Origin of the sequence: Brenneria tiliae (assembly GCF_023347575.1) — a bacterium.
GTDB lineage: Bacteria > Pseudomonadota > Gammaproteobacteria > Enterobacterales > Enterobacteriaceae > Brenneria > Brenneria corticis.
In genome coordinates this window covers 288,358-344,555 of sequence record NZ_JAKPCB010000102.1, presented here as the reverse complement: position 1 = coordinate 344,555, position 56,198 = coordinate 288,358, and the positions used below count along the sequence as shown (strand labels likewise).

The 56,198-nt window shown below is 60.7% G+C and carries 53 protein-coding genes, 2 pseudogenes and 1 riboswitch (2 of these 56 only partly in view); of the genes and pseudogenes, 32 read left to right on the top strand and 23 right to left on the bottom strand.

Annotation, left to right across the window (positions count from 1 at the left end):
* From MFP24_RS20250 to MFP24_RS20240, 3 genes are all read right to left on the bottom strand, one after another.
* Window positions 1–435: the 5' portion of a flavoprotein gene (locus MFP24_RS20250; protein ID WP_249232071.1), read on the bottom strand. 357 nt of this gene lie to the left of the window's left edge; only the first 435 of its 792 coding nucleotides appear in the window; its start codon is at window positions 433–435; its stop codon lies beyond the left edge, outside the window.
* A gap of 3 nt (window positions 436–438) precedes the next feature.
* Complete coding sequence (locus tag MFP24_RS20245; protein ID WP_249232070.1) at window positions 439–1,098, bottom strand: phosphate propanoyltransferase; 660 nt, start codon at window positions 1,096–1,098, stop codon at window positions 439–441.
* A 173-nt stretch (window positions 1,099–1,271) separates the two neighbouring features.
* Window positions 1,272–2,393: a 1-propanol dehydrogenase PduQ gene (locus MFP24_RS20240; RefSeq protein ID WP_249232069.1), complete on the bottom strand. Its 1,122-nt coding sequence runs from the start codon at window positions 2,391–2,393 to the stop codon at window positions 1,272–1,274.
* A gap of 313 nt (window positions 2,394–2,706) precedes the next feature.
* On the opposite strand from MFP24_RS20240, the gene tsuA reads away from it, so the two are divergent.
* Together tsuA and tsuB are read left to right on the top strand one after the other, a co-directional pair.
* On the top strand, window positions 2,707–3,762 hold the full coding sequence (tsuA, locus tag MFP24_RS20235; protein ID WP_249232068.1) for a thiosulfate utilization transporter TsuA/YeeE: 1,056 nt from the start codon (window positions 2,707–2,709) through the stop codon (window positions 3,760–3,762).
* Between the two features lie 19 nt (window positions 3,763–3,781).
* Window positions 3,782–4,006: a thiosulfate utilization sulfurtransferase TsuB/YeeD gene (gene tsuB / locus MFP24_RS20230; protein ID WP_249232067.1), complete on the top strand. Its 225-nt coding sequence runs from the start codon at window positions 3,782–3,784 to the stop codon at window positions 4,004–4,006.
* A 22-nt stretch (window positions 4,007–4,028) separates the two neighbouring features.
* On the opposite strand, the gene MFP24_RS20225 is transcribed toward tsuB, so the two are convergent.
* Window positions 4,029–4,940 carry a LysR family transcriptional regulator gene (locus MFP24_RS20225; protein ID WP_249232066.1) on the bottom strand — a complete coding sequence of 304 codons (912 nt, stop codon included), beginning with the start codon at window positions 4,938–4,940 and terminating at the stop codon, window positions 4,029–4,031.
* 111 nt (window positions 4,941–5,051) lie between these two features.
* Here MFP24_RS20225 and MFP24_RS20220 point away from each other — a divergent pair, with 111 nt between their 5' ends.
* From MFP24_RS20220 to MFP24_RS20175, 9 genes are all read left to right on the top strand, one after another.
* A complete protein-coding gene (locus MFP24_RS20220) occupies window positions 5,052–6,368 on the top strand; it encodes an SGNH/GDSL hydrolase family protein (protein ID WP_249232065.1) in 1,317 nt (438 codons plus the stop codon).
* A gap of 3 nt (window positions 6,369–6,371) precedes the next feature.
* Window positions 6,372–7,487: an alkene reductase gene (locus tag MFP24_RS20215; protein WP_249232180.1), complete on the top strand. Its 1,116-nt coding sequence runs from the start codon at window positions 6,372–6,374 to the stop codon at window positions 7,485–7,487.
* Window positions 7,484–8,665 (top strand): MFS transporter, encoded by a 1,182-nt coding sequence (locus tag MFP24_RS20210; RefSeq protein WP_249232064.1) that lies wholly within the window; start codon window positions 7,484–7,486, stop codon window positions 8,663–8,665. The genes MFP24_RS20215 and MFP24_RS20210 overlap by 4 nt, the downstream gene beginning before the upstream one ends.
* 73 nt (window positions 8,666–8,738) lie before the next feature.
* Window positions 8,739–9,725 (top strand): GlxA family transcriptional regulator, encoded by a 987-nt coding sequence (locus MFP24_RS20205; protein WP_249232063.1) that lies wholly within the window; start codon window positions 8,739–8,741, stop codon window positions 9,723–9,725.
* A gap of 73 nt (window positions 9,726–9,798) precedes the next feature.
* The gene (gene gap, locus MFP24_RS20200; protein WP_249232062.1) at window positions 9,799–10,809 is read left to right on the top strand and encodes a type I glyceraldehyde-3-phosphate dehydrogenase; all 1,011 of its coding nucleotides are present in this window, start codon (window positions 9,799–9,801) and stop codon (window positions 10,807–10,809) included.
* 221 nt (window positions 10,810–11,030) lie between these two features.
* Window positions 11,031–11,804 (top strand): DUF3750 domain-containing protein, encoded by a 774-nt coding sequence (locus tag MFP24_RS20195; RefSeq protein WP_249232061.1) that lies wholly within the window; start codon window positions 11,031–11,033, stop codon window positions 11,802–11,804.
* 351 nt (window positions 11,805–12,155) lie between these two features.
* The gene (locus MFP24_RS20190; RefSeq protein WP_249232060.1) at window positions 12,156–12,992 is read left to right on the top strand and encodes a MetQ/NlpA family ABC transporter substrate-binding protein; all 837 of its coding nucleotides are present in this window, start codon (window positions 12,156–12,158) and stop codon (window positions 12,990–12,992) included.
* A complete protein-coding gene (locus tag MFP24_RS24110) occupies window positions 12,989–14,170 on the top strand; it encodes a methionine ABC transporter ATP-binding protein (RefSeq protein WP_283164124.1) in 1,182 nt (393 codons plus the stop codon). The genes MFP24_RS20190 and MFP24_RS24110 overlap by 4 nt, the downstream gene beginning before the upstream one ends.
* Window positions 14,142–14,804, top strand: coding sequence for a methionine ABC transporter permease (locus tag MFP24_RS20175; protein WP_249232059.1), 663 nt, complete (start codon window positions 14,142–14,144; stop codon window positions 14,802–14,804). Before MFP24_RS24110 ends, MFP24_RS20175 begins: the two co-directional genes overlap by 29 nt.
* Before the next feature lie 64 nt (window positions 14,805–14,868).
* Here the strand turns inward: MFP24_RS20175 and MFP24_RS20170 are convergent, their stop codons facing one another.
* A complete protein-coding gene (locus tag MFP24_RS20170) occupies window positions 14,869–15,645 on the bottom strand; it encodes an NAD(P)H-dependent oxidoreductase (protein WP_249232058.1) in 777 nt (258 codons plus the stop codon).
* Window positions 15,646–15,731: 86 nt separating this feature from the next.
* Here MFP24_RS20170 and MFP24_RS20165 point away from each other — a divergent pair, with 86 nt between their 5' ends.
* Window positions 15,732–16,625, top strand: a complete 894-nt coding sequence (locus tag MFP24_RS20165) for a LysR family transcriptional regulator (protein ID WP_249232057.1) — start codon at window positions 15,732–15,734, stop codon at window positions 16,623–16,625.
* 567 nt (window positions 16,626–17,192) lie between these two features.
* On the opposite strand, the gene MFP24_RS20160 is transcribed toward MFP24_RS20165, so the two are convergent.
* The 6 genes from MFP24_RS20160 to MFP24_RS20135 all read right to left on the bottom strand — a co-directional run bounded on the left by MFP24_RS20160 (window position 17,193) and on the right by MFP24_RS20135 (window position 21,393).
* Entirely contained in the window at window positions 17,193–17,495 is a 303-nt protein-coding gene (locus MFP24_RS20160) for a helix-turn-helix domain-containing protein (protein WP_249232056.1), read from the bottom strand.
* Window positions 17,479–17,862: a type II toxin-antitoxin system RelE/ParE family toxin gene (locus MFP24_RS20155; protein WP_249232055.1), complete on the bottom strand. Its 384-nt coding sequence runs from the start codon at window positions 17,860–17,862 to the stop codon at window positions 17,479–17,481. The genes MFP24_RS20160 and MFP24_RS20155 overlap by 17 nt, the downstream gene beginning before the upstream one ends.
* A gap of 281 nt (window positions 17,863–18,143) precedes the next feature.
* Window positions 18,144–18,509 (bottom strand): HMA2 domain-containing protein, encoded by a 366-nt coding sequence (locus tag MFP24_RS20150; protein ID WP_246856706.1) that lies wholly within the window; start codon window positions 18,507–18,509, stop codon window positions 18,144–18,146.
* Between the two features lie 40 nt (window positions 18,510–18,549).
* Window positions 18,550–18,801, bottom strand: a complete 252-nt coding sequence (locus MFP24_RS20145) for an AAA family ATPase (protein ID WP_249244268.1) — start codon at window positions 18,799–18,801, stop codon at window positions 18,550–18,552.
* A 117-nt stretch (window positions 18,802–18,918) separates the two neighbouring features.
* Window positions 18,919–19,791, bottom strand: a complete 873-nt coding sequence (locus MFP24_RS20140) for a DMT family transporter (RefSeq protein WP_249232053.1) — start codon at window positions 19,789–19,791, stop codon at window positions 18,919–18,921.
* A 690-nt stretch (window positions 19,792–20,481) separates the two neighbouring features.
* Window positions 20,482–21,393: a LysR family transcriptional regulator gene (locus MFP24_RS20135; protein ID WP_249232052.1), complete on the bottom strand. Its 912-nt coding sequence runs from the start codon at window positions 21,391–21,393 to the stop codon at window positions 20,482–20,484.
* A gap of 149 nt (window positions 21,394–21,542) precedes the next feature.
* Here MFP24_RS20135 and MFP24_RS20130 point away from each other — a divergent pair, with 149 nt between their 5' ends.
* The 3 genes and pseudogenes from MFP24_RS20130 to MFP24_RS20120 form a co-directional block, all read left to right on the top strand.
* Window positions 21,543–22,247, top strand: a complete 705-nt coding sequence (locus MFP24_RS20130) for a type 1 glutamine amidotransferase domain-containing protein (RefSeq protein WP_249232051.1) — start codon at window positions 21,543–21,545, stop codon at window positions 22,245–22,247.
* 3 nt (window positions 22,248–22,250) lie between these two features.
* Window positions 22,251–23,444: an MFS transporter gene (locus tag MFP24_RS20125; RefSeq protein WP_249232050.1), complete on the top strand. Its 1,194-nt coding sequence runs from the start codon at window positions 22,251–22,253 to the stop codon at window positions 23,442–23,444.
* A 7-nt stretch (window positions 23,445–23,451) separates the two neighbouring features.
* Window positions 23,452–23,546 (top strand): annotated as a pseudogene (locus tag MFP24_RS20120) (LysR family transcriptional regulator); the annotation flags it as partial.
* 29 nt (window positions 23,547–23,575) lie between these two features.
* On the opposite strand, the gene MFP24_RS20115 reads toward MFP24_RS20120, so the two are convergent.
* Entirely contained in the window at window positions 23,576–23,953 is a 378-nt protein-coding gene (locus MFP24_RS20115; protein WP_249232049.1) for a MerR family transcriptional regulator, read from the bottom strand.
* Window positions 23,954–24,039: 86 nt separating this feature from the next.
* On the opposite strand from MFP24_RS20115, the gene MFP24_RS20110 reads away from it, so the two are divergent.
* The 6 genes from MFP24_RS20110 (at window position 24,040) to MFP24_RS20085 (ending at window position 28,808) form a co-directional block, all read left to right on the top strand.
* Complete coding sequence (locus MFP24_RS20110; protein WP_249232048.1) at window positions 24,040–24,837, top strand: alpha/beta fold hydrolase; 798 nt, start codon at window positions 24,040–24,042, stop codon at window positions 24,835–24,837.
* A 254-nt stretch (window positions 24,838–25,091) separates the two neighbouring features.
* On the top strand, window positions 25,092–25,418 hold the full coding sequence (locus MFP24_RS20105; protein WP_249232047.1) for a hypothetical protein: 327 nt from the start codon (window positions 25,092–25,094) through the stop codon (window positions 25,416–25,418).
* Window positions 25,419–25,435: 17 nt separating this feature from the next.
* Window positions 25,436–26,086 carry a hypothetical protein gene (locus MFP24_RS20100; protein ID WP_249232046.1) on the top strand — a complete coding sequence of 217 codons (651 nt, stop codon included), beginning with the start codon at window positions 25,436–25,438 and terminating at the stop codon, window positions 26,084–26,086.
* A complete protein-coding gene (locus tag MFP24_RS20095) occupies window positions 26,070–26,384 on the top strand; it encodes a magnetosome protein MamC family protein (protein WP_249232045.1) in 315 nt (104 codons plus the stop codon). The genes MFP24_RS20100 and MFP24_RS20095 overlap by 17 nt, the downstream gene beginning before the upstream one ends.
* On the top strand, window positions 26,371–26,706 hold the full coding sequence (locus tag MFP24_RS20090; protein WP_249232044.1) for a DivIVA domain-containing protein: 336 nt from the start codon (window positions 26,371–26,373) through the stop codon (window positions 26,704–26,706). Before MFP24_RS20095 ends, MFP24_RS20090 begins: the two co-directional genes overlap by 14 nt.
* Entirely contained in the window at window positions 26,703–28,808 is a 2,106-nt protein-coding gene (locus MFP24_RS20085) for a heavy metal translocating P-type ATPase (protein ID WP_249232043.1), read from the top strand. The genes MFP24_RS20090 and MFP24_RS20085 overlap by 4 nt, the downstream gene beginning before the upstream one ends.
* Window positions 28,809–28,819: 11 nt before the next feature.
* Here the strand turns inward: MFP24_RS20085 and MFP24_RS20080 are convergent, their stop codons facing one another.
* A complete protein-coding gene (locus tag MFP24_RS20080) occupies window positions 28,820–29,845 on the bottom strand; it encodes a LacI family DNA-binding transcriptional regulator (RefSeq protein ID WP_249232042.1) in 1,026 nt (341 codons plus the stop codon).
* A 333-nt stretch (window positions 29,846–30,178) separates the two neighbouring features.
* Here MFP24_RS20080 and MFP24_RS20075 point away from each other — a divergent pair, with 333 nt between their 5' ends.
* The 8 genes from MFP24_RS20075 (at window position 30,179) to thiD (ending at window position 38,811) form a co-directional block, all read left to right on the top strand.
* Window positions 30,179–31,849, top strand: a complete 1,671-nt coding sequence (locus MFP24_RS20075) for an ABC transporter substrate-binding protein (RefSeq protein ID WP_407062030.1) — start codon at window positions 30,179–30,181, stop codon at window positions 31,847–31,849.
* Between the two features lie 47 nt (window positions 31,850–31,896).
* Window positions 31,897–32,850, top strand: coding sequence for an ABC transporter permease (locus tag MFP24_RS20070; protein ID WP_249232041.1), 954 nt, complete (start codon window positions 31,897–31,899; stop codon window positions 32,848–32,850).
* A 2-nt stretch (window positions 32,851–32,852) separates the two neighbouring features.
* Window positions 32,853–33,743 carry an ABC transporter permease gene (locus MFP24_RS20065; RefSeq protein ID WP_249232040.1) on the top strand — a complete coding sequence of 297 codons (891 nt, stop codon included), beginning with the start codon at window positions 32,853–32,855 and terminating at the stop codon, window positions 33,741–33,743.
* Between the two features lie 2 nt (window positions 33,744–33,745).
* On the top strand, window positions 33,746–34,783 hold the full coding sequence (locus MFP24_RS20060) for an ABC transporter ATP-binding protein (RefSeq protein ID WP_249232039.1): 1,038 nt from the start codon (window positions 33,746–33,748) through the stop codon (window positions 34,781–34,783).
* A complete protein-coding gene (locus MFP24_RS20055; protein ID WP_249232038.1) occupies window positions 34,784–35,809 on the top strand; it encodes an ABC transporter ATP-binding protein in 1,026 nt (341 codons plus the stop codon).
* Window positions 35,799–36,986: an amidase gene (locus tag MFP24_RS20050; protein ID WP_249232037.1), complete on the top strand. Its 1,188-nt coding sequence runs from the start codon at window positions 35,799–35,801 to the stop codon at window positions 36,984–36,986. Before MFP24_RS20055 ends, MFP24_RS20050 begins: the two co-directional genes overlap by 11 nt.
* 87 nt (window positions 36,987–37,073) lie before the next feature.
* Window positions 37,074–37,176, top strand: a riboswitch (TPP riboswitch).
* A 40-nt stretch (window positions 37,177–37,216) separates the two neighbouring features.
* The gene (gene thiM / locus MFP24_RS20045; protein ID WP_249232177.1) at window positions 37,217–38,011 is read left to right on the top strand and encodes a hydroxyethylthiazole kinase; all 795 of its coding nucleotides are present in this window, start codon (window positions 37,217–37,219) and stop codon (window positions 38,009–38,011) included.
* The gene (thiD, locus tag MFP24_RS20040; protein WP_249232036.1) at window positions 38,008–38,811 is read left to right on the top strand and encodes a bifunctional hydroxymethylpyrimidine kinase/phosphomethylpyrimidine kinase; all 804 of its coding nucleotides are present in this window, start codon (window positions 38,008–38,010) and stop codon (window positions 38,809–38,811) included. The genes thiM and thiD overlap by 4 nt, the downstream gene beginning before the upstream one ends.
* Before the next feature lie 83 nt (window positions 38,812–38,894).
* Here the strand turns inward: thiD and fbaB are convergent, their stop codons facing one another.
* Window positions 38,895–39,944, bottom strand: a complete 1,050-nt coding sequence (gene fbaB, locus MFP24_RS20035) for a class I fructose-bisphosphate aldolase (protein ID WP_249232035.1) — start codon at window positions 39,942–39,944, stop codon at window positions 38,895–38,897.
* Window positions 39,945–40,394: 450 nt separating this feature from the next.
* Between fbaB and psiE the strand changes: the two genes are divergently transcribed.
* Complete coding sequence (psiE, locus tag MFP24_RS20030; RefSeq protein WP_249232034.1) at window positions 40,395–40,802, top strand: phosphate-starvation-inducible protein PsiE; 408 nt, start codon at window positions 40,395–40,397, stop codon at window positions 40,800–40,802.
* A gap of 82 nt (window positions 40,803–40,884) precedes the next feature.
* On the opposite strand, the gene yegS is transcribed toward psiE, so the two are convergent.
* The gene (gene yegS, locus MFP24_RS20025) at window positions 40,885–41,784 is read right to left on the bottom strand and encodes a lipid kinase YegS (RefSeq protein WP_249232033.1); all 900 of its coding nucleotides are present in this window, start codon (window positions 41,782–41,784) and stop codon (window positions 40,885–40,887) included.
* Window positions 41,785–42,091: 307 nt separating this feature from the next.
* Window positions 42,092–43,453: a prephenate-dependent tRNA uridine(34) hydroxylase TrhP gene (gene trhP, locus MFP24_RS20020; RefSeq protein WP_249232032.1), complete on the bottom strand. Its 1,362-nt coding sequence runs from the start codon at window positions 43,451–43,453 to the stop codon at window positions 42,092–42,094.
* Window positions 43,454–43,630: 177 nt separating this feature from the next.
* Between trhP and MFP24_RS20015 the strand changes: the two are divergent.
* Together MFP24_RS20015 and MFP24_RS20010 are read left to right on the top strand one after the other, a co-directional pair.
* A pseudogene (locus tag MFP24_RS20015) lies at window positions 43,631–43,717 on the top strand (Rpn family recombination-promoting nuclease/putative transposase); the annotation flags it as partial.
* A 4-nt stretch (window positions 43,718–43,721) separates the two neighbouring features.
* Window positions 43,722–44,147: an Rpn/YhgA-type helix-turn-helix domain-containing protein gene (locus MFP24_RS20010; RefSeq protein ID WP_249232031.1), complete on the top strand. Its 426-nt coding sequence runs from the start codon at window positions 43,722–43,724 to the stop codon at window positions 44,145–44,147.
* A gap of 224 nt (window positions 44,148–44,371) precedes the next feature.
* Here the strand turns inward: MFP24_RS20010 and MFP24_RS20005 are convergent, their stop codons facing one another.
* The 7 genes from MFP24_RS20005 to MFP24_RS19975 form a co-directional block, all read right to left on the bottom strand.
* A complete protein-coding gene (locus tag MFP24_RS20005; protein WP_249232030.1) occupies window positions 44,372–45,334 on the bottom strand; it encodes a glutathione S-transferase family protein in 963 nt (320 codons plus the stop codon).
* Between the two features lie 168 nt (window positions 45,335–45,502).
* On the bottom strand, window positions 45,503–46,213 hold the full coding sequence (baeR, locus tag MFP24_RS20000; protein ID WP_249232029.1) for an envelope stress response regulator BaeR: 711 nt from the start codon (window positions 46,211–46,213) through the stop codon (window positions 45,503–45,505).
* A gap of 7 nt (window positions 46,214–46,220) precedes the next feature.
* Window positions 46,221–47,588 (bottom strand): envelope stress sensor histidine kinase BaeS, encoded by a 1,368-nt coding sequence (baeS, locus tag MFP24_RS19995; RefSeq protein WP_249232028.1) that lies wholly within the window; start codon window positions 47,586–47,588, stop codon window positions 46,221–46,223.
* A 7-nt stretch (window positions 47,589–47,595) separates the two neighbouring features.
* Window positions 47,596–48,999, bottom strand: coding sequence for an MFS transporter (locus MFP24_RS19990; protein ID WP_249232027.1), 1,404 nt, complete (start codon window positions 48,997–48,999; stop codon window positions 47,596–47,598).
* Window positions 49,000–49,026: 27 nt separating this feature from the next.
* Window positions 49,027–52,104 carry a multidrug efflux RND transporter permease subunit MdtC gene (gene mdtC / locus MFP24_RS19985; protein ID WP_249232026.1) on the bottom strand — a complete coding sequence of 1,026 codons (3,078 nt, stop codon included), beginning with the start codon at window positions 52,102–52,104 and terminating at the stop codon, window positions 49,027–49,029.
* Complete coding sequence (locus tag MFP24_RS19980; RefSeq protein ID WP_249232025.1) at window positions 52,101–55,226, bottom strand: MdtB/MuxB family multidrug efflux RND transporter permease subunit; 3,126 nt, start codon at window positions 55,224–55,226, stop codon at window positions 52,101–52,103. Before MFP24_RS19980 ends, mdtC begins: the two co-directional genes overlap by 4 nt.
* On the bottom strand, window positions 55,226–56,198 hold the 3' portion of the coding sequence (locus tag MFP24_RS19975) for an MdtA/MuxA family multidrug efflux RND transporter periplasmic adaptor subunit (RefSeq protein WP_249232024.1). The gene runs 251 nt beyond the window's last position; the window shows 973 of its 1,224 coding nt (coding positions 252–1,224); its start codon lies off the right edge, out of view; it ends in the stop codon at window positions 55,226–55,228. The genes MFP24_RS19980 and MFP24_RS19975 overlap by 1 nt, the downstream gene beginning before the upstream one ends.

The window sequence follows — 56,198 nt, the reverse complement described above, 5'->3', positions numbered from 1 at the left end:
CGCCATTATGCGCAGGTTTTGCGCCAGCGCCTGAAAAACCATGCGGCCTGCCAGATTGTCGCCTATCCCGAGTGCGATTTTGGCCAGACTGTTGCTGGATAGCGCAGGCAGCAGCAACGCTTCGCTGTTTTGCCAATGGGCCGGTTCGATATCCTTTTCGGTCAGTTGGCGCGCCCGCGGCAAGGCGTGGCTAATCTCTCCGGCCCAGGCGGCGCCAAGGCTTTGCGCACTATGGGAAAACAGCAAATACAGCGCATAGCCGCCCCGTTCCAGCGCCGTCAGGTAGCGCAGCGTGGCCGGAAACCCGGCGGCATCGTCGCCGGTGATCGCCACCAGCAGGGCCGGTCGCGGCGAGGCAATGGCGTGCCGCACCTTATCGGCCATGATTTCCGCGATGATGTCGTCGATCAGTAATGACAGCGTCTGGCTATTCATTGGTCATGCGCCTGTGAGGATGCTTACCCGATCGCCATTGCGTAATCCGTAGGCGTTGGCTTCCTCCACATCGATGTGCAGTTCCAGCACCGATGCCTGCGTTGCCCGGACAATCACGCGTTGCATCAGGCCGCCGCGCTTGCCTGCGGCCTGAATGCTGACTTCCATCCCGTCGCGCAGACCCTGGCTTTCCGCTTCTTCCGGGGATATGTGGATATGCCGCCAGGCGACGATCGTCCCGCGGTCCTTTTTCACGCTGCCTTGCGGGCCGACAAGTTCGATACCGGGCGAATCTTCCAGGTCGCCGGACATTCTGATCGGCGCGTCGACGCCGAGAGTAAAGCCATCGGCGACGGAAATTTCTATCTGCGTAACGGGGCGCAACGGACCGAGCACCCGGACATTTTTGATATCCCCTTTCGGGCCGCGCAGGATAACGGTTTCCTCGGCGGCGAACTGACCGGGCTGTTTGACGGCCTTCATCCGCGTCAGCGTCGAGCCGTAGCCAAACAGGATATCCATATCCTCACGGGCGAGATGAACGTGGCGATTGGAAATGCCCACCGGCGCCTGAAGCGTTGCCGGGCGCCGCGCGCCGCCGGCGGCCAGTTCCTGAACAATTTGCCGGGTGATCCGTTCTGCTTGTTGCTGGGTAGCATTCATAGGTTCCGTTACCTGGTGTGATCTTTTTTGCCGTTGACGGTGAAAATGGGTGAATAAGCCTGATGACGTTTCACTCCACTGAGCATCAACATAATCAATGCGGCGCGCTAAGTTTTGCTATTCAGGAGGACTTTATTGCCCTGCTGACGCGGGGCGTGACAATTCCGTCCAGATTAGCCTGCGATCTGCGTAATCAGGCCGTCAATATCGCCATGGGTCGGGACGTGCGGGTTGGTGGCGGTGCAGCCATCGGCCAGCGCGGCCTGAATCAGGCGTTCGCGGTGCCGAGCGATATCGGCCTGAGTAATGTTCAGCTCCAGCAGCGTGGCGGGAATGCCGAACCGGCGGTTCATCGCCCGAATCAGCCGGGTGAACTGTTGAATGCTTTCCCGTTTGTCCGCCTGCGTCGCGCCGAGTATCCGGGCGCAGCGCGCGTAGCGTTCCAGCGTTTCCGCGGATCCGTTGGCGGCGTTGTAGTCAATCACCAGCGGCAACAGCATGGCGTTAATCTTGCCGTGGGGAATATGAAATACGCCGCCCAGCGCATGCGCCATGCCGTGTACCAGGCCGAGCCCGGCGGCGTTGAACGCCATGCCCGCCATACAGGAGGCGTTGTGCATTCTGCTGCGTGCGGCGAGGTCTTTTTCGTGGTCGAACACCTGCGGCAGATAACGCCAGACCAGCCTGATGGCCTTTTCGGCCAGCGCGTCGCTGAAATCGTTGGCGGCGGGGGAGAGGTAAGCTTCAATCGCGTGCGTCAGAACGTCCATTCCCGTATCCACCGCCACGGCGCGCGGGACGCTCAACACCAGATGCGGGTCGAGAATGGCGATGTCCGGCAGCAGTTGATCGGCGACCAGGGGGTATTTTTGCCCGTGTACGGTATCGGAGATAATGGCGTAGGCGGTCACCTCCGAACCAGAGCCGCTGGTGGTGGGAATGGCGATCAGCGTAATGGTTTTTTCCGGGCAATACTCCTGCAAGGTCACCTTGATGCCTTTAGCCGCATCCAGCGATGAACCGCCGCCGAGCGCGATAATCACCTCCGGTTGAAACGCTTTGAACTGCGTCGCGCCGGTTTGCAGGATATCCACATCCGGGTCAGGGGTGACGCCGCTGAAAATAGTGATGCGCGCGTCCGGCATAAAGCCTGCCAGATAGTCGGTTTTACCGGATTTGACCATAAAGTCATCGGTCACAATGGCGATGTTCTTGCCGTTGAAAGCGCGCAACGCCTCCGTTGCCGCTTCGCCAAAATAAACGCGCGGATTGGCAAATAATAAAGGATTTTTCATGCTGTTCGGGCTGCCTCCGTTCTGATGCGGCCACTACCCTAGCATGGGCGAAAATGGCGCCGTAGCGGCGGGCTTGTTCAGCAGAGGGATTCTTTTGTCTTCCGTGGCGCGGCAAATCAAAATAGTCCACCGTTCACATCATGGCCGGCGGTCGGCGGAGCTGAACGATGAAGAAAACAGGCGCTTCGTCGGGGCGGGGATGACAGTTCTCCTTGAACTATTCAGGTATATATTATTTTCTTTGGTTATTTGCTGGCCGGACGGCGGGGGCGAATACTTTATGCTCCCTATAATGTGAGAATGGTGCATGATTATGCTGCAACCGATCTTCACCGGACTGTTATGCGGCGCATTGCTCGGCTTTGTGATGCAACGCGGCAGATTCTGCCTTACCGGCGGCTTTCGCGATATGTATATCGCCAAAAACAACCGCATCTTTTACGCCCTGTTAATCGCCATTGCGATTCAAAGCGTCGGGGTTTTCGCCCTGATCGCCGCCGGGCGATTAAACTATGACGCCGGCGCTTTTCCCTGGTTCGGCACCGTGCTGGGCAGCTATGTGTTCGGCATCGGGATTGTGATGGCGGGCGGGTGCGCCACCGGCACCTGGTATCGCGCCGGCGAAGGGCTTATCGCCAGTTGGATCGCGCTGTTCGCCTATATGCTTTCCAGCGCCGTGATGCGATCCGAACATTTGACCGTCTTCAACCGGCAGATAAAGTCGCTGAGCACCGAACATAACTCCATTGCCGAAACGCTGGGCCTGTCGCCGTGGCTGTTTATCGCGCTGCTGATCGCAGTGACCGGCTGGCTGGCGGCGAAAGAGCTGAAAAAGCCCAGGCTGAACGTTGCCGCGCTGCCGCGGCGGAAATCCGGCCTGGCGCACCTGTTATTTGAAAAACGCTGGCATCCGTTCGTCACCGCGGTGCTGATTGGGCTTATCGCCCTGCTGGCCTGGCCGCTCAGCGCGGCCACCGGGCGGGTGTTCGGCCTGGGCATTACCACGCCCAGCGCCAATATCTTGCAGTATCTGGTGATCGGGAATGACAGGTTCCTTAACTGGGGCGTGTTCCTGGTGCTGGGGATTTTTCTGGGGTCGTTTATCGCCGCCAAAGGCAGTCGTGAATTCCGTATCCGCGCCGCCGACGCCGCGACCTCGGTGCGCAGTGTCGCCGGCGGCATTCTGATGGGATTCGGCGCCAGCATCGCCGGCGGTTGCTCTATTGGCAACGGTTTGGTGATGACCGCGCTGATCACCTGGCAGGGCTGGGTCGGGCTGGCCTGTATGATTCTGGGGGCATGGACGGCGTCATGGTATTTATTCGTCCGTCCGCAGCGCCGGGCGAATCTGCAAGCTGCCTCCAACTGATCGCGTTATAGGAGTCGTTATGATTAAAAAGCTTAATGTTATCAACCAGGTCTGCCCGTTTCCGCTGATTGAAGCCAAAGCAGCGATGGCGACGCTACAATCCGGCGACGAACTGGTGATTGATTTCGACTGCACCCAGGCCACTGAGAGTATTCCGCTGTGGGCGGCGCAAGAGGGGCACGTCGTCTCCGACTATCGGCAGGTGGGCGACGCCCAATGGAGTATTACGGTGAGGAAGAGCTGATCCTTACCATCGCCGGACCCGCTCACTGCCCGTCGATCCTGACCCGTTCCACCAGAAAGTCCAGCAAGGCGCGCACCCGCAGCGGCAGGTAGCCGCCCTGGCCGACGAACACGGCATGGATCTCTTCGATATCGCCCGGATTGAGCTCTTCGAGCACCGGCCGTAAGCGGCCGGCGGCAATATCGTCGCGCACCCGGAAGGCCGCCAGACGGGCCAGACCCACGCCGGCGAGCGCCAGTTGGTACAGCGCTTCGCCGTCGCTGGCCTGCACGTTGCCGGTGACCGGCACCACGATATCCTCGCCGGCGTAGCGCAGCGGCCAGCCGGGCTGGGCGCGCGCATAGTTGGCGCCCAGTCGGTTATGCCGCGCCAGTTCATCCGGCGTGGACGGCGTGCCGTGGCGTTGCAAATAGTCGGGCGCGGCGACGATGGTCATGCGCGTCTGGCCGAGTTTGCGCGCCAGCAGATTGGAGCTTTTAAGCGGGCCGGCGCGCACCGCCACGTCGGTGCGCTGCTCCAGAATATCGATGACCTCATCGGTAAGGACGATGTCCAGCATCACGTCGGGATAACGCGCCAGAAATTCCGCGGCCAGCGGCAGCAGAAAATGGTTGCCGAAGGTGACGTTGGCATTGACCCTCAGCCGCCCGCGCGGCGTCGAGTGGGCGCTGACGCAGCGCTCCGCTTCGTTCAGATCGTTCAGGATGCGTACGCCGCGCTCGTAAAAGGCGCAGCCTTCCGGCGTAAGTTGCAGTTGGCGCGTGGAGCGGTTCACCAGCCGGGTGCCCAGGCGGCTCTCAAGCCGCTTAATCAGTTTGCTTACCGCGGAGGGCGTCATGCCGCAGGCCCGGGCGGCGGCGGAAAATCCGCCCAGCTCGATGGCCTGTACAAACACCTCCAGTTCCCCGGATCGGTTGACGTCCAGACGAGACATAACGGCCTCCTTGATGACTTCAATTCATAAATGTTTTTCCTGACGCCAGTCTAGTTCATTTATGTCGTTGAGTTCATTATTTATCGACATATTGCTACTGAATTCACTGATATGAAAACACTCACTCAATTCTCCGGCTCCCTGATGCTGAGCGTGGCGCTTGCCGCCGGTCTATTCCCCGCCGCCGGGCGCGCCGCCGATGAACCGTCTTGGGTCGCGACCTGGAGCGCCAGCCCTCAGCCGGTGTGGGGTACGGATTTCCTGTTTCCTCTCAATGCGCCGAGCGAACTGCATCATCAAACCGTACGCCAGATAGCGCGCGTCAGCCTGGGCGGAGAGCGGATACGTATCCTGCTGTCCAATGCCTATGGCCGTCAGCCCGTTACGCTGGGGAAAGCGACGCTCGCGCTGCCGGCAACGGACGTTGCTCTGGTCGCCGACAGCCTGCGTACCCTGACGTTCGGCGGACGGGAAACGGCGACGATCCTCCCCGGCGCGTCGCTTATCAGCGATCCGGTCGCCCTGTCCGTGCCGGCGCTGGGGCAGGTGGCGCTAAGTCTGTATCTGCCTGAAAAAACGCCGGTCAGCACGTTCCACTGGGACGGCCGGCAGAGCGGCTGGATCGTTCCCGGCGATCGCGCGTCGGACCGCCAATGGTCCGACGCAGAGGGTGCGGCGCAGATTACCACCACGCGGCTGCTGTGGTCGGGCGTTGAGGTTGAGACGCCCGCGCCGGCGCGGGCGGTGGCGGTAATCGGCGATTCCATTACCGACGGCGCCGCCGCCTCGCTGGATAAAGACCGCCGCTGGCCGGACCTGCTGGCCGCCCGGCTGGCGCCGCATGGGGCGGCGGTGATCAACGCCGGCATCTCCGGCGGCCGTTTGCTCTCAGACGGCATGGGCGTCAATGGGCTGGCGCGGCTGGAGCGCGACGTGCTGGACCAGTCGGGCGTGCAGAGCGTTATCGTGATGCTGGGTATCAATGATATCGCCTGGCCGGGAACGGCGTTTGCACCGACCAGCCCGCGGCCGACGCTGGCGGCGCTGACGGCGGGCTATCGCCAATTGATCGCCCAGGCGCACCGCCGCGGCGTGCGCGTTATCGGCGCTACGCTGACGCCGTTCGCCGGCGCGCTGCCCGACACGCCGTTGGACGACTACTACCACCCGGAAAAGGACGCCTTGCGCCGCCAGGTCAATGACTGGATTCGTGACAGCGGCGCGTTCGACGTGGTGATTGATTTCGATGCCGCGCTGCGCGATGCGGCGCATCCCGAACGTCTCGACCGCGACGTCGATTCCGGCGATCGGCTGCATCCCGGCGATGCGGGCAACCGCGTGATGGCGGACGCCGTCGATCTCAATGCGCTGTTTGCCGATCCCACGATTTTGGACGGGAACCATTCGGCCGCGACACAGGAGCAATAAATGATGCTTTTCACCCCCTATCAACTGGGCGACCTGATATTGCCCAACCGTATCGTCATGCCGCCGATGACCCGTTCGCGCGCCGGCGACGGCAACGTGCCGACCGCGCTGATGGCGGAATATTACGCGCAGCGCGCCTCGGCCGGCCTGATTGTCAGCGAAGGTACGCAAATCAGCCGGCAGGGTCAGGGATACGCCTGGACGCCCGGCATGCACACGCCCGAGCAGGTCGCCGGCTGGCTCGGCGTAACCAAGGCGACGCATGCCGCCGGCGGGCGTATCTTCGCCCAGCTATGGCACGTCGGCCGGGTATCGCACACCTCATTACAGCCCGGCGGCGCGGCGCCGGTTTCCTCCTCGCCGCTGGTGGCCGAAGGCGTGATGTCGTTTATCGACCCCGCCGGCAAAGGGCCGCTCTCCGGCGCAGGCGAAATGGTGCAGCATTCGGCGCCGCGGGCGCTCACTACGGCGGAAATTACCGACGTGGTGCGCAGCTACGCCGACGCCGCGCGCAACGCGCTGGCGGCGGGCTTTGACGGCGTCGAGCTGCACGCCGCCAACGGCTATCTGATCAATCAGTTTATCGATTCGCAGGCCAATGCGCGCACCGACGAGTACGGCGGCAGCCTGCCCAATCGCCTGCGTTTTCTGCGCGAGGTGGTGGAGGCGGTGGCCGACGTTACCGGCGCGCAGCGTCTTGGGGTGCGGCTTGCGCCGCTGACCACCTTGCAGGGCGCCGTGGATGACACCCCGCAGGCGACCTACCTCGGCGCGGCCCGGTTGCTGGACGATCTGGGCGTGGCCTACATTCATATCGCCGAGGCGGACTGGGAGGATGCGCCGACTATGCCGGCGGCGTTTAAAGAGGCGCTGCGCCTGATCTACCGCGGTACGCTGATCTACGCCGGCAAGTACGATCTGGCGCGCGCCGAGCAGGCGCTGGGCAACGGCTGGGCCGATCTGATCGGCTTTGGGCGGCCGTTTATCGCCAATCCGGATCTGCCGACGCGTTTGCGGCTGGGATTGACGTTGAATCAACCCGACGCCAGCCGCTTTTTCGGCGGCGGGGCCGAAGGCTATACCGACTATCCCAGAGCGCGGTCGGGAGGCAAGGAATGAGTCGGAGCCGCTCCCATCCGGGCGTTTGGGCGCTGGCCGTGACCGCTTTCGCCATCGGCGTGGCGGAGTTTATCGTGGTCGGCGTGCTGCCGGCCATCGCCGCCGATCTTGACGTGTCGCTGGCGCGCGCCGGCGGACTGGTCGGCTTATATGCGCTGGCGCTGGCGATTGGCACGCCGCTGGTGGTATTGGGGCTGGCGCGTTGGCCGCGCAGGCCGGTGCTGCTGACGCTGGTGGGCGTATTCCTCGTCGGCAATCTGCTGGCGGCCTTGTCCTCTAGCTATGCCATGCTGCTGACCGGACGCATCGTCACTGCGGTGGCGCACGGCAGTTTCTTCGCTATCGGCGCGACGGTGGCCGCGCGGCTGGCGCCGCAAGGGCAGGCCAGCCGCGCCATTGCGCTGATGTTCGCCGGGCTGACGCTGGCGATGGTCATCGGCGTGCCGCTGGGAAGTTATATCGGCAATGGTTTTGGCTGGCGGCTGCCGTTCTTTGCCGTGGCGTTGCTGGCCGCAGTCGCCTGGGCGGCTACCGCGCGCTGGGTGCCGGCGCTAGCGGCGCCGTCGGCGGGCCGGGCGACGACGCAGTTGGCCGCGCTGGGCCAGCCCGCCATCCTGGCGATGATGTGCGTCACCATACTGGGTTTCGGCGCCAGCTTCGCGGCCTTCACTTTTGTGACGCCGATTCTGACCGACATTTCCGGGTTTTCCGTCCACGGCGCCAGTTTGCTGTTGATGGTGTTCGGCGCGGCGACGCTGATCGGCAATCTGGCCGGCGGTCGGCTGGCGACAAAACTGGGCTGGGCGGCCGCCTTGCGGCGTCTGCTGGCGGGGTTGCTGCTGGCGCTCGCGGCGCTGGCGCTTTTGATGCCTTATAAGCTGGCGATGGTGCCGCTGCTGTTTATCTGGGGCGCGCTGGCCTTCGGCATGTCGCCGGGCTTTCAGGCGGGTATGCTGGAGACCGCAGAGCGCTGGACGCCGCGCGCGGTGGACTTCGCCTCGGCGCTGAATATCTCGGCTTTCAATCTGGGGATTACCCTGGGCGAGACGGCGGGCGGCGCGCTGGTGGCGCAGGATCGTCTGACGCTGACGCCCTGGGTGGGCGTGCTGCTGGCGTTGCTGGCGCAGTTGCCGTTGCTGTGGCTGGCGCAGCGGCATCGCCGTCCTATACGCAGGTAAAAAAACGTCATTGCATTCCCTCGGCATCAATGCGTAATATTGGCTTAAATTGTATTTTTATCTATTTTAAGACATGCGCTCATTTCTGATTATCGTCCCCGACGGGGGAATGCTGTTTGAAGCCACGGGCATAGCCGACATTCTGATGCAGGCTAACCGTTTACAGCCGGCGGATGCTGTTCAGCCGCGCTACCAACTGACGATCGCCACCACCCAGCCTCACAATGTGGTGCATGGCATGTCGGGGTTAAACCTGCTGGCGGACCAGCGTTTATCCGATCTCGACCCCGAAGTTAAGCGCGACACCCTCATGATTACCGGCAGAGGCGTTAGCGAGCAAGAGCGCATTGATGTCGCGAACTGGATGCGTCAGGCCGCTCCTTATGCCGAACGTATCGTTTCCATTTGCGGCGGGGCTTTACTTCTGGCGCAGTCGGGTCTGCTCGACGGCCGCCGGGCGACCACGCACTGGCGCTTGCTGGACGCGTTGCAGGCGGATTATCCCAGGGTAAAAGTCGAAAGAGGGCCGATTTACATTCAGGATGGGGAGATATGGACCTCCGCCGGGGTCAGTTCGGGCTTCGATTTGACTCTGGCGCTGGTCGAAAACGACTATGGTTTTACTCTGGCCCGCGATGTGGCGCAAGATCTCGTCATGTTCTTGCGTCGGCCTGGCGGACAGTCTCAGTTCAGCCGTTATCTTCTCAATCAGTCCCGGCGCGCCGGCCCCATTCGCGACCTGCAAAGCTGGATCCTGGAAAACCTCGCCGGCGATCTCTCGGTCGACAAACTGGCCGGGCAGATTGCCATGAGTCCGCGCAACTTCACGCGCGTGTTTACGCGTGAAGTGGGGACGTCGCCGGCCCGATACGTTGAAGAGGTGCGGTTGGATGCGGCGCGCCAACTGCTGGAGCAAAGTCGGGATGGGATTGAGCAGATTGCGGCGGCCAGCGGATTCGGCAGCGCTCTCAATCTGCGCCGCGTGTTTGAAAGAAACTTGCAGCTTACCCCGACGGAATACCGAGAGCGGTTTCATGCTCGCCAGTTTGGCGTAAATTGATCTATTTACGTCATTTACGACACATCCAATCCGGCCTAAATTAGATCCTGTGATTAACAACGAGGGTTCTGATATGGTCAACGTAGGCATCAATGGATTCGGCAGAATCGGGCGCAATGTGTTGCGTGCCGCTTTAGGCAAAGACAATTTCCGCGTCGTGGCGATCAACGATTTAACGGATAGCAAAACGCTGGCTCATCTGCTGAAATACGACTCGCTTGCCGGCGTCCTGCCGGTCGCCGTCGAGGCCGCCGAGGGGGCGTTGATTATCGACGGCCAGCCGGTTCGCGTTTTCTCCGAACGGGATCCCGGCGCGATCCCGTGGCAAAGCGTCGGCGTCGATATTGTTATCGAAGCCACCGGTTTTTTCACCGACAAGGCGCAGGCCGAAGCGCACATCACCAAAGGGGGAGCCCGGCGCGTGATCATTTCCGCCCCCGGCAAGAACGACGATATCACCATAGTGATGGGCGTCAATCATGAGCAATACGATCCGGCCCGTCACCGCATCATCAGCAACGGCAGTTGTACCACTAACGGCCTGGCGCCGGCCGCTTTGGTCCTTCATCAGTCTTTCGGCATCGAACATGGTTTGATGAATACCACGCATGCCTATACCAATAGCCAGGCTTTGCACGATCAGCCGGAAAAGGATCTGCGCGGCGCCAGAGCGGCGGCGCTCTCCATCGTGCCTTATTCCAGCGGCGCGGCCAAAGCGATCGGCAAAGTGATCCCGGAATTGGATGGGCGTTTGACGGGATATTCTTTAAGAGTGCCGGTTCCGGTGGTTTCCATCGTCGATCTGTCGGTCACGTTGAAGCGGGCGGTGACGGTGGATGAAGTCAACGCCGCCTTCCGTAACGCGGCCGAGTCGGGCGCGCTGAAGGGCATTCTTGGCTATAGCGACGAGCCGCTGGTCTCGTCCGATTACCGGGGGGATCCGCGCTCGTCCATTATCGACGGGCTTTCCACGCTGGTCATCGGTGGCAATATGGTCAAGGTGCTGGCGTGGTATGACAACGAATGGGCGTTTTCCAACCGTCTTATCGATCTGGCCCTGTTGCTGGAGGAAAAAGGCCTATGACCGCCCGCTTCCCCCAATAGGTTGCAGGATACGGCAGGGCGCTGCCCGGCGCGTCTTCCCTTCGCGCCGTTTTTTGCCGCAATTCCTTTGCACTTCTTGTGATAGATTGAAAAAAAACCGTATAAAGTGGCGGTATCGGATAAGGCCGCCGCGGCTTATCCGGTGACGGATGGCGCTCGCCAATCCCTCCTTTTCATTCTTTCATCGGGGTAACTGAATAGATGAGCTATCTCAAGGTGTTGACGATTGGTTTTGTCTGTGTGCTGCTGCTGTCATTTTGGCAGAGTTATGCTAAAGCAACGCAGCGCGGGGAGACCTTCACCGGCCAGAGTTGGTGGGGAACCAGGCGCGACTCCGCTGGGATGGCGCCGGATGCGGTGAAATTCCGTCAAACGGCGATAGTGCAAATCTATGCGGCGCCCGCCTACGGCTGGCGAGGGCTGGTGGCGGTGCATCCGTGGATCATCTTCAAGAAAGCCGGCGAAACCCAATACAGCCGCTATGAGGTCACCCGCTGGGGCGATGAGAATGTGATTCGTCTTAACCGCTCGATCCCGGATGGTTACTGGTATGGCGCGCGCCCGTCGCTGTTGGCGGATCATCGCGGGGCGGTGGCCGAAGCGATGATCCCGCGGATTGAGGCGGCGATCAAAAGTTATCCCTATCCCCAGACCTACCGCGCCTGGCCCGGTCCGAACAGCAATACCTTTATCGCCCATATCGGCAGGGAAGTGCCGGCGCTGAAGCTGGATATGCCGGCCAACGCCATCGGCAAAGATTACCGTGCGTTAACGCGTCCGATCGGCTTGCCTCCTTCCGGCAAGGGCGTGCAGGTTTCATTGCTGGGCGTGCTGGGTTTTACCTTGGGCGCGGAGGAGGGCATTGAGGTCAATGTGTTGGGGATTAATGTGGGTGTGGATCTCACCTCCCCGGCGCTGCGCTTGCCGTTTATCGGCCGGTTTGGCTATGACAATGTGCAACAGGAAGAGAGCTGAGAGCCGGCTTATTCATCAACAGGCTTCGCCCGAATAGCGAAATATTAACCACTATTCGAACGGCAATTATCCGCGCCATAAACGGCGCTTTTATTAAATGCAATTAATGGGAATCCTTTTTCATTTTTTTGTTTTGACTGGTCTGAACCCATCAATTACCGTCGGTAATCAATAAATACGACGGGATTGCCGAGAATAATGATTAGGTTACCGCCATATATTTCCCATAAATTTCGGCTTGCCGAAAAACCATCAGTAACTAATTCCGCTTCGGATATCACGGGCGTATTCAGAATATTATCAGCAGTCATGGTCCAGTAAAAAGCTGAGCCGCAAAGAGGAAATATTATAATGAAAAATAGATATGTAAGGATGTTGAGCAAACTGTTCGCCGGCGCGCTGTGCTCTTTGGCGCTAACGGTTCAGGCTGCGGAGGTGGTGAAAATCGGCTCCACCGCCGGGGCGACGTCAGACGCCATTCTGGCCGTGGTCGATGAGGCGAAGGCGCAGGGGATCGATGTGCAACTGGTGGAATTTACCGACTGGACTTTGCCTAATGAAGCGCTGAATAACGGCGATATCGATCTGAATTTTTTCCAGCACGAGCCATTCCTGCAAAATGCCATCAAAGAACGCGGATATAAATTAAAGAATATCGATTTTGGTTTATTGCAAAATATCGGTATCTATTCGAATAAAATAACCGATCTGAACGCGGTGCCGCAGGGCGCGAAAGTCGGCGTACCCAACGATCCGGTCAATCAGGGTCGCGCGCTGTTGCTGTTGCAGAAAGCGAATCTTGTCAAATTGCGCAACGGCGAGGCCACGGACGCCACGCTGGATGACGTGACGGATAATCCGCATAAGCTGAAATTTTTCGAGATAGAAGGGCCGCAGCTGATCCGTTCCCTGCAGGATCTCGATCTCTCCATCGTCTGGCCTTCCTATTTCTTTAACGCCGGGATCCCGGAGAAAGCCAGTCAGGCGCTGCTCTATTCCGGCGTCAGCGATACCTACTACGCCATGAATTTCACCGCCCGCAGCGATCGCGCCGACGATCCGCTGTTACGGAAATTTATCAGCATTTACCAGAACTCCGCCGCGGTGCGCGATACCATCGCCAAACGCTTCAATAACGATCCCAACCTGTATGCGCTGCCCTGGCTCAAGGAGGGCGCGAAGCCATGAGTCTGGCGGGCGCGGTGATGAAAACGATACTGGATTGGGGTAAACCGGCGGCCGGCGCGCAGTCTGTCGCCGGGGCGTCCTCCGACGTATCGGCGCCGCGCGGCGCATCCGGCTCTTCGGTGACCTTTGAGCGCCTTTCCCGGGTTTACCCCTCGCCGGATAAGCCGGTACAGGCACTGACGGATATCAGTCTGATCATTCCGGCGGGGTGCATTTTCGGCATTATCGGTCGCAGCGGCGCGGGCAAGTCCAGCCTGCTGCGCACCATTAACCGCCTGGAGAGGCCGACGGTCGGCAGGGTGCTTATCGACGACGTCGATATCAGTACCCTTGATGAAAACCAACTGGTGAACCTGCGCCGCCGCGTCGGCATGATTTTTCAGCATTTCAACCTGCTGGCGGCCAGAACGGTCTGGGAAAACGTGGCGCTGCCGCTGCGGGTGGCCGGCGTGCCGCAGGAACGGATCAACCGGCGCGTGGCCGAGCTGCTGGCGCTGGTGGGGCTGCAGGATAAACACAATGTCTACCCGAGCCGGCTGTCAGGCGGGCAGAAGCAGCGGGTCGGCATTGCGCGCGCCCTGGCCACCGCGCCGGACGTGCTGCTGTGCGATGAGGCCACCTCGGCGCTGGATCCGGAAACCACCCAGTCCATTCTGCAGCTGCTGCGCGATATCAACCGGCGTCTGGGCATTACCATCGTGGTGATCACCCATGAGATGAGCGTGATCCGTGAAATAGCCGAACGGGTGCTGGTGCTGGAACAGGGGAGGATCGCCGAGTTGGGCGAAGTCTGGCAGGTTTTCGGCTCGCCGCAACACGAGGCGACGAAAGCGCTGCTGGCGCCGTTGCAGCACGGCGTGCCGGATGATTTGCTGCGCCGCCTGCTGCCGCAGCCGCCGTCGGACGGCGCCGGCGAGCGGATTTGGCAACTCTCATACAGCGGCGAAGGGGGACTGGAGCCGGATTTCACCCGCATCGCCCAGGCGCTGCAAACGCCGGTGCGTCTGGTCTATGGTGGGATGGATCGCATTCAGGGCCATGCGCACGGACGTCTGTTGCTGGCGGCGTCGGCCGCGGCGCCGCTGACGGATTTCACCAGTCTTACGCAGGGGCCGCAGGCCATTGCGCATCAAATTGAGGTGATTGGTTATGTTCCCTTCGCTTTCCATTCCGCCTGACCGCTATACGCAAGCGTTTGTCGATACGCTGACCATGGTCGGCGTATCGGGGAGTATCGCCTTTGTCGCCGGTATTCCGCTGGCGGTGATGTTGATTATGACCGCGCCGGGCGGCTTGGTTGCCTCTCCCCGTTTCCACCGCGTGGTGGGCGGGGTGATCAACGGCTTCCGCGCCACGCCGTTTATCGTCATGCTGGTGGCGCTGATCCCGTTTACCCGTTGGGTGGCGGGCACCACCATCGGCGTGTGGGCGGCGATTGTGCCGCTGGCTATCAGCGCCACGCCGTTTTTTGCGCGCATCGTCGAGGTTAACCTGCGTGAAGTCGATCCCGGCCTGGTCGAGGCGGCCCAGGCGATGGGCTGTAAAAAATGGCATATCGTGCGTTATGTCTATCTGCCGGAAGCGCTGCCGGGGATTGTCGGCGGTTTCACCATTACGCTGGTGGCGCTGATCAGCTCGTCGGCGATGGCCGGCGCGGTGGGCGCCGGAGGGTTGGGGGATCTGGCGATCCGCTATGGCTACCAGCGCTTCGACAGTCAGGTGATGGTCATCGTTATCGCCATCCTGATCGCCATGGTGACCGTGGTGCAGCTTATAGGCGACCGCTACTCCCGCTGGCTGCGCAATCGCTAGGATTGCGCTTCCGTTGAGCTAATTACCCGATCGGCGCGGCCGTTGCGGGCCGGCGCCGCGGACGTTACTCGATATGCGCCGCGAAACCCGACCGGCCCGGCGCAATATCCGGCTTCAGCGTAAGTTCCGGGATCTCGTACGCTCCCGCATTCTGCGGCCGGAAAGCAATGGGCGGCGTATCCCACAGATGATCCAGTCGTTGTCCGAGTTCGCCGCAGACCTGCGTGAACCGGTCCGCGTCCATGCGGCTGGTGTGATAGACCACGAAAGGCGGCAGCACCTCGAAACCGGGGTAGAACAGGGTCCCATGCTGGATCGGAAACAGCAGGTCATCGATCGGGCCGTTGACGCCGCGCGGACCATAGTGGGATTCCCAGCCTCCCGCGGTAACCACCAGCATGGCGCGTTTGCCCGCCATGGCGCCCTCTCCGTAGCGATCTCCCCAGTGATTTTCTGAATGCTCGCCGACGCCATAGGCAAAACCATAGGCGTAGACGCGTTCCACCCAGCCTTTGAGAATCGCCGGCATGGAGAACCACCACAGCGGAAATTGCAGAATCATGGCGTCCGCCCAGCGCAGCTTCTCCTGTTCGCGCGCGATGTCCGCGCTCTGCGTACCCTGTTCAAATGCGCGTTTGGAGTCGAGTCCCGGACTAAAAGGCTCGCCGTCGGGTTTGTCGGTGCGGTCGTCGGCGTCCAGCGTCGCTTTCCACCCCATAGCATACAGGTCTGATATCTGGACCGCGTGTCCGGCGCCCTCAAGATAGTTGACGGCGAAATCTTTTAACGAGCCGTTCAGGGAACGGGACTCAGGGTGGGCATAAACAATAAGAACATTCATAAGCGCATCTCCATAGCGTTGACAGACGCAGGGTAGATCACTATCAGGTATACTAGAAATGAATTGCTTTTATATCAGGTATAGCTATGAACAATTTCCGTAATCTGGATCTCAATCTGTTATTGACCCTGGATGCTTTGCTGGAGGAACAGAATGTCACCCGCGCGGCGCGGCGTCTGCATCTTTCCCAGCCATCGGTCAGCATTCAACTCGCCAGATTGCGGGATGCCTTCGGGGACCCTTTGCTGCTGCCGGGACCGCGCGGCATGCGGCCGACCGCCAGAGCGGATGAGTTGCGCGAGCCGCTGCGCCAGGCGCTGGAGTCTCTGGAACGGGCGGTATCGCCGTCTAGCCCTTTTGATCCGGGGCTTGCCAAGCTTACGTGGCGGGCCGCGGCCTCCGACTACAGCGAATTGACAATCCTGCTGCCTGCCTTAAACGGGCTGCGTATTGTCGCGCCGGGAACCCGGCTGGCTATTCTGGAAATGACGCCGTCCGGTATCGCCAAATGGATGGCGGATGGCGAGATCGATCTGGCCTTTCATACCCGCGAAGGTGCGCCGTCTGGTTTACATCAGCGGGTGCTTTTTGCCGAACGCTATGTTCTGGCGGGACGCGTAAACCACCCGAAGCTGAAAAAAGGGCTAACGATGGAGCAATTCAGCCGGCTCGAACAGGTGATTGTTTCGCCGGATGGCGGCGGATTTTGCGGCGTCACCGATAACGTGCTGGCAGCGGTTGGCCTGACCCGCCGGGTAGTGCTGTCCGTTGCGCATTTTCTGTTTGTTCTCTCCGTACTGGCGAGCACCGATCTCGTCGCCATGTTGCCGTCGCGTCTGATGAAAGATAATCCGGCGCTACAGAGCGTTGAGCCGCCAGTCGCGGTACCCGGCTTCGAGATGTCCATGCTGTGGCATGAGCGTGCTCACCGCGATCCGGCGCATCAATGGCTGCGCGAATTTATTTCCGCTTCTATATGAATTTGCGAGGTGACAATACGCCGTACCGGCAATAAACAATGACGCGGGGTTGTGACGCGGCCCCGCGCCATTGTCGTCAACAAGGTTAAATATGGCTGCCTATGGAAAGACACCCCGTCAACATCAAGGTTGACGCGATACAGGCCAGCCAAAATACGTTTTTCATATAATCTCCGAAGGCATCAAAAATACCAGAAGGTGGACGGACAAATTAATCAAAACAGCGACACGCAGCCCGTTAACATAAACGCTGAAGCAATGCAGCCCAGCAGAACAATACTTTTCATACAATCTCCTGTGGTATCGAAGATACCTGACGGCTTGAACGTAAAACAAACAAAAACAAACTGTACGGTACAGTTTTGCATTGGCTGAGTTTTAGTGTCAAGAGAATGTGTCGGTTTAATTTATTATCCGGAATTGTCTGAATCGTCCGGTTTTACGCGGCGGGGTAGCGGCGCGGCAAATCTGGTGAAGGGAATAAGGCCGGGAGTAATTTTAAACGACGGTTCAAAAGGAGGAGCGGGCAAGGATAGCCCGCTATAAAAAAGACGGGAAGCTATGGCGTCAAATGATGGCCTGCAAGCCCTTGTCGGCGATAACGTTGAGCAGTTTGAGCGCAGGGCCAGCGGGGCGGGTTTCGCCTTGTTCCCACTTGCGCACGGTCGAGGCCGTAGTGTGCAGATGCAGCGCGAACACCGGCTGGCTAAACTTCAACTCTTCGCGCAGGCGCTTGATGTCGGCGGCGCTGAACTCCCGCACCGGCGGCGGGCAAATCGTGTTGAACTCCCGCATCGTTATCTTACCGATCGCGCCCGCTTCGTGGAGCGCGGCCAGATCGTCACGCAGCGATTCAATGATCTTGCTCACAATGCACCTCCAACAATACACCCGACTGCAATGCCTTCAACAAGGCTTCCGCGGAAAGTTCGAGGAATACCTTGCCTGCGTATTGCAGTGCCTTTTTCTCGTCCTGCGTGATGTTTGCCTTGTCATTTTTCGGGAATCCATGCAGGAACACATAACGGCCGCCGATCCGGGCTGATAGCAGCGTGCGGTAGCCGCCGCTCTTGCCACCGCCGGGGCGTGCCACTCTCTTCTTGTAGAGAAAACCGCCCAAGTCCGCGTCGATCAAACCGTTTTCCATCTCCTTGACCGCCTTGCACAAGGCGACATCGGGCAACCTCTCGCTTGCCTGCCATCGAGCAAAGTCCTTTCGCTTGAGGATGCGCATCATATTGACCTCTAAACTGTACCCGAAACGGGTATACCTGTCCATGCCTCAATGAAATGCCCATGAGGAAGAAACAATTGGGCCAGCGCCGCAGTTCATGAGAAGACCGTTTTAATATGACGGCTACTATCTTGCTGCATTGATGGCGGGACTCGGTGAGTTTGATTTTTGCCATGATGACGCCAGGGAAGCCCTGGTTTCCACAAGCCACATGGAGTCAAGGGGATGGACGCCGGGCCAAGCGACCATGGGGTAAATTCCCATGGTCGTATCAAGCGGATGTATCAGCGCACCAGTACGCTCATGGCGGTAACGATCGGGCCGCCCACGGCGCGTTTTAACGCGCCGATCGCCAGGCCCTTCAACAGCGTTTTTGCGCCGCGACGGATGGTGCTGTCGATGTAGTCCCGGTCTTTGGCCGAACTCAGCCAGCCGAGCTGTTCAAATTTCTCAATCAGTTGATCGACAGCGACTTTCCGGCTGTCAAAACAGATAGCCACCGACCCCGCATAGATACGATGGGTGACCTCATGCACGCCATCCTGCCGGCCCAGTTGGCTGACAACCCGCGCGACCTGTTTGGGATTACGCTGGATATAGTCGGAACGGACGCGAATGCGGTTCTGGGTCTGGTGCAGGTAGGGGGTCATGGCAACCTCAAACACGGAATAATAATGCGAATAATTTACGTTACCAATATTGTCCTGTCCACTTGGTTGCCGCTAAATCCGCCGTTTTTTTGTGGCTTGGCATCTCTGGCCGCCGCCCTTGCGGGCCGCCGCTGCGCGTTTCTTCCTGGATGATGCGCCGTCCGGGCTCTTCGACCACGGCATGGCCGCGCCGTTTGAGTTCGGTCAGGAGGGTCGATTTGCCGCCGCCTGAGCAACCGGAAATAATGACGAAGTGGTTCATGGGATCGGTATCCGTTTCAAGGTAGAACATGCGGCACGGGCTAATCGTGGGAGATTAGTCGCGGCGAGCAGGTTTTTCAAAGGAACCCAGCCACCCGCCGTGCTGGAACGCATTGCCGGCCGCTATCGGGACAATGAACCGGCTAGGTCAGCGACCAAATGATGCCGCCGGCGCCCTGAATACCAGCGCCAACCCGGCCAGGATCGCCGCCATGCCCGACACGGCCAGCGCAGGCATGGCATTACCCAGGATCAGGTAGTCGAGGATCACCGTGACCACCGGCACCAGGTAGAACAGGCTGGTGACGTTGACCAGATTGCCGCTGCGGATCAGCCGGTACAGCAGCAGTTGCGCCCCAATCGAGATCCCCAGGCCCAGCCACAACAAGGGGACCAGAAATCCCAGGTTCGGCTCGAAATGGAACGGCTGGAATGGCACGAAGCCCAGACACAGCAGCAGCGTCACGGCATACTGCAATGGCAACACCTCGACAGGCGCCTGCTGGATGCGTTTTTGCAGCATGGCGCCGAACGTCATACACAGCAGCGCGCCCAGCGCAAAGCCCATGCCCAGCCCGGACAGCTTCGTCAATACCAGGCTCTGGTAAACCACCAGCGTCAGGCCGGACAGTGCCAGCAGCAGGCCGCACAAACGCCATGCGGAGAAACGCCGTTCGGTCAGCAGCAGGGTCAGGATCGGCTGTACGCCGAGCAGCGTCGCCAACAGCCCTGGAGTGATGCCGTGGGCCATCGCCTGGAAGTAGCAGACCGAATAGCTGCCGATCAGCAGCAACCCCGTTGCGGCGACCTGCCAGCGTGTACCAGGCTCGGGCAGCCATCGCCTGCCGGGCAGGCCGATCAGCAGCAGGGCGCCCAGTGCCAGTGAGAAGCGCAGGATCAGCAGCGCGAACACGGAGCCGTGATCGAGCCCCCAGCGAGTGAAGATAGCCGCGCTGCCCCATAGCAGCACGAATGTGGACATGGCGGCGAAGGCCGCCCATGTGGAGGACTTGGAAATCATGTTGCGCTCACTTGTCGAATAAAGAACAGGCCCCGGCCATCCACTGGACGCAACTGCGCCAGTGGAACTCAATTGGTTTCAGGAGGAGCCGCGAGGCGGGCTGGGATCAGCCCAGGACGATCGCGCGTGGCGGATGGACGCCAGCCACGGCGATGTCCGCCGGAGGCGCGACAGATGAGGCGGGAGGCGGATTCGTTGCGCGCAAGCTGCAAGCCACATTATTTGTGGTCCAGGCAGACTTGGAATGGCGTGCAAATGGAATCATACGATGGTACTCGACGCTCAAAGTAAACGGTCAAGCTCAAATATAGCACTGCGTCGCGTATGACGCATCTGGATTGGGGTGTTCTGGATACAGTCGTTTGTCAACTGAGGCGCAGCAGAACCTGCAGTGAGGGGGGAAACACGAGTGGCGGACGAGGCTGGATCGCATAGGACCAACGCGGAGCCGAAGACGATTTCCGGGTGCAGATCGAACGCTTCAAAGAATCTACGCTGCAACGCCAGCGCCTGCTGATGATTGGCTCCACTTTCGCCGCCTTCAGCTACTTCACGCTGATCCTGGCTCAGATCACCGGATTCTCCGTTGCGTCGATCCCGTGGCACCAGGGAAGCTATGGCGCAGCCAATGTCATCGGCAACGTGGACATCGCATCGACCATCAAGGTGTCGGCCGCCAATGCAGGATTGTCAGATCGCATCCCACGGCGCATCCCGCCAGCGTTCCAGCAGGAAATCGCTGAATGCCGTCAGCCGGCGCGGCACGGGTTCGCGCCGTGCCCGCACCAGACTGATCTTCGAGGGCAGGGCTTCCCATTCCGGCAACACGCGCACCAGCCGTCCGTCGCACAGTTCTTCGTGAATGTCCCAGGTCTCGCGCAGCGAGATGCCCATCCCGGCCAGGCACCAGGCATGCAGCACGTCGCCGCTGTCGCTGCACAGCGTGCCGCTGATCGCGACGGGTTTCTCCCGGCGACCCTTGCGCAGCGGCCAGGTGCTTTGCAGCAGGCCCGGATAGGCGAACACCAGGCAGTTGTGCCGCGCCAGTTCTTCCGGCTGCGCGGGCTGCCCATGCGCTTTCAGGTAGGCGGGAGAGGCCGCCAGGATACGCCGGTTGTCGGCCACGCGTCGCGCCACCAGCCGCGAATCGGCCAGTTCGCCCATGCGGATCGCCAAATCCAGGTCGCCGCTATACAGATCCTGCACCTGATCGGACAGGCGCAGATCAAAGCCGACTCGGGGATGCAGGCGGCAGAAATCGTTAATCGCCGGGGCCACGAACTTGCGACCGAACGGCGTGGGCGCCGTCAGACGGATGGCGCCGCTCAATTCTTGGCTGCCGCCGGTCGCCAGTTCCTGCATTTCTTCCAGCACCGCCAGGGCGACCCGCGCCCGTTCGGCAATGGCGCGGCCTTCGCTGGTGATACGCAGATTGCGGGTGTTGCGCTCGAACAGCGTGGTGCCCAGCGCTTGTTCCAGCCGGGCGATCTGCTTGCTGACCGTCTTGGGCGCGAGGTGCAGGTCGCGCGCGGCGGCGGAAAAGCTATGCCGCTCCACCACGTGTACGAATACCGCCAAGTCATCCAGATTGCGCAGGGACATTTGGTTCATTCCGGGGAAAGTGTTTGTCTATTTTGGTTATTTTAAGGGTATAGCAAAACCGCCAGAATGACACTCCTTATCCCCATATGCTGCGTTGCCCGCGTGCCATCTTCAGGTGCGTCCGGCCGCGCACCCATTAGGAGTTTCTGATGACCCACCGCATTCTTTTCGTCCTGACCGGCCATGACCGCAAAGGGCCTGCCGGGGCAGCCAACGTCGCGCCCAGCGGGTTCTATCTTTCCGAAGTGACGCACCCGCACGACGTGTTGAGCGCCGCCGGCTACACCGTTGATTTCGTCAGCCCCAAGGGCGGCAAGGCGTATGTCGATGGCCTCGACCTGGACGATCCGGTCAATGCCGCGTTCTGGAACGACGCGGCGCTGCGCAACGCCACCGACACCACGCTGGCGCCGTCTCAGGTCGATCCCGAAGCCTATGCCGCGATCTTCTATGCCGGCGGTCACGCGACGATGTGGGATTTCCCCGACAACGCTGAACTGGCGGCCATCGCCGCACGCATCTACGAGCGCGGCGGCGTGGTCGCGGCGGTGTGCCACGGGCCGGCCGGGCTGGTGAACGTCAAGCTGTCCGAGGGCCGCTATCTGGTCGATGGCAAAGACGTGTCGGCTTTCACCAACGACGAGGAACGTGCGGTCGGCCTGCGCGATACGGTGCCGTTCCTGCTGGCCGATGCCTTGACGCAACGCGGCGCCCGGCATGTGCCCGCGCCGAACTTCCAGGCGCAGGTGGTGGTCAGCGGGCGGCTGGTGACGGGTCAGAACCCCGCTTCGGCCAAGGGCGTGGCCGAAGCGATGCTGACGTTGCTGACCGTGGTGCCGGCGGGGCGGGCCTGAGCCATGAACGAGCGCATGCCTTTCGTCATCTACATCTTCGCGCTATGCGCGTTCGCCCTGGGCTTCACCGAGTTCGTCACCATCGGGCTGGTTTCCACCATTTCCGCCGATCTGCATGCCAGCGTCAGCCAGGTTGGCACGGCGGTCACGGCCTATGCGCTGGGCGCGGTGATCGGTGCGCCGGGCCTGACGGCGCTTGCCACACGCTGGCCGCGCAAGCAGCTGCTGCTGGTGGCAATGGGGCTGTTCACGCTGGGCAACGCGGTGGTCAGCCTGTCCGATGCGCTGACGCCCATGCTGGTCGCCCGCTTTGCTTCAGGCTTGGGGCACGGCGTGTTTCTCGCCGTGGCGTCCAGCGCGGCGACCCAACTGGCGGGGCGGCATCGTGCCGGTGCGGCGGTGGCCGTGGTGTTCGGCGGCCTGACGCTGGCACTGGCGCTCGGCGTGCCGCTCGGCACCTACCTGGGCGGCGTCTTGAGCTGGCAGGTCATCTTCATGGCCGTGGCCGCGAGTGGCGCCATCGGCTTCCTGGGTCTGCTGGCTCTGATGCCGACGGATCGGAAGGACGGCTCAAAGCAGGCCAACGCGATGGACGGCCTGAAAGCCATGTTTAATCCGCGCCTGCTGGGTGGGGCCGGCATCACCGTGCTGGCCTATGCCGGGTCGTTTGCGCTCTACACCTACATTTCGCCAATCCTGCTGCAAGTGACGAAAGTCAGCGAAAGTACGGCCAGCTTGCTGATGCTGGGCTACGGCGTGATGGCGGCCATCGGCAACGTCTGGGGCGGGCGGCTGACCGACCGCAAGGGCGCAGATGCGGCCGTGATGACGGTGCTGGTCGGCCTCGCCGTGGTGCTGCTGGCGATATGGGTATCGGCGCCGTCCTTACCGTTGATGGTGCTGCTGACGGGCCTGCTGGGTGCGCTGACCTACGCGGCGGTTCCTGCCTTGCAGTCACGGGTGATCGGACTGTCGCACCGCCACGCGCCGCAGGCGCCTGCGGTGGCCGCCGGGCTGAACATCGCCGGTTTCAATGGCGGCATCGCGCTGGGTTCGTTGCTGGGCGGGGCCAGCCTGGAAGTGATGGGCCTGACCAGCGCCGCTTGGGTCGGCGCAGTGGCCGTGGGCCTGGGAATCGCCTGGATGCTGTGGCAGATGCGGCATCCCGCATTCCTCGGCACAAGGCTTCGTGGGTAGGTGAACGATGGCGCTTCGGCATTTGCGTTTTTTCCCGCGGTCGCCGAAGAACTGCACTTCGCCTGCGCAGCGGAGAAGCTGCACATCAAGCAATCGCCGCTGTTTCGCACCTGCGGGGCGCAAAAGACGCGCTAGCGCTTTGTACCCTGGCAACCGTTGTCGGTCTCGACGCCATTCAGGAAGCTCGCGACTATTTGCCTGCTCTCGCCAAGGTCGCGCAGCTTTTCGTCCAGCTTCTCGACTTCCTGCCGCAATGCGGCCCGCACTTCCTTGCACGGTTCAAAGCGAGGTTGGTTGTCCAGAATGCAAGGCAACAGGATACGGATCGTCTCGATCTTCAATCCTGCCGCGCTCAGTATGCGTATGCGTTGGGCGACCTGCACTTCTGCATTGCCATAGTCACGGTAGCCCGCGTCCGTGCGCGCTGGTTGCAGCAGACCTTCCTGCTCGTAGTAGCGCAGCATCCGCTCGCTGACGCCGGTGCGGCGCGCCAATTCTCCAATCCGCATGATAAGCCTCGCATTTCCTCTTGACCTTGACAGCACTGTCAAAGTTTAGCCTAAAGCCTTCTTTGATAAAAGCGAGGTTGGAAATCATGGCGATGGTTGAAGTAGATAGCGCGAAAGTCTTCTATCGGGTCGATGGAGATGGCCCTGGACTGGTGCTGGTTCACGGCACGGGTGGTGACGGGGATAGCAACTGGGGGCATCTGGTCGAACGCTTCACACCATACTGGAAGGTGGTACGACCCGATTACGCCGGGTCGGGGAAAACGGAGGATGATGGTAAGCCTCTGCTCATTCGGGAATTGGCCGCACAAGTCATCGCGGCTGCTCGGGACGCGAATGCAACACCGTTCGATCTTGTCGGTTTTTCGCTAGGGGCAAGTCTGGCGGCGTATATCGCGGCAGAATATCCAGAAGATGTGCGCGCCGTCGTCTTGTTGGCTGGATTCGCTTCCGGTGAGGACGGGCGTATGCAACTGGAGTTTGGACTTTGGCGAGATTTGATCCACAGCGATCGTCGAGCATTGGCCCGTCTCGTATTATTGACCGGCTTCAGCCCCAATTTCCTTGCCAGTCTCAGCCCTCAACAAATCGAGGAAAACATCGAGGCGATCGTCATTGGCAACCAATGGGAAGGCATGGGGCGCCAAGTAGAACTTGATCTCTCCTTGGATGTAAGCGAGCAGATCAAACGCATCACCAAACCCGCACTGGTAATTGGTTGCACCCATGACCATATGGTGCCGCCGGCTCATGCACGCGCACTGGCGGCGGCGATCTCGGGTGCGCGCTATGCGGAACTGAACAGCGGACACTTGGCCCCGCTGGAGTGTCCTGATGAATTCGCTCAACTGGTGACAGATTTCCTGCGCACCGGAGAACGGTAAATGCATAGGCTCCTGGTATTGATGCTGGGGGCCTTTGTCGCCCAGACTACGGAATACCTGCCCATTGGCTTGCTGCCGGCCTCGCTCCAGGCATGTTTTCTCCCGGAAGTTTTTACCCCTCCAACTAACATAAACCAGAACCACTTGATAAACCGCAAAGAATCACAGCCGCACCGGCCGATAATAACAATGTTTGTAAGGTTATTGGCAGGGTCTGGCGTTTGTCCGCCACGATCGCAGAGGTGGGAAGCCGTATGGAGTCAGAAGATTTAAGCGGAATGATGATGCTACGCCGTTTTGTGACTATCGAACATCATATACCGGGACGTATCCGTTTACGCTTCGCCAACCGGCTGATCCCCAGTCTCGGCAAGGGCAAGCTGGAAAAACTTGAGGCGTTATGCCGCCCGGAAAATGCGCTGCGCAGTTACGCCCTCAATAGCCGCACCGGGAGCGTGCTGCTGGAGTATGACGCCGGGCGAATCAATCCGGCGGTGTTGACGCAGCTTTTCGGCGCGGATGATACCGCGGCCCGGCAAGCGCTGGAGCAGTTGATTCAGTCGCTCTCGCCGTTATCCTAATTATTAAGGAATCGAATATGAGCAATGATAATAGCAATCCAGTGAATCAGGGGGGCGCCTATTACCCGCCGTTTGGCTACCCTTATTATCCGCCGGCGCCGGGCACGCCGCCTCAGCCGTCGCCCGCGTACTGGCAGCATCCGCCGATGTGGTATCCGCAAATGATGCCGGGATTTCCGCCCATGGGATATCCGGCGCCGCCGCAGGCGGGCGTACCGCCACAGACGCCGCCTCCTCACCATCATCATCACGCTCAGCCCGCCGTTGACTGGAACGCCCAGGCGCAGAGCGTGGTGGAAAATATGATGGGCGAACAGGCGGGAGTACTGAAAAACATTATCGGGACGATTGGTATGGACGATAAAGAGTTCTGGAAAGGCGCCATGATCGGCGCGGCCGTCACGCTGCTGTTAACCAATGAAGGCGTGCGCAATCTGCTGTTGCAGACCGTCGCCAGCACCGGCGATTTACTTAAAACGGGGGGCGCCAAGGTCAAGGACGGAGTGAAAAGCGGCGCGGAAAGCCTGAAAGAGACCGCCGCCACCAGCTCCACCATTTTCCGCGATACGCTGAAAGCGGGGAAAGAGGGCTTTAATGAATCGGTAGAGCGCCATCGCCAGCAGGAACAGCCGGCAAGCGAGGAGCCGCAGAATGAGCAACAATCGTGACAGTCTGAGTCCGGTTAGCCGGGCGGTTATCGCCGGCGCGCTGGTAGGCACCGCGGCTTCCTGCGTGGAGCAATGGCGTTGCTATCAGCAGGGCGAAAAAACTCTGCATCAGACCGCCGCCGCCGTTATGTATGACGCCGCCAAAGGGGGCATGGTCGGCGGCGCGGTGATGGCGGTCGCGAATGCCACCGCCGGCCGGCCCGCGCTGACCCTGCTGACCTTGCTGAGCGCCGGCGCCGCCGGTATCTATCTGCTGGATGCGATCGCTAAAAAGGACGTAGATAATGAAACAGCCTGATTATCCTTATGCGTACTACCCGTATTACACGCCGTATCCTCCGGTACAACCGTTGTCGCAGACGCCATATCCCCCGGCACAGCCGTTGCCGCCGGCCCCTTATCGCCAGGCCAACGGTCGGGCGCACCTGATTTCCGGCGTGGTGGCCGGCGCCGCCATCGCCTATCTGCTGAGTAATCGCGAGGTGCAGCAAGGCATCTCCACCACGGCCAGTAAGGCATGGGGGACGGTGCGCGGCGAAGTGGAAGAGCTGAAGGAGCGGTTGGCCGATTTGCAGGCCGAGCTGGATTACTACCGTAATCGGGAGCAGGATGCCGAGTGATCCGCCATTTGCCTGAAACCATCACGCCGGTTCATCAACTGCCGGGGCGGATACGCCTGCGCATTCCACAGATGCGGCGCCGTCCCCAGGGGCTGGCGTGGCTGAAACGCCAGCTCCTCTCGTTCAGCGGCGTTAACGGCGTGCGTCTGCGTCCCGAGGCCTGTTCAGCGGTGATTACCTACGAAAGCGGGCGGACCAACGGTGAAATCCTGTTGCAGAAGGCGCAGGAGCTGGACTGGACGGCGTGTTCCCACGGAGACTATGAGGCCGAATATTGCGGCAGCGATAACCTGCTTAATCTCGGCGGCGTGGCGCTGGCCCAACTGCTGCCTGGAAACTGGGCGGCGCTGCCGGCCCTGCTGCTGACCGCGCCGACGCTGGCAGAGGGCGCCGACAGCCTCGCCCATGGCCAACTGAAAGTGGCGGTGCTGGATGCGCTGGCGCTGGGGCTGTCGATGGCGCGGGGCGATCACCGCACGGCGATGATCACCCAGTCGCTGTTGACGCTGGGCGAGTATCTTGAGCAGGAAACCAGCCGCCATTCCGATGCGCTGCTGGCGGACCTGATGCAGCCCAGAGAGCACCCCGTCTGGGTTGAGCGGCAAGGTAAGCGCGAGGAAATTCAGAGCGGCGAGCTGGTTAACGGCGATCTGATGCTGCTGGGGCCGGGAGACAATATCCCCGCCGACGGCACGGTGCTGCGCGGCGTGGGGCTGATTAATCAGTCCTCGATGACCGGTGAAGGCGTGCCGGTGCGCCGGGAGCGGGGCGCCTGGCTGTATGCCGGCACGCAGGTGCAGGATGGCAATATTACGGTCCGCGCCGAGCGGGTGGGCGATGAGTCGTCCACCGCCAGTATCCGGCGTTTTATCAGCGATTCCCTGAGCCAGCGCAGCGAAACGCAGCAGGTGACCCAGCAGATGGCCGACCGGCGCGTGGCGATCACCCTGGGCGCCGGCGCGGCGGTGTTCGCCCTGACGCGTGACTGGCAGCGTTTGGCCGCGGTTTTTCTGGTGGATTACTCCTGCGCCCTGAAGCTGAGCACGCCGATTGCGTTTAAATCGATCATGAGCCGGGCGGCGCGTCAGGGGCTGCTGCTGAAAGGCGGACGGGCGATTGAGCAACTGGCCGCGGTCGATACGGTGGTGTTTGATAAAACCGGCACCCTGACCCACGGCGATATGCTGGTAACCGATGTGGTCAGCTTCGACCCGCAAAAAGCCTGGGCCGAGCGTTTGCTGGCGATAGCCGCTTCCGTTGAGGAACACAGCAATCATCCGTTGGCGAAAGCGGTGGTCGCCGCGGCGGCGCACCTTGAGCTGCCGCATATCAACCATGGCGAAGTGGAGTATGTGATTGCCCACGGTTTACTGTCCGAGATGAACGATCACCGGATGGTGGTGGGCAGCCGTCATTTTCTCAGCTGTCATTATCAGATTGATTTTTCAGAGTTTGAAGATGAAATCGACCGGCTGGAGTCGCTGGGGCGTCATCTGCTGTTTATCGGCCTGGATGAACGTCTGGTCGGCATGATCGGCCTGCAGGACAACGTGCGGGAAGAGGCGGTTGACGTGATCCGGCGGTTGCGCGATCTGGGAGTGAAAAACGTCGTCCTGCTGACCGGCGATAAAACCGAGAAGGCGCGGCAGATGGCGCAGGCGTTATCCATCGATGCTTTCTTTGCCGAGGCGACGCCGGAAAGCAAAGTGGACGTGGTGCGCGATCTGCAACGGCAAGGCCGCCGGGTGTTATTTATCGGCGACGGCATCAATGATGCGCCGGTGCTGACCCAGGCGGACGTCGGCATGGCGATGAGCCGCAGCACCGAGTTGGCGCAGCAGGCCGCCGACGCGGTATTGCTGCGGGATAATCTGCAAGGCGCGGTGACCGCCTGTGAAATGGCGCAGGAGGCGATGCGCCTGGTTAACAGCAATATTCAGCTGACGGAGTGGGTGAACAGCGCCATTATGCTGGCGGCGGCCGTGGGCTGGCTGAAACCGACGGCCAGCGCCTTATTGCACAACGGCACCACGCTGGGGGTGCTGCTGCGTTCATTGGCGGCTAAAAACCGCCGGCACAGCGCGACAAACGTGGCCGATTAATGCCGGCGTCGCTAGTTCGGCCGGCACTGGCTGCTCGCCCGAACGGTCATTACCGCGGGAAAGCGGTAAGACACGACGGGCTCGCCCGCGATGCGCTTAAGCAGGGTTTCAACCGCCAGATACCCCTGCTGGTACATGCAGGTGCTGATACTGGTCAGCGGCGTCTGTAAATGCGCTGCCAGGGGGGTATCGTTATAGCCGATAACGGCGATATCCCGCCCCGGGATCAGCCCGCGGCTGCGCATGGCGCCGAACAGGCCGATCGCCAGAAAGTCATTAACCGCGAAAATGGCGCTCGGACGATCGGGTCGATTGAGCAAGGTCGCCCCGATGGCAAAACCCGTCGCCGCGTCGAAGGGGCCGTGGATGATATTGTGGGCGGGAATGCTGATGCCTTGTTCACGATAATAGTTCAGAAAATGGGTTACGCGTTCAAGGGCGTTGCTGCTGTGGGCCTGCCCGGCGATAATGCCGACCCGCGTGTGTCCCTGCTCGAATAAATGCTGCGCGGCCATTCGCCCGCCCGCGCCGTCGTCCGAGGTGACGGAGCATAACCCCTCTTTGCGGCGGCTGACCAGCACCAGCGGGATGCGCCGTTGCTCCAGTTCCAGGATAAAATCCGTGTCCGGCGTGCAGTGCGCATCGCTGATGATCAAACCTTCGACGTTCCTTGCCAGCGCCTTTTCCGCCAGCTGGCGCTGGCGTTGCGGACGATCGAGCGTATTGGCGACAAAGGCGGTGTAGCCGTGCTCGCAGGCGGCGGCGTCGATGCCCTCATAAATATTCGCCAGCACGATATCGGACAGCTGCGGCACCAGTACGGCGATCTCGTGGCTATGCCGGGTTTTCAGGCTGATGGCGTGCGGGTTGGGCTGATAGCCAAGCGTGGCGGCCAATTCACGAATACGTTCGATGGTTTCCTTGGATGCCGCGCTGGCAATGCTCGCCATATCGCCATTCAGCACGCGTGAAACGGTGGAAACATGAACATTCAGCTGTTCGGCGATACTGCGCAATGTGGCGGGGCGTTTGCTCATGGGACGGCCTTGTTAAAAATAATCGCACGGCTTAATGGTAAGGGGACGGTGATATTTTCGGCACAAAAATTATCGCAAAAGGCCACCGTCATTGCTTCGCATCGCGAGTGCTCCAGTTTGGTGAACCCTGCCCCATTTTATCGCACATGCGGTTTTTACCTTCTACCCAAACGTTTGGGTAAAATTTTAATTGGTTTTTATGCAAAAGTAACGTCTTGATAAAAAAATAAAATTATCCATTTCCCCGGCCAAAGAGAACATCCCTATAAAAGTTGGTACATTCATTGCCTCTGTCACTGCAAACGACTTTGCCACCGATAGGGAACCGCCGATATGTCATATAACACAAACCGCCATTCTCCTCGTTTTGCCCGTTTGACCGCCGCCGCCGCGCTGGCGGCGTGCGCCTGGGCTCCGTTCTCCGCTTCCGCCAGCACGCTGAGTATCGCCATGACCGCCGCCGATATTCCTCTGACGCTGGGGCAGCCGGATCAAGGCTACGAAGGCAACCGTTTTACCGGGATTACGCTGTATGACGCACTGGTGCTGTGGGATTTGTCGCAAGGCGAAAAACCCAGCGAGCTGGTTCCGGGGTTGGCGATGGAGTGGCACGTGGATCCCCAGGACCATACCAAATGGATTTTCAAACTGCGGCCGGAGGTTAAATTTCACGATGGCACCGCGTTTAATGCCGATGCGGTGGTGTGGAACGTCGACAAGGTGCTGAATAAGGAGGCGCCGCAATACGCCCCGGCGCAGATCGGTAATACGGCGTCCCGCATGCCGACGCTGCGATCCGCGCGCAAGATTGACGATCTGACCGTGGAGCTGACCACCAGCGAGCCGGACTCCATTCTGCCGTTCAACCTTACCAATCTGTTTATCGTTTCCCCCGCCGCCTGGCAAAAAGATTTCGACGCGGTGCCGGCGTCAGTGACCGATGCCGCCGAACGGGCCAAACAGGCCTGGGCGGCCTTCGCCTTTCACGCCGTCGGCACCGGCCCGTTCAAAATGAATAAGCTGGTGCCCAGGCAACAGCTTACGCTGGATAAAAACTCCGCCTACTGGGATGCCAAACGCATCCCGAAAGTGGATCAGGTCCTGCTGATCCCGCTGCCGGAGGCCAATGCGCGCACGGCCGCGTTGCTGTCCGGGCAGGTTGACTGGATCGAGGCTCCCGCGCCGGACGCGATGGCGCAGATTGAGAGCCGGGGTTTTAAAATTTACGCCAATTCGCAGCCGCATATCTGGCCGTGGCAGTTCTCTTTTGCGCCGGGCTCCCCCTGGCTGGACAAGCGCGTGCGGCAGGCGGCGAACCTGTGCCTGAACCGCAGCGAACTCAAGTCCTACCTTGGCGGCTATATGCAGGAGGCCACCGGCACCTATGAGCAAGGTTCGCCCTGGTACGGCAACCCCAGCTTCAAAATCCGCTATGACGAGGACGCCGCCCGCAAGCTGATGAGCGACGCCGGCTTCAGCGCCGGTAAGCCGGTGAAAGTGAAGGTGCTCACTTCCGCCTCGGGCTCCGGTCAAATGCAGCCGCTGCCAATGAATGAATATATTCAGCAGAGCCTTAAGAACTGCTATTTCGACGTCAATATCGTGGTGACGGAGTGGAATACCCTGTTCAGCAGCTGGCGTCTGGGGGCCAAAGATCCGGCCGCGCAGGGGGCTGATGCGATTAACGTCAGCGCCGCGGTGATGGACCCCTTCTTCGGTATGATGCGTTTCGCCAGCGAAAAAACCTTCCCGCCGGTCTCGACCAACTGGGGCTATTTCACCACCCCGAAAATCGAGGCGCTGATCGAGAAAGCGCGCAACACCTTTGAGCCGAAAGCGCTGGACGCCGCCACCGCCGAACTGCATCAGGAAATGGTGGATGAAACGCCCTTTTTGTACGTCGCCCACGATATGGCGCCCCGGGCGATATCGCCAGCGGTCAGCGGCGTGGTGCAGGCTCAGAGCTGGATGATCGACCTTACCTCGGTGGCGAAGAAGAACTGATCGGCGGCGTAGACGGCCATTTTTCTCTCTGAGCTGCGAGGGTTTTCATGCTTACTTATATTATTCGTCGCCTGCTGTTGGCGACGCCTATTCTGCTCGGCGTGGCGCTGGTCTGTTTTATGCTGGTGCATATGACGCCGGGCGACCCCCTGGTTTCGGTGATGCCGCCGGATGCGTCCGAAGCGCTGCGCCAGCAACTGATCCGCGACTATGGCTTCGATAAGCCGTTGCCGGTGCAGTTCGGGCTGTGGCTGTGGCACGCGGTGCAGGGCGATCTTGGCACCTCCATCGCCAGCGGCCGTCCGGTAAGCAGCGAGGTGATGAACGCGGTGAGCTATTCGCTGCGTCTGGCGCTGCTCGCCTCGTTTATCGGGTTTGTCCTGGGCAGCCTGTGCGGCTTTGTGGCGGGATATTTCCAGGATAGCTGGATCGACCGCCTTGCCTCCGCCTTTTCCATCTTTGGGGTCAGCGTGCCGCATTACTGGCTGGGCATGCTGCTGGTGATTATTTTTTCCTCCCAGCTTAACTGGCTGCCGGCAACGGGCGGCGGCCCGATGGGGGCGATGGACTGGGCCTGGGATTGGGATCATCTGAAATTTATGTTGCTGCCCGCCATTACCCTTTCGGTTATTCCCACCGGGATTATCGCGCGCACCGTGCGCGTTCAGGTGGCGGAAACCCTGGCGCAGGAGTTTATCGTCGGGCTGTGCGCCAAGGGGATCGGCGAGTTCGCGCTGTTTACCCACGTGGCGAAAAACGCCGCCCCTACGGCGCTGGCGGTGATGGGGCTGCAGATTGGCTATCTGATGGGCGGCTCGATCCTGGTTGAAACCGTCTTTGCCTGGCCGGGCACCGGCCTGCTGCTCAATTCGGCGATTTTTCAGCGCGATTTGCCCTTGCTGCAGGGCACCATCTGGGTGCTGGCGCTGTTCTTTGTGCTGCTCAATTTGCTGGTCGATATACTGCAAACGCTGTTTGATCCGCGCATCAAGAGGACCTGACCATGAATCTGAATCTGGCTCGTTCGGTGCCGCTGCCGGTGCCGACGGAAAAGTCGCCGGGATACTGGCGGGTGGTGCTGGGACGAGTAATGCGCGATCCTTCGGCGCTGATCGTCGGCGCGGTGATTGCATTACTGCTGATTCTGGCGCTGCTGGGACCCTGGATCGTCCAGGGCGATCCCTATGCCACCTCGATGTTTAAACGTCTGAAACCCATCGGCACGCCCGGTTTCCCGCTGGGCTCCGACGAGCTGGGGCGCGATATGCTTTCGCGTTTGCTGCTGGGCGCGCGGCTGTCGCTGTTTATGGGGATTACCCCGGTGGTGATCGCGTTTTTTATCGGATCGACCATCGGCATTATCGCCGGTTACGCCGGGGGATGGCTGAATACGGTGATCATGCGCACCGTCGATATTTTTTATGCCTTTCCTTCCGTGTTGCTGGCCATCGCCCTCTCCGGCGCGATGGGCGCCGGGGTGGTCAACGCCTTGATCTCCCTGACGCTGGTTTTTGTGCCGCAGGTGGCGCGTATCGCCGAGAGCGTCACGACCCAGGTGCGTAACCGCGACTATATCGAGGCGGCCCGCGCGTCCGGGGCGTCGGCGTTGACCATTATCCGCACTCAGGTGCTGGGCAACGTGCTGGGGCCGATCTTCGTATTTACCACCGGGCTGATTTCGGTATCGATGATTCTGGCGTCGGGGCTCTCTTTTCTCGGCCTCGGGGTAACGCCGCCGGAGCCGGAGTGGGGGTTGATGCTTAATACGCTGCGTACCGCGATTTATACCCAGCCGTGGGTGTCCGCGCTGCCTGGGGCGATGATTTTCATCACCTCGATCTCTTTTAATATTCTGGCCGACCGTCTGCGGGTGGCCATGGCGATACGGAGTTGACGATGGATAACCACGATATCGGCGGGCCGGCGCAGCCGCTGCTTATGGGGCAGAAACTGGTCAAGCATTTTCCCGTTAAAGGGCAATTGGGGAAGCGCGCGCTGGTGCGCGCGGTGGACGGCATCGATTTCGCGGTGCTGAAAGGCGAAACCCTCGGGGTGGTGGGGGAGTCGGGGTGCGGCAAATCGACCACCGCGCGCGTGCTGATGCAGCTGATTGAACAGGATAGCGGCGAGCTTATTTTCGACGGACTGTCCGTCGGCAGCCAGCCGCTGCCGCTGCGCCGTTACCGCCGTCAGGTGCAAATGGTGTTTCAGGATAGCTACTCCTCGCTCAATCCGCGCCTGACCATGGAACAGTCGGTGGCGTTCGGTCCGCTGGTGCACGGCGCCGGCAAGCGGGAAGCCGAGGAGCGGGCGCGCGACCTGATGGCCCGCGTCGGGCTGGAGCCGGCGCGTTTTGCCGGACGCTACGCGCACGAACTCTCCGGCGGGCAGCGCCAACGGGTGAATATCGCCCGCGCCCTGGCGGTGGATCCGCGCCTGGTGATCCTGGATGAGGCGGTATCCGCGCTGGATAAATCGGTTGAGGCCCAGGTGATCAACCTATTGCTGGATCTGAAAGAGAGCCTGAATCTGACCTATGTGTTTATCAGCCATGATTTGCACGTGGTGCGTTATCTTTCCGATCGCATCATGGTGATGTATCTGGGGGAGGTGGTGGAAATCGGGCCGGCGGAGGCGCTGTTCTCCGGGGCGCTGCATCCCTATACCCGCGCGTTGCTCAGCTCCATGCCGTCCATGGATCCCGCGCGGCGCACGTTGAGCTCCCCGCTGAGCGGCGATCCGCCCAGCCCGATCGATCCGCCGGCCGGCTGCCGTTTTCACACCCGCTGCCCCCACGCCGAGGCGGTGTGCGGACAGCGCAAACCGCGGCTGTATTCCGCCTCGGCGCGGCATTCCGCCGCCTGTCTGATGGTCGAACCCGGCGGCGGACACTCGCAGAGCCCCGCCGCCCCTATCTTTGTCAAGGAGGCCTGAATGGCGGAACAACTGATGATTGACGTTCAGGATCTCAAGGTGCGTTTTCGCCGCGGCAGCCAGACGGTATCCGCCGTCAACGGCGTGAGCCTGGAAGTGGCGCGCGGCGAAGTTCTGGCGCTGATCGGCGAGTCGGGTTCGGGGAAAAGCGTGACCCTGCGGGCCTTGATGCGTCTCCATCCCGAGCGCAGCACCACTATCGAAGGGCGTATTCATATCGCCGGTCAGGATGTGATGGCGCTGGGCAAAAGCCAACTGCGCGCGCTGCGCGGCCCGGTGGCGGCGATGATCTTTCAGGAGCCGTTGCTGGCGATGGATCCGGTCTATACCGTCGGCGAGCAGATTATCGAGGCGCTGCGCCAGCACCGCCCGATTTCATACGCCGACGCGCGGCTCGCCGCGTTGGAGGCGCTGCGGCGGGTGCGTATTCCCAGCCCTGAGCAGCGGCTTGACGCCTATCCGCACGAAATGTCCGGCGGCATGCGCCAGCGCGCGATGATCGCCCTGGCGCTGTCGTGCCAGCCGCAGCTCTTGCTGGCCGATGAGCCGACCACGGCGCTGGACGCCACGGTGCAGATTCAGATTTTGATTCTGCTGCGCGAGCTACAGCAGGCGCTCGGGCTTTCCATCGTCTTTGTGACCCATGATATCGGCGCGGCCGTCGAAGTGGCCGACCGCGTCGCCGTAATGTACGGCGGGCGCATCGTCGAACAGGCGCCGCTGGATGAATTGCTGCATAATCCGCTTCACCCCTATACCCAGGTGCTGCTGAGCACCCGCCCCAAGGGGGGCCTGAAAAAAGGCGAACGGCTGGTCAGCATTCCCGGTTCGCCGCCGGATCTGACCCGCCTGCCCGCGGGATGCGCGTTTTCTCCCCGCTGTCCGCGCGCCAGCGAGCTGTGCCGCAGCCAGATACCGGCGTCCCGGCAGGTGAGTGCCGGGCATCAAATCAGTTGTCATCACTGGAACGACGGCGTGGAAGAGCCATCCGCCGTCGTGAATTTAAGGAACGATCATGCAAGATAATGCTTTCGCTTTTATGCCCTATCCGCCGGCCGCCGTTGAGCATGCGCCTCAGGGACCGTTATCCGGTTTTACCTTCGCGGTTAAGGATCTATTCGACGTCGCGGGGTATCCGACCGGCGGCGGCAGTCCCCACGTGCTCGCCATGTCGGGCATAAAGCAGCGCACGGCGCCGACGGTGCGGCGGCTGCTGGAGGCGGGGGCGGAATTCGTCGGGAAAACCCATACCAACGAGATGGCGTTTTCCATGAGCGGCAAGAATGCGCACTATGGCACGCCGCGCAACGGCGCGGCGCCGGAACGCATTCCCGGCGGGTCGTCATCGGGATCGGCGGCGGCGGTGTCCAACGGTTTGTGCGATTTCGCCCTGGGAACGGATACCGGCGGTTCGATCCGCACGCCGGCGAGTTACTGCGGTCTGTTCGGCCTGCGCCCCAGTCACGGACGGATTTCCCTGGATGATTGCCAGCCGTTGGCCCCCAGTATGGACACGGCGGGCTACTTCACCCGCGACGCCGACTTATTCGAGCGGGTGGGGGAGTGTTTGCTGGGTGAGGACGACGCCCCGCTGGCGCAACAAGCGCAATGGGTCATCAGCCATCGGCTGTTTGACCTGCTTCCCGCGGCATCGCAACAGGCGTTGCGGCCCGCGCTGGAAAGCATCAAGGACGTTGCCGGCGAACTGTCGCCGCTGTCCGGCGAGCTTCCGGCGCTGGAAGAGGCCTACTGGGCTTTCCGTTTTATCCAGGGGCGCGAGGCCTGGCTGGCGCAGGGGGAAAAAATCACCCGCTACGGTTTTGCGCTGGGACCGGATGTGGCCGGACGTTTTGCCTGGGGCGCCGGCGTGACGGACGAGCAGTATCAGAACGCCTGTCGCGTACGCGAGCGCTTTCGCCAGGACTGGCAGGCGCTGTTGGGCAATCGCATTCTGGTATTGCCCACGGTGCCGGATATTGCGCCGCTGCTGGACGCGCGGGACGAGGATATTGAACAGACCCGGCAGCTGTCGCACCATTTGTTGTCCATTGCCGTGCTGTGCGGCATCCCGCAGCTGAACCTGCCGCTGACGTACAAAGAGGGGGCGCCGCTGGGGATTTCGCTTATCGGACCGCGCGGCAGCGATCTGAGCCTGGTGCGCGCCGCGGCGCGCGTTGCCCGCCGCCATCTTGCCGCGAATTAAGCACAAACTTGCCGCCGCGCGGCAAATTGGCATTGTTGTCGCGGCGTTTGTTGGCGATACTGTACAGGCCTAGCCATAGGCGATGAATTACATGACTCGGGGTGCCCTGGTTTATCAACCACAGGGCTGAGAAATACCCGCATTACCTGATCTGGATTATGCCAGCGTAGGGAAGTCACGGTATGCCGACCAACCGGTTACCGCCTTCTTGAACGCCGGTTGGGGGAATGATGAACGCTCGACCCGTCGATTTACCGGCTGCCCAGGCGGCGGCCTCGCTAACGCAATTTCACGCCTTGTCTCCTTTAGTGCACTGTCTCACCAACGATGTGGTGCAATCTTTCACCGCCAACGTGCTGCTGGCGCTGAACGCGTCGCCGGCGATGGTGGTGGACCCCGCCGAAGCCGCGCAGTTCAGCGCATTGGCCGATGCGCTGCTGATCAACGTCGGCACGCTGGAGCGCCATCGCGCCGACGCCATGCTGGCGGCGGTCCACGGCGCCAATCAGTCCGCCACGCCGTGGGTGCTCGATCCGGTGGCGGTCGGCGGGCTGACTTACCGTAGCGAATTCGCCCATGAACTGCTGCAATTAAAACCGGCGGCCATTCGCGGCAACGCTTCCGAAATCATGGCGCTGGCCGGACTGGGCGCGCGCAGCCGCGGCGTGGACAGCGCCGACGATTCCCATAGCGCGCTGTCCGCCGCCCGCGAGCTGGCCCGCAGGTTCTCCACCGTCGTCGCGGTGACCGGCGAAGTGGACTACGTAACGGACGGTTCATTTGACTGGGCGATTAGCGGCGGGGATAAAATCATGACCCGCGTGGTGGGAACCGGCTGCGCATTGTCCGCGGTGGTCGCCGCTTTCTGCGCGCTGAAGGGCGACCGCTTATCCCACGTTGCGGCGGCCTGTTACGTGATGTCGCTGGCCGGGCAACAGGCCGCGCGCCGCGCCCAGGGGCCGGGCAGTTTTATTCCGGCCTTTCTTGACGCTCTCTATCGTCTGCGCGGGGAGGATTTGGCATGAAACGAATCAATGCGTTAACCATTGCCGGCACAGACCCCAGCGGCGGGGCGGGCATTCAGGCCGACCTGAAAACGTTCTCGGCTCTGGGGGCTTACGGCGCCACGGTGATTACCGCGCTGGTGGCGCAGAATACGCGCGGCGTTCAGTCGGTCTACCGCATTGAGCCTGAATTTGTCGCGGCCCAGCTTGACTCCGTGCTGAGCGATGTGCGCATCGACGGCGCCAAGATCGGCATGCTGGCGCAGACCGATATCGTTGACGCGGTGGCTGAGCGTCTGCGTCATTACGCGGTGCCCTATGTGGTGCTCGACACGGTGATGCTGGCAAAAAGCGGCGATCCGCTGCTCTCTCCCGACGCGGTGGCGTCGATCCGGCGTTTATTGCTGCCGCAGGTGTCCATTATCACGCCTAACCTGCCGGAAGCGGCCGCCCTGCTTGATTGCGCGCCGGCCGTGGACGAGCGGGAAATGCGCCGGCAGGGGCAGGCGCTGCTGGATATGGGGTGTCGGGCGGTGCTGATGAAAGGCGGTCATCTGAGCGAGGAGGAGAGCCCGGACTGGCTGTTTAGCCGCAACGCGGTGCCGCGACGTTTTACCTCTCTCCGTGTCAGAACCCGTCATACCCACGGCACCGGATGCACCCTGTCCGCCGCGCTGGCGGCGCTGCGGCCGCGCCATGCCGACTGGCCGGAGACGGTCGCGGCGGCGAAAAATTATCTGCAAAAAGCGCTTGAACAGGCCGATACGCTGGAAGTGGGGCAGGGGATAGGCCCGGTGCACCATTTCCATGCCTGGTGGTGATGGCGGGCAAGGCTAAAGGCGCGCGGCGCTAAGTGATTGTCCGGCCGGCGCCATAATCCGCCGGCCGGACAATCTCCGACGGACTAGGCGATGGTGATGCTCTTATCGAGATAGGTATCCTGCACGGCGTTGATCAGCGCCACCCCTTCCCGCAGCGATTTTTTAAACGCCTTGCGCCCGAGGATCAGGCCCATGCCGCCGGCGCGTTTATTGATTACCGCGGTACGCACGGATTCCTGCAGATCGTTATCGCCGGCGGCGCCGCCGGAGTTGATAAGCCCGGCTCGGCCCAGGTAGCAGTTGGCCAGTTGATAGCGCACCAGGTCGATCGGGTGATCGCTGGTCAGTTTGTCGTAGACGCGGTCGTCGGTATAGCCGAATTTGATGGCGCGATAGCCGCCGTTGTTTTCCGCCATTTTCTGCTTCACGATATCGGCGCCGATGGTGGCGGCAAGATGGTTGGCCTGGCCGGTGAGATCGGCGCTGGCGTGGTAGTCTACGCCATCTTTTTTGAAAGCGGAGTTGCGCAGATAGGCCCACAGCACGGTGACCAGGCCCAGTTCGTGGGCGCGTTCGAACGCGGCGGATATTTCTTCGATCTGGCGGCGCGACTGTTCAGAGCCGAAATAGATGGTGGCGCCCACGGCGACCGCGCCCAGATTGAACGCCTGCTCAACGCTGGCGTACAGCGTCTGGTCGTACTGGGTGGGATAACTCAGGGTTTCGTTGTGGTTGAGCTTGACCAGAAACGGGATCTTGTGCGCGTAGCGGCGCGAAACCGAGGCCAGCACGCCATAGGTGGACGCCACGGCGTTGCAGCCCGCTTCGATCGCCAGTTCGACGATATTTTTGGGGTCGAAATAGATCGGGTTGGCGGCGAAGGACGCGCCGGCGGAGTGCTCGACCCCCTGATCGACCGGTAAAATCGACAGATAGCCGGTGCCGGCCAGTCGGCCGTGGTTGAACAGCGTTTGCATCGAGCGCAGCACGGCGTTGGGGCGATTGTTATCGATCATCACCCGATCGACGAAGTCGGCGCCCGGCAGGTAGAGGTTTTCAACGGGGATGGTGGTACAGCGGTGTTGCAACAGATCTTCCGCTTCCTTACCTAATAACTGTGCAATATCGGTCATGATTAACTCCTGGTTTGGCTTTTCCTTATCGCCGTCTCAGGTGATTTCGCTTGTTATTCTGAGTGTGTAGCCATTATACGGACCCTGCGTCTGCTCCAGGATCAATGGTTACGGCGTAATGAAAAAGCGATGATTGAGGTCGTTAAGACAGGATGAATAACATCCTGACGATCGAAACAATAGATGCAATTGCCGATAAATGCCATTTTGCGCGGCAAATTAGCCGCGGCGACAGGCCGTTTTGTGAACGCCTTCAGAGGTATGCGCCAACACGCGGCGCAGAGGGGCGACGCTTTGCCCGGCGAGGGGCCGCAACCTGAAATATAAAGCGGCGTGTTCTCGTTAATTTTGCTTACAAATAAGCAGGTTGTCTCCCTGATGGGGGATAAGGGTGATAACCTGTGAACGATAAGACATGACGGATGGTAATTAGAGGTGAGGAAAGTAAGTATGGCGGGTTCAACGCGCAGCATTATGGTTTCAAAGGGACTTCAGACGATACTCAATATCGGGCTGCTGATATTGGCGACCATTCTGGTGATCTTTCTGGGGAAGGAAACCTACCACCTGGCGCAGGTGCTGCTGGTCGCCAATGAGAAAGAGTCGTCCTATCAGCTGATTGAAAGCATCGTTATCTACTTTCTCTATTTCGAGTTTATCGCGCTGATCGTCAAGTATTTCCAGTCGGGATACCATTTTCCGCTGCGCTATTTTGTCTATATCGGCATCACGGCGATTATCCGGCTGATTATCGTCGATCATAAAAATCCCATCGATACGCTGATTTACGCCGCCTCCATCCTGCTGTTGGTGATTACGCTCTATCTGGCGAACAGTAATCGCCTGAGGCGCGAATAATGCGCGGCTGACCCGTTAGCACCTCCCCCTGACAAGGGGGAGGCCGGGAGGGGGGAGCGGCAGGCGTCGCCTGAGAGGTGATTCACCCCAGCAGCGCGCACTGCGGCGGCAGACGACAGCGAATGGCCGCCGGGATCACTTCGATATGGAAACGATTCGCCTTTAGCGGTTCGCCGTCCAGATTAAACGTCATCTCATCGGGGGCGGTAATTTCCAGCCAGGGCAGGGTGGCGGAAATCAGATTCTGGTTTTCGCCGTCGGTAAACCAGGCCTGCAGCATATTGGGCAACAGCTCCTGCGCCGACAGGATGCGCAGTTCCAGCAGGCCGTCATTGATTAATCCGTCCGGGCAGAGCTGCTGGCCGCCGCCGGCCTGGCGCCCGTTTCCCACCGCAATGACCAGCGTGTCGCCCGACCAGTTGAAATCCGGCCCGCGGATTTCGCAGCGTTCGGCTTGCAGCATATCCATGCGCAGCAGCGCGTGCAGAATATAGGACGCGCCGCCGAGCGCCGACTTCATTCTCGCCGGGGTTTCGGTGGTAATGCGGGTGGCGAATCCGCCGGTCGCCATATTGATGAAATAGTGCTCGTCATTCACTTTCGCCAGGTCAATGGCGCTGGCCCGGCCTTTGACGGCCAGCGTCAGGGCGTTATGCAGGTCGAGAGGGATCTGGCAACTGGTGGCGAAATCGTTGGCGGTTCCCAGCGGGATAATCCCCAGACAGGGACGTACCGTTGCGGGCTGAACCGCCAGCGCGCCGGCAACTTCATTGATTGTGCCGTCGCCACCGGCGGCGATGACGTTCTCCACTTTGAGCCGGGCGGCCTCCTCTACATAGCGCCGCGCGTCGCCAAATTCCCAGGTTACTCTGACGTGCAGCCGGTATCCGTCCTGGCGTAACAGCTCGATTGCCTGACGAAGTTCCTCATTATCCGCGCTTTTCCCATTCAAAATGAGCAGCGTGGCTGGGGGCTGAACCATGGTGTTCTCCAATTTGGTATGGCTGATGACATGCCGGATGCTTAATGCTTTCTAATCATAGTAACTAAATACCCGGGCGGGTATCGGAAGATTCGGTGAACGGGGAGGAAAAGGCAGGGAAGTCGGAAAAGAAAAAGCCAGCTCAAGGGAGATTGAGCTGGCCAAGGAGGTGGTTCCTAGTAGTATCACTACGCTTATTTTTCGTTCTATATTTTCTCAGCGTCGCCATAGTAACCAGAAGCCCGGCTCATTGATGTGATCTGATTCTAATATTTATCAAAAGCCACATCATTTGTGGAACATTCCGCTATTTTTTATTGGGATTTCGTGTTGTGGTGCCCGGCAAATTGCGCAGCAGCAGCGCGTATTGCAGATCGATTTCCTCAGGCACCGGCAGATAGACGATGTGTCCGTTGCCCGGCGCGACGTCGGTCGCCTGCCCTTTCGCGTTCTGCATCGCTTCAATGGTGAATTGAACATTTCCGCCCGGCGTCATCATTTCCACGCTGTCGCCGCAGGAGAATTTGTTTTTCACCGCCACTTCCGCCAGCCCGTTACGGCGCTCGCCGGTGAATTCGCCGACGAACTGCTGGCGGTCGGATACCGAATAGCCGTAGTCGTAATTCTGATGATCCTCATGTACGTGGCGGCGCAGGAAACCTTCGGTGTAGCCGCGGTGGGCCAGCCCTTCCAGCGTTTGCAGCAGGGTGGGATCAAAGGGTTTGCCGGCGACGGCGTCATCGATGGCGCGGCGGTATACCTGCGCGGTGCGCGCGCAGTAGTAAAACGACTTGGTGCGGCCTTCAATTTTCAGCGAATGCACCTGCATCTGCGTCAGGCGCTCCACGTGCTGAATGGCGCGCAGGTCGCGCGAGTTCATGATATAGGTGCCGTGTTCGTCCTCAAAGGCGCTCATATATTCGCCGGGGCGCTGGCTTTCCTCCAGCATAAAGACTCTATCGGTGGGTTCGCCGATGCCCAGCGTCGGCGCGACGTTTTTTACCGCGATGGGTTCATGCTGATGAACGATATTGCCGACTTCATCCTCTTTCCCTTCCTGCACCTTGTATTCCCAGCGGCAGGCGTTGGTGCAGGTTCCCTGATTAGGGTCGCGTTTGTTGATATAGCCGGAAAGCAGGCAGCGGCCGGAATAAGCCATGCACAGCGCGCCGTGGACGAAAATCTCCAGCTCCATCTCCGGCACCTGGCTGCGGATCTCGGCGATCTCCTCCAGCGATAGCTCGCGGGAGAGGATCACCCGGCTCAGCCCCATTTGCTGCCAGAATTTCACCGTCGCCCAGTTTACCGCGTTAGCCTGCACGGAGAGGTGGATCGGCATTTGCGGGAAGTTTTCCCGCACCAGCATAATCAGCCCCGGATCGGACATAATCAGCGCATCCGGCCCCATTTCGACCACCGGTTGCAGGTCGCGCAGAAAGGTTTTCAGCTTGGCGTTATGCGGCGCGATATTCACCACCACATAGAATTTTTTACCCAGCTCATGGGCTTCATTGATGGCCTGCGCCAGCGTCTGGTGGTTGAATTCGTTATTGCGCACCCGCAGGCTATAGCGGGGTTGACCGGCATAAATGGCGTCGGCGCCATAGGCAAAGGCGTAACGCATATTTTTCAGCGTACCGGCCGGAGAAAGGAGTTCCGGTTTAAACATTGCTTGCTGTCTCTCGATTCTGATTACAAGTCAGGCTGCACCCGATGGGAGCAGTAAAGGCGGGGATTCTAGCGCTTATAAAGGCAAAAAGCAGCAGACGGCCTACAAAAAGTAGGCCTATTGGGCGCGTTGACAAAGTAGCCATTGGCAATAGCGAATCCAAATCCGTCGTTCCTGCGTACTCTTGAACAGGGCTATAAACAGTTGCCGCTGGTGGTACCGTTGCTGTTCTATCAGGGAGAACGCAGCCCGTATCCGTACGCGGGATATGCTGGAACTGGCGCGAGATATCGGGTTATTATTTGAGCGCTGGCAGGTGCCGCTGATGCAGAAGCGGGCGTTACTGTATTACATTGCGCAAACCGGCAATACATCCAGACCAGCCGATTTTATCGAAATGGTGGCGGAGCCGTTGTCAACGGATCGGGAGGAGATAATGACGATTGCACAGCAGCTGAAACAAATTGGATTTGAAGAGGGCATGCAGGCCGGAGTCATACAGGGAAGAGAACAAGGCATAGAACAAGGCATAGAACAAGGCATGAAAACCAGTGCGCGGCAGATTGCGCGCCAGTTGCTGCTGACCGGCATGGCGCGCGAGCAGGTCCAGCAAATTACCCGGCTTTCCGACGAGGAGATGGCGCAGTTGGCGCTCTCCGCCAACATCCACGATGATTTATCAGATAATGCTTAATTATTTTCAGGAGATTCCCCAGATCGGGAATGCTTTTGAACACCGCTTGCGGCGGCCCGCAGGGAGAGCCCCAGGGATATGGGGCGAGTAACCAGGAATCTTCCTGATATCAATGCATTAGCTGAAAGCAGATCCCCGCCTACCGCCGCGGGGATGACCGGTGGCGGTAGGCGGGGATGACTATGCCGGAGTCGGGTTGTCAATCTCCTATTGGGCGAGTTTCCTCAGCGGGCGACGGCAACCACGGATTCGCCCAGCGCCGCGCGGTTATGCGGACGCTGTAAGTCGACGAGCGGGCCCAGCGGCACGATGCCGGTCGGGTTCAGCCACAGAATGCCGTAATAACCGGCTTTGATATGGTCGATATTGACGGTCTCTTTAACGCCCGGCCACTGGTAAAGCTCGCGCAGGTAGTTCGACAGATGGGGGTAATCTTCGATACGGCGCAGATTGCACTTGAACGCGCCATGATAGGCCACGTCAAAACGGATTAAGGTCACGAACAGGCGCCAGTCGGCTTCCGTCAGCGTATCGCCGGCGATATAGCGGTGCGTCGCCAGATGCGCCTCAACCTTATCCAGGGTGGCGAACAGCGTAGTGACCGCCTGGTTATAGCTCTCCTGAGTTTTGGCGAAGCCGGTTTTGTATACGCCGTTGTTGATGGCGTGGTAAATGGTTTCATTCCAGCGGTCTATCTCACCGCGCAGCGCCGGCGGGTAGAAATCAAGCCGGTTGTCCGTCAATGAATTAAAGCCGTCGTTCAGGATACGGATGATATCCGCCGACTCATTGTTGACGATGCGTCCTTCCAGACGATCCCACAATACCGGCACCGATACTTTTCCGCTGTAGCGTTTATCCGTGGCGGTATACAGCTGGTGGAGAAAACGGATAGGGCCGACGCGCTCGCCCGCGTCCTGCGGCGTGCTGAACTCCCAGCCGTTCTCCGCGATGCGCGGCTGCGCTACGGACAACTGAACGATCTCTTCCAGCCCTTTCAGCTTGCGGAGGATTAACGTACGCGAGGCCCAGGGGCAGAGATAAGAGACGAACAGCTGGTAGCGGCCTTTTTCCGCGACGACCCTGGTCTGGCGGAATTTTGTCTCCTCACGGTGAAACGCCCCGTTCTTGATCTCTTCCGCCGCCACATCGCCGTTAACCCATTTCCCATCCACTAAACCTGACATCTCGCCTCGCTTAAAATCTGATAACTATTGCCGAGCGGTAAGCCTATCAGCCTGAGATAAAGAAAAAATGATAAATTTTTAACTAAGTCGGACAGATTTTTTGTGCATGCCATCCCTGGCTTTCAGATGGGAGACATTTTTCCAGCGGCCGCTTCCGCCTGCGAATGGCTACACCAGCTCGCAGGGTTCGGCTTCCCAGCGATAGCCCATGCCGTAAACGGTGCGGATAAACGAAGTTTGCTCGTCCAACTGCTCCAGCTTGCGGCGCAGGTTTTTGATATGGCTGTCGATGGTGCGGTCGGTCACCACCCGGTAATCATCGTAAAGTTTATCCAGCAGCGCCTCGCGGGAAAACACCTTGCCCGGTTCGGTGGCCAGGGTTTTGAGCAGCCGCAGTTCCGCCGGCGTCAGGTCGAGGCTTTGCCCCAGATAGCTGGCCTGAAAACTGTTTTTATCAATCAGCAGCGCGGCCTTATCCGCCGGTTTTTGCGCCTCCGCCTGCCAGCCGCAGCGGCGCAGCAGGGTTCTTACCCTTACCACCACTTCCCGCGGGCTGAACGGTTTACAGATATAATCATCCGCGCCGATCTCCAGCCCCAGCAGGCGGTCGACCTCCTCGCTGCGCGCGGTAACCATGATGATGGGAACGTTGGAGAACCGGCGGATGGCGCGGCACAGCGTCAGGCCGTCGGTGCCCGGCAGCATCAGATCCAGCAGGATCAGCGCCGGCGGGTTTTGTTTGACCCAGTCGAGCACCTCATCGCCGTTGCTGAACCAGCGCGTCTGATAATCCGCCGCCTGGAGATAATCAACCAGCAGTTGCCCCAGTTTGGGTTCATCTTCAACGATCAGGACCGGCACGGCGGATTCAGTGGTCATCATTACTCTATTCTGGCGGATGCAAGGGGAGTTCAACGCTAATCAGCAGTCCCCCCAACGGGGAATGCTCAGCATACAGTCGTCCGCCGTGCGCCTCAACGATATTGTGACAGATAGCCAGCCCCAGGCCGGAACCGCCGCTGGCGCGGTTGCGCGAGCCTTCCGCGCGGTAAAAACGGTCGAATATCAGCGCCAGCTGCTCGTCGGTTACCCCCGGGGCGCTGTCCTGCCAGGTGACGACCAGCCGTTGATGGCGCACCGCCGCCGCGATGTGCAAGGTTCCCGGTTCGTCGGTATAGCGCAGGCTGTTTTCCAGCAGGTTGTTGAACAACTGGCTTAAACGGTGCGCATCGCCGAACACTTCGGCCCGCGGCGGAAAGTCGGTGGTCAGCGTAATGCGCTTTTTGCGGTAGCGTTCGTTAAAGGCGGCAATGGCGATATGCAGCAGCTGCACCGTATCCACCGCGTCCTTGCGATAGGCCAGCGTTCCCCGATCGGATAACGAGAGCTGGTGCAGGTCGTCCACCAGTTTGGTCAGGGTGGCCACCTCCGACTGGAGCGATTGCAGCGACGCGGCGTCGGGGCGGCGCACGCCGTCCTGCAAGGCTTCCAGCTCGCCGCGCAGCACCGCCAGCGGGGTGCGCAGCTCGTGGGAGACGTCCGCCATAAAGGCGCGGCGGGACTGCTCGTTTTTCTCCAGCGCGCCGGCAAGCTGGTTAAAATCCTGCGCCAGCCGCCCCAGCTCATCGTGGGCGCTGGCGGTGACGCGGGCGCTGAAATCGCCCGCCGCCAGACGATGAATGCCGTTCACCAGCCGCTTGACCGGCGCCAGCAGGCCGCGGGAGGTCAGCCAGGTGGCGATGATCGCCAGCAGGGTCGATAGCGCGACGATCAGCCAACTGGTGCGCTGTTGCTGCCGGTCGAAATTGATATCGGCGTTGCGGGTCAGGCGTTCGGAGGAGGAGGCGACCACCCAGCCGACGGTCTGATTCTGCGCCCTGATGGGCTGCCAGGTGCTCTCTTCGCTAATGGGCGCCGGAGAGCCGTACAGCCTGTTTTTTTCCGCATCCAGCACCCACAGGCGAACGCGCCAGCCCTGCATGGCATGGTCGTCGTCGCCGTTCTGGTCCATCGAGTGCAGCATTTTGAACACCAGGCGCCCGTTGTTGCGCAAAAAAGACCAGTCGCCGTGCTGCTGATATTGCTCCGCCAGCGCGTCGCGCAGCTGCGCCACGCGCTGTTCGTTGCCGCGTTTGACGTAGTCGATAAATCCGCGTTCGAAGCTGAGGCGCACGCCCCAGTGCATGGTAATCAGCACCAGCAGGCAGGTGGCGAAAATCGCCAGGAATAATTTAGCGGTGATCCCGAATTTCATGGCAACCTCACGAGCGACGGGGGAGCGTCAACTGTTTGTCTGTGTCGGGTGGAACGCGATTAAAAATCAGGGCGGGCAGCGCAATGATGACCGCCATGCTGAGATACGCGTACAGGAATACGCCGTGGGTTTCCGCCGGCCCCATATTCAGGTGCCGGTGTGAAAACATGCCGAGCAGTATCCCGGCGATGCTGACCCCCAGGCTCATGGAGAGCTGCATCGACATCGACAGCAGACTATTGCCGCCGCTGGCCAGCGGGTCGGGCAGATCTTTCAGCGTCAGGGTATTCATGGCGGAAAAGCGGATCGAGTTCACCGTGCCGAGGAAAAACAGCACCACCGGCAGCAGCCAGATCCAGTTCATCATCGCCACCAGGGCGAACAGCAGGGTAACCAGCGCCAGCAGCAGCGTGGAGGCGATCAGCACCCGGCGATAGCCAAAGCGGTTAACGATTTGCACCACCACCCGCTTTATCCCCATGCTGCCCAATACCATGGGGATCATCATCATCCCGGCGTGGAAGGGCGAGAATCCCATGCCCAATTGCAGAAACATCGGGGTCATAAACGGCAGCATCCCGCTGCCGATGCGCGCCAGAAATCCGCCGGTCAGCGCGACGGTAAAGGTCTGGGTGTCGAACAGGCGCAGATTAAACAGCGCCCGCGGGTTATGGCGGGCGTGCAGCCAGTAGCTGAGCAGGGAGATCAGCCCGGTGGCGATCAGGGCGAAAATAACGATGGGCGGAATGCCGAGGTTATGGTGCCCGTCCAGCGCCAGCGTCAGGGTCGCCATACACAAGGCGAGCCACAAAAAACCGGTAATATCAAAGCGCTGGGTTTGCATGGTGTAGTTCGGCATCAGCAGCCAGGTCGCCAGCGCGCCGGCAATGCCCACCGGCAGATTGATGAGGAAAATCCAGTGCCAGCTGGCGTATTCCACCAGAAAACCGCCCAGCGCGGGGCCGATTAACGGACCAATCTGGCCGGGCAGGGTGACGAACGTCATGGCGGCCATATATTGATCGCGCGGGACGATTTTCATCACCGTCAGCCGCCCGACCGGTACCATCATGGCGCCGCCGACCCCCTGAATCACCCTGGAGATCAGCAGCTCGTTCAGGGTTTCCGCCCGCGCGCACAGCAGCGACCCCAGGGTAAACAGCAGGATGGCGGAGAAGAAGATGTTTTTAACCCCGATACGATCCGCCAGCCAGCCGCTGGCGGGCAGCATGATGGCGACGGTCAGTACGTAGGAAACAATCACCGAGTGCATGCGCAGCGGGTTTTCATTCAGGCTGGCGGCCATGGCCGGCAGCGCGGTATTCACAATGGTGGTATCCAGCGTTTGCATAAAAAAGCCAAAGGCCACAATCCACAGTTGCCAGCGAACGGAAGCGGGCCGAGTCACCATGTTTCAGGGATCTCCTGCTGAAAATAATTAATAAACAGAAATACGTTCATGGGTTTTGCGCCGCATATTGCGCAGACGGTCGAAGAACAGATACACCACCGGTGTGGTATAGAGCGTCAGAAGCTGGCTCATCACCAGACCGCCGACGATGGTGATGCCGAGCGGCTGGCGCAGCTCCGCGCCGTCGCCGCTGGTGAGCGCCAGCGGCAGGGCGCCGAACAGCGCGGCTAGCGTGGTCATCATAATCGGGCGGAAACGCAGCAGGCTGGCCTGGAATATGGCGTCCCGCGCGCTGAGTTCGCCGCTGCGCTGCGCCGCCAGCGCGAAATCCACCATCATGATGGCGTTCTTTTTCACGATACCAATTAACAGCATTATGCCGATCAGCGCAATCAGGCTGAACGGCGCGCCGAACCATTGCAGCGCCAGCAAGGCGCCCACGCCGGCGGAGGGCAGGGTGGACAAAATGGTCAGCGGATGCACGTAGCTTTCGTACAGCACGCCCAGCACGATATAAACGGTAATAATCGCCGCCAGAATCAGCAGCAGCTGCGCCGTTTGCGACTGCTGGAAAGCCTGCGCGGTGCCGGAGAACTGTCCGCGCACCGCGGACGGCACGCCCAGCGAGGTCATGGTTCGTTCAACCAGCGCCGTGGCGTCGGAAAGGGTCGCCCCTTGCGCCAGGTTAAAGGAGATGGTGGATGCGGCGGACAAGCCCTGATGGTTGACCGATAGCGGCGCGTTGACGGGCTGCCAGCGGGCAAAATAGGAGAGCGGGATGGGCTTGCCGGCGTCGTTGATGACAAACATTTTTTCCAGCGCACTGACATCCTGCGTATAGGCCTCGTCCACTTCCATCACCACCTTGTACTGGTTGAGCGGCTGGTAAATGGTGGAAATCTGCCGCTGGCCGAAAGCGTTGTTCAATAACGCGTTGGCGCCGGCGACGTCGATCCCCAGCCGGGCCATGGCGTCGCGATCGTAAGTCAGCGCCATTTCCGCGCCTTTGTCCTGCTGATCGGAATTGACGTCGGCCAGTTGGGGCAGTTTGCCCAGCGCCTCGCGAATTTTGGGCTCCCAGGCGCGCAGCAGGCCGAGATCGTCCGACAGCAGGCTGTACTGATAGCTGGCATTGGCTTCGCGCCCGCCGATGCGGATGTCCTGCACCGGCATTAAAAACAGGGTGGCGCCGGGCTCTTTCGCCAGCGTGGCGCGCAGGCGGCCCACCACCTGCTGGGCGCTGACGTCGCGCTGCGCCAGCGGCTTGAGCGTAATAAACATGGAACCGCTGTTGGTGCGCGAGCCGCCGGTAAAGCCGGTGACGTTGTCCACCGCCGGATCGCTGCGCACCAGGGTCATAAAGGTTTGTAGCTTCAGCTTCATGGCCTGAAACGAGATACTCTGATCGGCCTGGATAAAGCCCATCACCCTGCCGGTATCCTGCTCCGGGAAAAAGGTTTTCGGAATGCTGATATACAGCCAGACGTTGAGCGCTATGGTTCCCAGCAGCAACATCAGCACCCAGCGGGCGTGGTTCAGCACCCATTTAAGCGAACGCCCGTAGCCTTGCTGCATGGCCAGCAGAACGCGGCCGAAACCGCGCAAACGCGGCTGGCCGCGCTGCGGCGCGGCGCGCAGCAGCCGGGCGCACATCATCGGCGTCAGGGTGAGCGAGATCAACAGCGAGATAATAATCGCCACCGACAGGGTAACGGCGAACTCGCGAAACAGCCGTCCCGGCAGGCCCTCCATCAGCAGCAGCGGGATAAACACCGCCACCAGCGACACGCTCATTGACAGCACGGTGAAACCGACTTCGCGCACCCCCTGCAACGCGGCCGGCAACGGCTTCATGCCGGCCTCGACGTGGCGTGAAATATTTTCCAGCACCACGATGGCGTCATCCACCACGAAACCGGTGGCGACGGTCAGCGCCATCAGCGAGAGGTTATTCAGGCTGAAACCGCACAAATACATGGCGGCGAAGGTGCCGATAAGCGAAACCGGCACCGCCACCGCGGGGATCAGCGTGGCGCGTCCGGAACGGAGGAACAGGAAAACCACCACAATCACCAGCGCCACGGCGATCACCAGCGATTGCTCTACTTCAGCCAGCGAGGCGCGGATGGTGGGCGAACGATCCAGGGCGATATCAAGCCGGATTTCCGCCGGCAGGCTGGCGCGCAGCTCGGGCAAGGCGGCGCGAATGCTGTCCACGGTGGTAATGATATTGGCGCCGGGGGCGCGGCTGATCACCAGCAGCACGGCGGGCTTGGCGTTGGCCATCCCGGCGTTGCGCGAGTTTTGCACCCCATCCCGCACCGTGGCGACGTCGCTCAGCCGCACGGCGGCGCCGTTGTTGTAGCGAATGACCAGCGGCTGGTAGGCGGCCGCGGTTTTCAGTTCGTCGTTGGTTTTTATCTGCCAGCGCTGCCGGCGGTTTTCAATATCGCCCAATGGCTGGCGCACGTTGGCCTGGCTGATGGTCTGCCGCACCTCGTCCAGGGAAATTCCCTGATTGAACAACGCCTGCGGATTGAGGGCCACGCGCACGGCGGGCAGCGAACCGCCGCCGATGGAGACATCGCCCACGCCCGCCATCTGGGCGATTTTCTGCGCCAGCCGGGTGGAGGCGTAGTCATACAGCTGTCCCGGATTGTAGGTATCCGAGGTCAGCGTCAGGATCATGATCGGGGCGTCGGACGGGTTCATTTTGCGGTAGGTCGGGCGGCTGGGCATGCCGGACGGCAGCAGGCTCTGCGCGGCGTTGATGGCCGCCTGCACGTCGCGCGCCGCGCCGTTGATATCCCGTTCGAGGTTGAACACCAGAATAATACGCGAGCTGCCCAGCGAGCTCGTCGAGGTCATTTCACTCACCCCGGCGATCCTGCCCAGCGCCCGCTCCAGCGGCGTGGCCACCGATGACGCCATGGTTTCCGGCGAGGCGCCGGGCAGCGAGGCGCTGACCACGATCACCGGAAAGTCCACCTGCGGCAGCGGCGACACCGGCAGCAGGCGAAACCCCAGGACGCCGCAGAGGGCGATCGCCAGCGTCAGCAGAATGGTGGCCACCGGCCGATGGATAAACAGGGAGAAGAACCTCACTCGGTTTCCTCCTCCCGACGCGGCGCGCTCCGCAACCGCTGCGCCAGCCGATCAAACAGCAGGTAAATCACCGGGGTGGTAAACAGGGTCAGAATCTGGCTCATCACCAGGCCGCCGACCATGCAAATCCCCAACGGCTGGCGCAATTCGGCGCCGACGCCGGTGCTCAGCATCAGCGGCAGGGCGCTGAGCAGGGCGGCCATGGTGGTCATCAGGATCGGTCGGAAGCGCAGCAGGCAGGCCTGGTAGATGGCGTCATACGGACTCATGCCCTGTTCCCGTTCGGCGGCCAGCGCGAAGTCGATCATCATGATGGCGTTTTTCTTGACGATGCCGATCAGCAAAATAATGCCGATAATGGCGATCACGTCCAGTTCCTTGCCCGCCATCATCAGCGCCAGCAACGCTCCCACCCCGGCGGTAGGCAGCGTTGAAAGGATGGTCACCGGATGGATAAAGCTTTCATACAGTACGCCGAGGACGATATACATCGCCACCACCGCGGCGACGATCAGCCACACCGTATTGCCCAGCGCCGACTGGAAGGCCAGCGTGCTGCCCTGGAAACGGGTGGTGATATCGGCGGGCAGGTTCATTTGCCGTTCCGCCTGGGTGATGGCCTCTACCGCTTCGCCCAGCGCATAGCCGCTGCTGACGTTGAAGGAGATAGTGGTGGAGGGAAACTGGTCGAGATGATTGATGGCCAGCGGTCCCTGCCGCTCTTCGATGGCGGCGATGCTGTTGAGCGGAATGCTGCCGCCGTCGCTGCTGATTAACCGCACGTCGTTTAACGCATCCAGACCGCTATTGTTGGCGGTATCGTGCTCGAGCACCACGCGGTACTGGCTGGCCTGGGTATAAATGGTGGAGATCAGGCGCTGGCCGAAGGCGTTATACAGCGCGCTGTCGACCTGGGCCATGGTGATGCCCAGACGGCTGGCGCTGTCGCGGTCGACGTTGACGTAAGCGATGGCCGCGCCGTCCTGCCAGTCGCTGCTGACATCCTGCAACTGCGGCAGCTTGCGCAGCTCGGTCAATAGCTCCGGCACCCACAGGCTCAGCTCGTCCAGCGACATCGCCTGTAGGGTGAACTGGTACTGGGTCCGGCTGAGCTGGGTATCAATGGTGAGATCCTGCACCGGCTGCAGATAGAGCTGGACGCCGGGAAGCTGCGCGGTCTGCTGTTGCAGCCGGGCGATGATTTCCGCAATACGCTCGCGGCGCTCGTTGAGCGGATGCAGATTGATTTGCAGCCGTCCGCCGTTGAGCGCGGCGTTGGTGCCGTCAACGCCGACGAACGAGGAGACGCTCTGCACCGCCGGGTCTTTCATGATAATGGATGCCACCTGCTGCTGGCGCTCCGCCATATTGCGGAAAGAGACCGACTGCGGCGCCTGCACCGTGCCCTGAATAATGCTGTTGTCCTGCACCGGGAAGAAGCCTTTGGGGATCCACAGATACAGCAGCACGGTGAGCGCCAGCGTGCCCACCGCCACGCTCAGCGTCAGCCACGGATGGTTCAGCACCTTGCGCAGCCAGACGGCGTACGCGCCCACCAGCCGGGTAAAAAAGCGCTCGCTGGCGCGGGTAAAGCGATTCTGTTTACTCAGCGACCGGTGGCTGAGCAGGCGGGCGCACATCATCGGCGTCAGGGTGAGCGACACCACGGCGGAAATCAGAATGGCGACGGCCAGGGTGATGGCGAACTCGCGGAACAGCCGGCCGATAATATCTCCCATAAACAGCAGCGGGATCAGCACGGCAATCAGCGAAAAGGTTAATGAAATAATGGTGAAGCCGATCTCCCCGGCGCCTTTCAGCGCGGCGTGGAGCGGCCTTTCGCCTTTTTCGATATAGCGGGAGATATTTTCAATCACCACGATCGCATCGTCCACCACGAATCCGGTGGCGATGGTGAGCGCCATCAGCGTCAGGTTATTGATGGAGAAGCCGAGGAAATACATCACCGCAAAGGTGCCGATCAGCGATAGCGGCACGGCGATGCTGGGGATCAGCGTGGCGACGGCGTTGCGCAGAAACAGGTAAATCACCATCACCACCAGCGCGATGGCCAGCAGCAGTTCAAACTGCACGTCTTTTACCGACGCCCGGATGCTGAGGGTACGGTCGGTCAGCGTCGATACCTCCACCGATTTCGGCAGGCTGGCGGTCAGTCCGGGCAGCATCTGGCGGATGCTGTCGGTGGTGGCGATCACGTTGGCGCCCGGCTGGCGCTGAACGTTGATGATAATCGCCTGTTGCCGATTCGCCCAGGCGCCCAGATAGGTATTTTCCGCCGCCTGCTCCACGCTGGCGACGTCGCGCAGGCGCACCGGGGCGTCATTACGCCAGGCGACGATCAGCTGGCGGTAATCCTCAACGGATTTCATCTGATCGTTGGCGGACAGGGTCACCGAGCGGGTCGGGCCGTCGAGGCTCCCCTTGGCGGAGTTGACGTTGGCGGCGTTAATGGCGCTGCGGATCGTTTCGCTGGTGAGCTGGTATGCCGCCAGCGCCGGCGCGTTCAGTTTTACCCGCACCGCCGGGCGCTGCCCGCCGGCCAGCGACACCAGGCCGACGCCCGCCACCTGCGAGATTTTCTGCGCGATGCGGTTATCCGCCAGATCCTGCACCTGGGTCATCGGCATGGCGCTGGAGGTGACCGCCAGCGTCATAATAGGCGGGTCGGCCGGGTTAACCTTGCTGTAGGTCGGCGGGTAGGGCAGGTCGGTAGGCAGCAGGTTGGTCGCCGCGTTGATCGCCGCCTGTACGTCCTGTTCGGCAATATCCAGCGACAGCTCCAGCTGGAATTGCAGCGTAATCACCGAGGCGCCGCCGGAGCTCTGGGCCGCCATCTGTTTCAGCCCGGACATCTGCCCGAACTGGCGTTCCAGCGGCGCGGTGATGGCCGAGGTCACCACTTCGGGGCTGGCGCCGGGATAGAGCGTCACCACCTGAATGGTGGGGTAGTCCACCTCCGGCAGGGCGGAAACCGGCAGGGCGCGGTAGCCGATGATACCCGCCAGCAGGATGGCGACCATCAACAGGGTGGTCGCCACCGGACGCAGGATAAAAAGCCGCGACGGTCCGCCGCCGCTGGCCGGCACGCTATCCTGCCGCATCAGGGCTTCTCTCCGCTGATTAGCGGCGTTTTATCCGTGGCGTCGGAGGAGATCACCTCGACTTTGGCCCCTTCGGTCAGACGGTCGATGCCGTCGGTCACCACCAGCACGTCGGCGCTCAGACCGGCGGTGATCACCATTTGCTGGCCGTATTGAATACCGGTGGTGACCTGGCGTTTACTCACCTCGTTTTTATCGTTCAGTATCCAGACAAAGCGCCCTTCATTGCCCATTTGCACCGCGGCGGCGGGAGCGAGGATGGCGTTTTGCAGCGTATCCACCTTCATGCGGATATTGACGAACTGATTGGGGAACAGGGCGTCGTCGCTGTTTTCGAAACGGGCCTTAAGCTTGATGGTGCCGGTGGTTACGTCGATCTGGTTATCCATGCTCAGCAGGTTGCCCTGCGACAGCTTCTGCTGATTGGCGCGGTCCCAGGCTTCTACGATCGGCGCCTGCGCCGATTTGCGCGCCTTGACAATGGTGGCGATCTCGCCTTCCGGCACGGTAAATACCACATCGATGGGCTGCGTCTGGGTGATAACCACCAGGCCGTTGGTATCGCCGCTGGTGATGTAATTCCCCACGTCGACCTGCTTTAACCCCACCCGCCCGCTGATGGGGGCGATGATTTTGCTGTAAGCCAGCTGTAGCTCGGCGCTGGCCACCGCGCCTTCATCCGCTTTGACGCTGCCCTCCGACTGCCGCACCAGCCCCTGTTGCGCATCCAGCTCCTGACGGGAGATCAGATTGGTTTTCACCAACTGCTGATAGCGGGCCAGATCCTGCCGGGCGTTGGCGAGTATCGCCCGGTCTTTCGCCAACTGCCCCTGAGCCTGGGTCAGCTCTACCTGAAACGGCCGCGGATCGATCTCCGCCAGCAGATCGCCGGCGTTGACCTGCTGCCCCTCCTGAAAGTGCAGGGCCATCAGTTCGCCGTCAACCCGGCTGCGGACGGTGACGGTATTGGAG

Coding starts and splice junctions, on each gene's coding strand:
- MFP24_RS24110 (WP_283164124.1), top strand. CDS start 12,989: ATGAGTCTGGCGGGCGCGGTGATGAAAACGATACTGGATTGGGGTAAA.
- MFP24_RS20190 (WP_249232060.1), top strand. CDS start 12,156: ATGAAAAATAGATATGTAAGGATGTTGAGCAAACTGTTCGCCGGCGCG.
- MFP24_RS20090 (WP_249232044.1), top strand. CDS start 26,371: ATGAAACAGCCTGATTATCCTTATGCGTACTACCCGTATTACACGCCG.
- MFP24_RS20245 (WP_249232070.1), bottom strand. CDS start 1,098: ATGAATGCTACCCAGCAACAAGCAGAACGGATCACCCGGCAAATTGTT.
- thiM (WP_249232177.1), top strand. CDS start 37,217: ATGAACGCTCGACCCGTCGATTTACCGGCTGCCCAGGCGGCGGCCTCG.
- tsuA (WP_249232068.1), top strand. CDS start 2,707: ATGCTGCAACCGATCTTCACCGGACTGTTATGCGGCGCATTGCTCGGC.
- yegS (WP_249232033.1), bottom strand. CDS start 41,784: ATGGTTCAGCCCCCAGCCACGCTGCTCATTTTGAATGGGAAAAGCGCG.
- fbaB (WP_249232035.1), bottom strand. CDS start 39,944: ATGACCGATATTGCACAGTTATTAGGTAAGGAAGCGGAAGATCTGTTG.
- MFP24_RS20175 (WP_249232059.1), top strand. CDS start 14,142: ATGTTCCCTTCGCTTTCCATTCCGCCTGACCGCTATACGCAAGCGTTT.
- MFP24_RS20060 (WP_249232039.1), top strand. CDS start 33,746: ATGGATAACCACGATATCGGCGGGCCGGCGCAGCCGCTGCTTATGGGG.
- MFP24_RS20140 (WP_249232053.1), bottom strand. CDS start 19,791: ATGATTTCCAAGTCCTCCACATGGGCGGCCTTCGCCGCCATGTCCACA.
- MFP24_RS20155 (WP_249232055.1), bottom strand. CDS start 17,862: ATGATGCGCATCCTCAAGCGAAAGGACTTTGCTCGATGGCAGGCAAGC.
- MFP24_RS20240 (WP_249232069.1), bottom strand. CDS start 2,393: ATGAAAAATCCTTTATTATTTGCCAATCCGCGCGTTTATTTTGGCGAA.
- MFP24_RS20195 (WP_249232061.1), top strand. CDS start 11,031: ATGAGCTATCTCAAGGTGTTGACGATTGGTTTTGTCTGTGTGCTGCTG.
- MFP24_RS20070 (WP_249232041.1), top strand. CDS start 31,897: ATGCTTACTTATATTATTCGTCGCCTGCTGTTGGCGACGCCTATTCTG.
- MFP24_RS20010 (WP_249232031.1), top strand. CDS start 43,722: ATGCTGGAACTGGCGCGAGATATCGGGTTATTATTTGAGCGCTGGCAG.
- MFP24_RS20110 (WP_249232048.1), top strand. CDS start 24,040: ATGGCGATGGTTGAAGTAGATAGCGCGAAAGTCTTCTATCGGGTCGAT.
- MFP24_RS20215 (WP_249232180.1), top strand. CDS start 6,372: ATGCTTTTCACCCCCTATCAACTGGGCGACCTGATATTGCCCAACCGT.
- MFP24_RS20150 (WP_246856706.1), bottom strand. CDS start 18,509: ATGACCCCCTACCTGCACCAGACCCAGAACCGCATTCGCGTCCGTTCC.
- MFP24_RS20055 (WP_249232038.1), top strand. CDS start 34,784: ATGGCGGAACAACTGATGATTGACGTTCAGGATCTCAAGGTGCGTTTT.
- MFP24_RS20135 (WP_249232052.1), bottom strand. CDS start 21,393: ATGTCCCTGCGCAATCTGGATGACTTGGCGGTATTCGTACACGTGGTG.
- psiE (WP_249232034.1), top strand. CDS start 40,395: ATGGCGGGTTCAACGCGCAGCATTATGGTTTCAAAGGGACTTCAGACG.
- MFP24_RS20065 (WP_249232040.1), top strand. CDS start 32,853: ATGAATCTGAATCTGGCTCGTTCGGTGCCGCTGCCGGTGCCGACGGAA.
- MFP24_RS20100 (WP_249232046.1), top strand. CDS start 25,436: ATGAGCAATGATAATAGCAATCCAGTGAATCAGGGGGGCGCCTATTAC.
- MFP24_RS20095 (WP_249232045.1), top strand. CDS start 26,070: ATGAGCAACAATCGTGACAGTCTGAGTCCGGTTAGCCGGGCGGTTATC.
- tsuB (WP_249232067.1), top strand. CDS start 3,782: ATGATTAAAAAGCTTAATGTTATCAACCAGGTCTGCCCGTTTCCGCTG.
- MFP24_RS20125 (WP_249232050.1), top strand. CDS start 22,251: ATGAACGAGCGCATGCCTTTCGTCATCTACATCTTCGCGCTATGCGCG.
- baeS (WP_249232028.1), bottom strand. CDS start 47,588: ATGAAATTCGGGATCACCGCTAAATTATTCCTGGCGATTTTCGCCACC.
- gap (WP_249232062.1), top strand. CDS start 9,799: ATGGTCAACGTAGGCATCAATGGATTCGGCAGAATCGGGCGCAATGTG.
- MFP24_RS20165 (WP_249232057.1), top strand. CDS start 15,732: ATGAACAATTTCCGTAATCTGGATCTCAATCTGTTATTGACCCTGGAT.
- MFP24_RS20170 (WP_249232058.1), bottom strand. CDS start 15,645: ATGAATGTTCTTATTGTTTATGCCCACCCTGAGTCCCGTTCCCTGAAC.
- MFP24_RS20050 (WP_249232037.1), top strand. CDS start 35,799: ATGCAAGATAATGCTTTCGCTTTTATGCCCTATCCGCCGGCCGCCGTT.
- MFP24_RS20080 (WP_249232042.1), bottom strand. CDS start 29,845: ATGAGCAAACGCCCCGCCACATTGCGCAGTATCGCCGAACAGCTGAAT.
- MFP24_RS20115 (WP_249232049.1), bottom strand. CDS start 23,953: ATGCGGATTGGAGAATTGGCGCGCCGCACCGGCGTCAGCGAGCGGATG.
- MFP24_RS20105 (WP_249232047.1), top strand. CDS start 25,092: ATGGAGTCAGAAGATTTAAGCGGAATGATGATGCTACGCCGTTTTGTG.
- MFP24_RS19990 (WP_249232027.1), bottom strand. CDS start 48,999: ATGGTGACTCGGCCCGCTTCCGTTCGCTGGCAACTGTGGATTGTGGCC.
- MFP24_RS20205 (WP_249232063.1), top strand. CDS start 8,739: ATGCGCTCATTTCTGATTATCGTCCCCGACGGGGGAATGCTGTTTGAA.
- MFP24_RS19980 (WP_249232025.1), bottom strand. CDS start 55,226: ATGCGGCAGGATAGCGTGCCGGCCAGCGGCGGCGGACCGTCGCGGCTT.
- MFP24_RS20130 (WP_249232051.1), top strand. CDS start 21,543: ATGACCCACCGCATTCTTTTCGTCCTGACCGGCCATGACCGCAAAGGG.
- MFP24_RS20075 (WP_407062030.1), top strand. CDS start 30,179: ATGTCATATAACACAAACCGCCATTCTCCTCGTTTTGCCCGTTTGACC.
- trhP (WP_249232032.1), bottom strand. CDS start 43,453: ATGTTTAAACCGGAACTCCTTTCTCCGGCCGGTACGCTGAAAAATATG.
- MFP24_RS20210 (WP_249232064.1), top strand. CDS start 7,484: ATGAGTCGGAGCCGCTCCCATCCGGGCGTTTGGGCGCTGGCCGTGACC.
- baeR (WP_249232029.1), bottom strand. CDS start 46,213: ATGACCACTGAATCCGCCGTGCCGGTCCTGATCGTTGAAGATGAACCC.
- thiD (WP_249232036.1), top strand. CDS start 38,008: ATGAAACGAATCAATGCGTTAACCATTGCCGGCACAGACCCCAGCGGC.
- MFP24_RS20005 (WP_249232030.1), bottom strand. CDS start 45,334: ATGTCAGGTTTAGTGGATGGGAAATGGGTTAACGGCGATGTGGCGGCG.
- MFP24_RS20220 (WP_249232065.1), top strand. CDS start 5,052: ATGAAAACACTCACTCAATTCTCCGGCTCCCTGATGCTGAGCGTGGCG.
- MFP24_RS20225 (WP_249232066.1), bottom strand. CDS start 4,940: ATGTCTCGTCTGGACGTCAACCGATCCGGGGAACTGGAGGTGTTTGTA.
- MFP24_RS20145 (WP_249244268.1), bottom strand. CDS start 18,801: ATGTTCTACCTTGAAACGGATACCGATCCCATGAACCACTTCGTCATT.